Genomic DNA, 56167 nt, shown 5'->3' with positions numbered 1-56167 from the left:
GGTGGTGCCGGGCACGGCGGTGAAGCCGGAGGCGCCGAGGCGCCGCGGCCACCAGACGCCGTCGCGGTCCATCTGGCCGGCGTGGCCGCGGCGGGCAAGGGCGAAGACGTCCGGCGCGAGCGCCGCCACCTCGTCGGCCGTGGCCGGGCGGACGGACGTCGGGTCACCGCCCGCCGGCGCCGCCCCGGGCCCGCGCGTGCGGTAGGTGTAACGGCCGAGCTGCACGGCCGGCGCGTAGCCGTAGCGGCCGTAGATCGGCCACTCCGCCGCGATCAGCACGCTGAGCGCGTCACCGCGGTCGCGGGCGTCGGCGAGCGACTGCGTGATCATGCGCCGCAGCAGGCCGCGGCGACGGTGCGTGGCCGACACCGAGACGCCCGTGACGGCGTCGACGGGCACGACGTTCGTCGACCCGTCCGCGCCCGGCACCGTGATCGTGCGCGCCTCGGTGGCGAGCGTGCCGACCACCGCGCCGTGGTCGACGACCGCCCACAGCCGGTCCGGGTTCCAGGTGCGCACCCGATTGCTGCGCCGGGCCGCCATCTCGGGGGAGTCGGGATCGAACAGCAGGTTCGACCAGACCGTGCGCAGCCACGGCTCGTGCAGCTCGAGCGGGACGGGGTGGACGATCTCGGGCTCGGAGGTCACGCCTCGATGCTGTCAGCCGCCGCCAGCGGATACCCAGCGGTACTCGATCTCCGGACGGCCGCTGCCCCGGTGCCGCTGCGCCCGGGCGACGACGTTGGCGTCCGCCAGGTGCTCGAGGTAGCGGCGCGCCGTGACCCGCGAGACCCCGCACGTCTCGGCGACCTCGGCCGCGGAGGCCGCCCCCGCCTCGCGGACCGCGTGCGCCACGGCGTCCAGCGTCTCGGCGGTGACGCCGCCGGGCAGGGCGGCGCGGTCGAAGCCGCGCAGGCTGGCGAACGCGCGGTCGATGTCGGTCTGCGCGCTCACGTCCTGCTCGCCGTGCAGCTGCCGGCGGAACTCCGCGTACCGCTCGAGCTTGTCGCGCAGCGCCGCGAACGCGAACGGCTTGAGCAGGTACGACACCACCCCGAGCGACGCCGCCGAGCGCACGGCGCCGAGATCGCGGGTCGAGGTCACCGCGATGACGTCGACCTCGATGCCTCCCGCCCGCAGCACCCGGCACACCTCGAGGCCGTGCACGTCGGGCAGGTTGAAGTCGAGCAGCACGAGGTCGGGTTGTGCGGCCGGGTCGCGCAGCCGCCGCAGCGCGCCCGCGGCGTCGTGCACGACGTCCGAGACGACGAAGCCCGGTACCCGGCCCACGAGCTGCGCGTGGGCCTCGGCGATCAGCGGTTCGTCGTCGACGACCAGCACCCGGATGTCAGCCACCGGACCGCTCCGTCCGGGGCAGTCGGACGACGAGCCGGGCTCCGCCGCGCTCGGACGAACCGACCCCGACGTCACCGCCGTGCTGCCGCACGACCTGGTGGACGAGCGCGAGGCCGAGGCCCCGTCCGGCCTCGGTGGTGGCGAGCTTGGTCGACCAGCCGCGCCGGAAGGCGTCGTCGACCGCCTCCGGTGGCAGCCCGGGCCCGTCGTCGCTGACGGCGATCTCCAGGCCGCCGTCCGCGGTACCGGCCAGCCGGACGTCGACCCGCCCGGGACCGGGCGACTCGAGGCAGGCGTCGACGGCGTTGTCGACGAGGTTGCCGACGACCGTGGTCAGTTGGGTCGGCGAGAACGCAGCGAGGGGCGGGTCGTCGACCGCCTCCACCTCGACGCGGACGCCACGTTCGGCGGCGGCGGCGACCTTGCCGAGCAGCAGCGCCGCGAGCACCGGCTCGTCGACGGCGGCGACGGTGCGGTCGGTGAGCCGCTGCGACAGCTCGAGCTGCTCGGTGCCGAAGCGGATCGCGTCGTCGGTGCGGCCGGTCTCCATGAGCACGACCATCGTGTGGAGCCGGTTCGCGGACTCGTGGGTCTGCGAGTGCAACGACTGTGCCAGCGACCGCGTGGCGTCGAGCTCGCCGGTCAGCGACTCGAGCTCGGTGCGGTCGCGCAGCGTGGTCACGGTGCCGTGGCGGTGACCGGCCCGCACCGCCGCGAACCGGTCGACGACCAGCACCCGGTCCCCGGTGAGGTGCAGCTCGCCGCGCACCTCGTGCTCATCGGTCAGCAACGTGCGGACGGCCGGGGACAACGGCAGGTCGGCCACCGGCCGGTCGCGGACGTCCTCACCCATGGGCAGGCCGAGCAGCTCGGCGGCACGGTCGTTGCACACCGTGACGCGGCCGCGGCGGTCGACGACGACGATGCCCTCGCCGACCGACTGCAGCACGGCCTCGTGGGCGGCCAGGACGCCGCTCATCGTGGCCGCGTCGACTCCGCCGGTCTGCCGGCCCAGGCGCCGTCCGACCAGCGCGGAACCGAGCAGCGCGACGGCCAGCAGGGCGAGCAGGCCACCCGCGAGCCAGGGCAGCTGACGCAGCAGGCGGTCGCGGATGCGTTCGACGGTGATGCCCACCGACACGAGCGCGACGACCCTGCCGTCCGACCGCACCGGGGCGACCGCGCGTACCGACGGTCCGAGGCTGCCGGTGTAGGTCTCGGCGAAGGCGCGGCCGCCGAGGGCGGGCGCGACGGTGCCCACGTAGCGCTTGCCGACGAGGCCGCGATCGGGGTGGGTCCAGCGCACCCGCTGCGGCGACATGACCACCACGAAGGACGCCCCGGTACGGACGCGCACCTGCTCGGCGTACGGCTCGAGCCGCGCCGTCGGGTCCGGCGTGGCGACCTGTTGCACGACGTACGGGTTCGCGGCCACGGACGACGCGAGCGCGAGCATCCGGGCGCGCGCGTCATCGTCGTCACGCCGTTGCCCGACGACGACGGCACCCGCGGCGACGGCGGCGACGACCACCAGCGACAGCAGCGCCTGCAGGGCGAACAGCTGCCGCGCGAGACTCCAGCGTCCGACGCGCACGGCGGCCAGTGTGCCGCAGCCCGGCCGCGGCACGCCGTGAACACAACGAACGCAACCGTGACCGGGGGCCCCGGGAATCGGATCGTCTCTCCCACACCCCACAACGTGGCGCAGGCCACATCCCGCGACGGAGGCAGTCGATGACGATCCTGCAGCGCAAGACCGAGCGGAGCGGCCGACGCGACCGCACGCACTGGCTCTACCTCGCGGTGATCGCGGCCGTGGTCGCAGGCGTGGTGGTCGGCCTCGCCGCCCCGACGTTCGCCGTCGAGCTCAAGCCCGTCGGCGAGGCGTTCGTCGACCTGGTGAAGATGATGATCGCGCCGGTCATCTTCTGCACGATCGTGCTGGGCATCGGTTCGGTGCGCAAGGCCGCGCAGGTCGGACGGGTCGGCGGGCTGGCCCTCGGCTACTTCATCACCATGTCGACGGCGGCCCTGGCGATCGGCCTGGTCGTCGGGAACCTCGTGCACCCCGGCTCAGGGCTGCAGCTCACCCCCGAGGGAGCGGAGGCCGCCAAGGAGGCGGCCGAGAAGGGCAGCTCAGGCGGCATGGTCGACTTCTTCAAGGAGATGATCCCCGAGACGCTGCTGTCGTCCCTGACGGACGGCCAGGTGCTGCAGGCGCTCGTCGTCGCGCTGCTCGTCGGGTTCGCGCTGCAGGGTCTCGGCGACCGCGGCGCTCCCGTGCTGCGGGGCATCGAGTCGGTGCAGCGGGTCGTGTTCAAGGTGCTGGCCATGATCATGTGGGCGGCGCCGGTCGGGGCGTTCGGTGCCATGGCGGCGGTCGTCGGGCAGACCGGCGTCGACGCGCTGACCAGCCTGGCCGTCATCATGTTCGCCTTCTACGTGACCTGCTTCGTGTTCGTGTTCGGCGTGCTCGGCTCGCTGCTGCGGCTGGCGACCGGCGTCAGCATCCTCGGCCTGCTGCGTTACCTGGCGCGCGAGTTCCTGCTCATCGTGTCGACGTCGTCGTCCGAGACCGCGCTGCCGCGGCTCATCGCCAAGATGGAGCACCTCGGTGTCGAGAAGCCCGTGGTCGGCATCGTGGTGCCCACCGGGTACTCGTTCAACCTCGACGGCACCGCGATCTACCTGACGATGTCGTCGCTGTTCGTCGCCGAGGCCGTGGGCACCCCGCTCAGCTTCACCGAGCAGCTGTCGCTGCTGGTCTTCATGATCATCGCCTCGAAGGGTGCCGCCGGCGTCACCGGCGCCGGCCTGGCGACGCTTGCCGGCGGGCTGCAGGCGCACCGGCCCGACCTGGTCGACGGCGTCGGCCTGATCGTCGGCATCGATCGCTTCATGTCCGAGGCGCGGGCGATGACCAACTTCGCCGGCAACGCGGTCGCCACCGTCCTGGTGGGGTCGTGGACCAAGCAGCTCGACCGCACCCGGATGGTCGACGTGCTCGCCGGCCGGTTGCCGTTCGACGAGGCCACGATGGCGCCGGACGACGACCACGGGACGGCCGAGGTGCCGTCCGACCCGCCGGCGAAGACGCTCGTGAACGCCTGATCGACAGACGGCGGACGGGGTGGGGACGAATCGTCCCCACCCCGTCCGCGTGTCCGCGTCAGATCCAGTCGACGTGGTCCTTGAGGTAGATGTAGCCGATGAAGCTGACCGCGTCGATCACCGCGTGCGCGACGACCAGCGGCCAGACCCGCCGAGTGCGTTGGAACCACCAACCGAAGACGAGCCCCATGATCGCGTTGCCGACGAAGCCGCCGAACCCCTGGTAGAGGTGGTACGAGCCGCGCAGCAGCGAGCCGGCCGCGAGTGCCCGGCTGTTCGTCCAGCCCAGCTGGCGCAGCCTGGTCAGCACGTAGGCGCAGACGACGATCTCCTCGCTCAGGCCCTGCTGCAGCGCCTCGAGCAGCAGGGCGGGGATGCGGTACCAGACGGCCGGGAAATCGGTGACCACGATCCGCGCGTTGGCACCGAGTTCGCGGGCCAGGTAGACGAATCCGAGACCGGGAAGGCCGATGAGCGCGGCGAAACCGAGGCCCTGCCCCAACTCCTTGAACCGCAACCGGTCGAGGCCGATGCCGAAGCCCGGGCCACCGGGGGAGCGCAGCAGCAGCACGAGCACCAGCAGCGCGGGCGCGATGCCGCCGAGCAGGGACACGATCCGGTCGAGGATGTCGAGCCACTGGTAGTCGGGGGTCTTCTCGCCCCGCTGGATGGGCGCGGTGGCGACGTTGCGGAACCCCACGCCCTTGTTGATGACGATCTGGGCGCGCAGGAAACTCAGGAACGACGACAGACCGCTCGTGCCGAACGACACGGCGAGGACGGCCAGCAGCTCGAGCCCGTACCGCGGCAGATTCGGGTCACGAGTGGGTCGGACGTCCGGACGGTCGGCGCTGGCTGCCACCCGGTCAGTGTGCCGGGCGGGACCGGATGTTCGCGCAGGCCTCACAGGTCTCCGGCGGCACGACACCTGCCCGCATCAGCCAACCGAACACGACGCAGCCGAGGCACAGCGCGAAGACCGATTCGAGGGTCGCGGCGACCACGACAGCGGCGAGCAGGACCACCGTCACGGTCGGGGCGCCGAGTGCCAGCGCGACCGTGCCGGCCAGCGTCATCGTCGCGCCCATCGCCTGCGCGAACCGCTTCGGCGGCCCCGCCACGAGCACCGGTTCGCCGAGGCGCGGTGCGACGACCCTGGTCGCGAGCTGACCGAGGGGACTGAGCCGCGGACCGCTCAACACCCGCAGCACGAAGCCTGCCGCGAGCACGGCGACCAGCCACAGCCAGCCGGTCCCGGCCGCGGCCGCGAGCGCGAGCGTCAGCGCCGCTATCAGCGCGACCCCCGCCGCCACGGTGCGCGCGGCCTTCTCGTTCACGGGGTTCGGGAAGCCGATCACGGACACGCCCCAAGCCTACCCAAACGGTAGGGATTACCGCGCCGGGGTGAGGACGAGGGTCTGCAGGCCGCGGCCGTACTCACCGTGCGCGTCCGCGAACGTCGAGCGGGCCAGCGCGGACCCGTGGGCACCGAGCTGCGTGACCGACGACATCCGCAGCCAGTCGCCGACCGCCGGGCGGGCGAGATGCACGTCGAGGTCGACGTTGACGAACGACCACTGCGACCAGTCGAGCTCGGCCGAGACGCCGCTGCCGGAGTCCCCGACCAGGACGGTGCGTGCCAGCGGTGACAGCGCCTCGCCGGTGCCCAGCTCCGTACGCGGACGCACCCACGCCGTTCCCGGCCCCGGCTCGGCCAGGGCACCCTCGACGAACACCCACTGCAGGCTGGTGCCGTAACCGAACCCGTCTTGGTGGCCGCTCGATCGCGCGTCGTCGGCAGGCACTGCGACCGCCGGCGGCAGCGGCGGTGCGACCGCCGCGGTGTCGGTGTCGCGGACGAACCAGGTGCGCGTGACGAGGCAGTCGCGCCCTGCGGCGGCAACGGTCACCTCGACCAGCGCGGCCGACCGGGCGGCGCGGACGACCCGGCCGTGCACGTCCAGTTCTCCCACCGGCACCGCGCCGACGAAGTCGGCGGCGAGGCGGCGCGCGGCGAGGTCGTCGCGGCCCGTCACGGCGTGCAGCAGCGTCTCGGCGGTGGCCACGGCCAGGGCGTTGGGTGGCCCGCCGTGCTCGAGATGCGATGCCCACGGACCCTCGGTGAGCGGCCCCGCCGCGACCCGCCGCGACAGCGTCCCCGCGGCCGCGTCGACCCCGTGTGCGATCAGCGAGAAGTAAGAATCCGACACACGGTGACGCTACTGCGGCGCTCGAACGACGGATGCCCTACAGTGAATGTGGAAGGGGCGACGGCACATCCCTCCCGTGCCGTCGCCCCTTCCTTCATGTCCGCGTCCGGGTGTTTCGTCCCCGCACGCGCACCCCGTACCGAGGCGTGCGCCACGCCGTGAAACCGCGAGGGCCCTCCTGCGCGAATCCCACCCGGTACGCCCGTTAGATTCCGGACGGGCATCGCGTGCGGGAGGCACCGGGTGACGCAGGGCAGCAGAACGCACGGCGATCGGCGCAACCGGCGCCGCAGCATCGCCGTCATCGGCAGTGGTGTCGCAGGGCTGACGGCGGCGTACGTGCTGCAACGCTCGGCGGACGTCACGCTGTACGAGGCGGACGACCGGCTCGGCGGCCACGCCGACACCCACGACGTCGTCGGCGTCGACGGGGTGCTGCGCAACGTCGACACCGGCTTCATCGTGCACAACCACCGCACCTACCCCAACCTGCTGCGCCTGTTCGGAGAGCTCGGCGTCGGCACGCAGGAGTCGGACATGAGCATGTCCATCTCGTGCGGCGGGTGCGGGCTCGAGTACGCCGGCGGCAAGGGCCTGGCCGGCCTGCTGCCGAGTGTCGACGCCGTGCGCCGCCCGCGGTACCTGCGCATGCTCACCGAGGTCAAGCGGTTCCACCGCCGCGCGCAGCGGCTGCTCGCCGGTGACGACCCGGCGGGGGAGCGCATGACGGTGCGCGAGTTCCTCGCCGCCGGGCGCTTCAGCACCTACTTCGACGCCCACTTCATGACGCCGCTCATCGCGGCGGTCTGGTCAACCGCGCCGAACCAGGCCGGCGACTACCCGGCCAAGTACCTGTTCTCGTTCCTCGACAACCACGGCATGCTCTCCGTCAGCGGCAGCCCCACCTGGTACACGGTGGCCGGCGGTTCGGCGCGCTACGTCGAGAAGGCCGCGAAGAGCCTCACGGCCGTCGAGACCGCCACCCCGATCCGGGCGGTCACGCGCACGGGCAGCGGCGTCGAGGTACGCGACGACTCCGACACCGCGGCACACTTCGACGCCGTCGTCGTCGCGACGCACCCGCACCAGGCGCTGGGCATGCTCGCCGCGCCGACCGCCGACGAGCGCGACGTGCTCGGGGCGATCACGTACACCACGAACCCGACCCTTCTGCACACCGACACCGCGGTGCTGCCGACCGCGCCCCGGGCGGGGGCGTCGTGGAACTACGCACTGCCGTCGTGCCACACCGTGCCCACCGAGGTGCAGGTCAGCTACGACATGAACCGGCTGCAACGGCTCGAGGCGCCCGAGACGTACGTCGTGTCGCTCAACGCCGGTCACCGCGTCGACCCGGCCAAGGTCGTCGAGCGCATGGACTACGAGCACCCGGTGTACACGTCGTCGTCCGTGGCGGCGCGCGAGCGACTTCCCGAGCTCAACGACGGCGTCGTGGCCTATGCCGGCGCCTACCACGGCTGGGGTTTCCACGAGGACGGCTGCCGCTCCGGCGTCGACGCCGCCGCGTCCCTGGGCGTCACCTGGTGACCTCGCTCTACGAGGTCGATATTGCGCATGTCCGCGCAGATCCGGTGCGGCACGATGTCCGGCACTCGAGCTACCTCTGGTTCGTCGACGTCGACGACCTTCCGCGGCACGGTCCGCTCGCGCGCTTCGAGTCCCGTGACCACGTCGGTGACGCGTCCCGCAGCATCCGCGAGAACGTCGAGGACTTCCTCCGCGAACGCGGTGTCGACCTCGGCGGCGGACGCATCACCATGCTCACCAACGCGCGCAGCCTGGGCTACGTCTTCAACCCGCTGACGCTCTACTGGTGCCACCGCACGGACGGCACACTCGAATGCGTCGTCGCCGAGGTCCACAACACCTACTCGCAGCGGCACCGCTACCTGCTGCGGCCCGACGACGCCGGGCGCGTCGACACCGCCAAGGAGTTCTACGTCTCGCCGTTCTATCCCGTCGACGGCTACTACCGCATGAGCGTGCCGGAGCCGGGGGAGACGCTGGCGATCACGATCACCCTGCACCGCCCGGACGGCCGTCCGTTCACCGCGTCCGTGCGCGGCGTCCGGCGCCCCGCCACCCGGCGCGCGGTGCTCGCCGCCGCGTTGCGGCACCCGTTCGAGACCTGGCTCGTGCGCGCCCTCATCACCGCCCACGGCATCCGGCTGTGGCGCAAGGGCCTGCCCGTGCAACCCCGACCCGACCACCCGTCCGACACCCGTGAGGTACCCATGTCCGGCAAGCCCACCGTCGCCGACCGTCTGGCGTCCCTGCTGCAGGAGACCGCCGGCATCGACCTGCCCGTCCGGCTGCGCGCGTGGGACGGCAGCGAGGCCGGACCGGCCGACGGCCCCGTCCTCGTGATCCGGACCCGCCGCGCGCTGCGCCGGCTGTTGTGGGCGCCGGGCGAGCTCGGCCTGGCCCGCGCCTACGTCACCGGCGACATCGACGTCGAGGGCGATCTCGCGGACGGCTTCCGCCGCGCCTGGGCGCTCGCCCGCTCCCGTCCGACGACCGGGGTCGAGCTCACCGCCGGCGCCAAGGCCAAGGCGGCCGGCGCCGCCGTCCGGCTCGGCGCGCTCGGCACCCGTCCGGCGCCGCCCCTGTCGGAGGCCCGGCTCAGCGGACGGTTGCACAGCCGCCGTCGCGACCGGGCCGCGATCTCGCACCACTACGACCTGTCGAACGAGTTCTACGAGCTGCTGCTCGACGAGCACATGGCCTACTCCTCGGCTTACTACACGCACGAGGGCCAGAGCCTGCACGACGCGCAGACCGCGAAGCTCGACCTCGTCTGCCGCAAGCTCGACCTCAAGCCCGGCATGCGGCTGCTCGACGTCGGCTGCGGCTGGGGTTCGATGATCCTGCACGCCGCCGAGCACTACGGTGTCGAGGCCGTCGGCATCACGCTGTCGGCGCAGCAGCGCGACTTCATCACCAAGCGCATCGCCGACCGCGGACTGAGCGGCAAGGTCGAGGTCCGCCTGCAGGACTACCGCGAGTTCGGCGAGGCCGCCGAGGACACCGGCACCTTCGACGCCGTCAGCTCCATCGAGATGGGCGAGCACGTCGGCGAGGGCAACTACCCCGAGTACGTGGCGATCATGAACCGGGCGCTCAAGCCGACGGGACGGCTGCTGCTGCAGCAGATGTCCCGGCACGAGGGCACCGCGCCCGGCGGCGGCGCGTTCATCGAGAGCTACATCGCCCCCGACATGCACATGCGCGAGGTGTGGCAGACGACCCGCCACCTCGTGAAGGGCGGCTTCGAGGTGCGCGACGTCGAGGCCATGCGCGAGCACTACGTGACGACCGTCCAGCACTGGATCGACACGTTCGAGAGCCGGTGGGACGAGTTCGTCGCGCTGCAGAACGAGGAGGTCGCGCGCGTCTGGCGGCTGTACCTCGTCGGCGGCATGTTGACCTTCGAGGAGGGACGCATGGGCGTCGACCAGTTCCTCGCCGTGAAGCCCACCGCCGAAGGTCACAGCGGGATGCCGTCGACCCGGCCCTGGGCGGTGGGTACCACCACCGGGTGACCTTCGACGGATCCGCCTTCGCCGCAACCCTCGGCTGGGCAGCACTGGCGGTGCTGGCCGTCCTGCTCATCACCTTCGCGGTGTCGAAGGTGGTGGGCAAGCACAGCATCATCGACACCGTCTGGGGTCTGCTGTTCGTCACCGTCGCGGTGGTCGTGTTCGCCCTGTCGGGCGACGCGGCCGATCCGGTGCGGCGCTGGCTGCTGCTGATCCTGCCGGTCGTGTGGGGTCTCCGGCTCGCGGTCCACATCGGCCGCCGCTCGGTCGGCAAGCCCGAGGATCCGCGATACAAGGAGCTGCTCGACAAGCAGCCCGGCTCGGGCGACCTCTACGCCCTGCGCATGATCTACGGGCTGCAGGGCGTGCTCGCCCTGATCGTCTCGTCACCGATCCTGGTCGGCGGGTTCGAGGGCGGGTCCGTCGGCTGGATCGCGTGGGTCGGGGTCGTCGTCTGGGCGATCGGGCTGTTCTTCGAGGCCGTCGGCGACGCCCAGATGGAACGCTTCAAGGCCGACCCCGACAACAAGGGCAAGCTCATCGACGTCGGCCTCTGGCGCTACACCCGGCACCCGAACTATTTCGGCGACGCCTGCGTCTGGTGGGGCATCTTCCTCGTCGCCGCCGACACCCTGCCGGGCGTGGCCACGATCTTCGCGCCGATCGTCATGACGCTGCTGCTCACCGTCGGTTCGGGCGCCCGCATCCTCGAGAAGTCGATGAGCAAGCGCGACGGGTGGGACGAGTACGCCGCCCGCACGAGCATGTTCTTCCCCCTGCCGCCGAAGGTGAAGAAGGCCGTCACGTCCTCGTGATCACGAGGTCCTGACGCCGGCGGTGATCAGCAGCGCGCCGGCCACCAGCGCACCGACGGACACGACCAGGAAGACCCCGACCCAGAGCGTGCCGGGTGTGCGGGTCAGCCGGCCGAGCATGTCGGCATCGGTGTCGCGCGCGCCCCGCCGCCGGGACGCCTGCAGCTCGAGCACCGGCCGCGGCGCCGCCAGCAACAGGAACCAGGTGCCCGCATAGGCGACTCCGCTCTGCAGCCCGGGGGAGCCCCACCACGACACCGCGAAGACACCGGCGCCCGCGACCAGCACCGACCACAGCCCGAACCAGTTGCGGATCTGCACCAGCAGCAGGGCGAGCAGCACCAGCACGAGCCACAGCAACGCCACCGCGTGCCCGACGTGCAACAGCGCGGCCGCGCCGACGCCGACCAGCGCGGGTCCCGGATAGCCCGCCAGCGCGGTGGCCACCATGCCGGGCCCGCGGGCACGCCCGCGCGACACCGTGAGCCCGGAGGTGTCGGAGTGCAGCCGGATGCCGCCCAGGCGCCGTCCGCTCAGCAGGGCGGCGACGCCGTGCGCGCCCTCGTGGGTGATGGTGACCAGGTGCCGGGTGCGCACCCACAGCGGGCGCCAGACCACGCACACCAGCGCGACGAGCGCGCAGGCCGCGATGGTGCTCGCGCCGGGGACGGGCTGCACCGCCGTCACCGAGTCCCACACCCGGGACACGTCGCTGGAGGCCATCCGTCCGAGCGTGGCAGCAGCGGATGTGCCGCCGGGCGGTGGGTCAGCCGATGCTCAGCGAGGCGGGATCAGCTGTACTCGCCGCGCAGAACGATGCGTCCGCTGAACTGCGTCTGCCCCTCGTCCTGGACGCTGACGGCGATCGTGTCGTAGCGCGACATGAGCGACCGCGGGACGGAGATGTCGGCGATGCGGTCACGCCGCAGGAAGCCGATCGACTGCAGCTTCGACCCGTCGGCGAGCCACACCTCGTACTGCCGGCCCGCCGAGAGGCTGGGCAGACCGGCGGCGTCGAGCCGCATCCGCTCGCCGGTGACCACGGCGCGGGCGTCGGGGCCGGTCGCGGTGTTGTCCAGGGCGACCGTGGTGCCGGCAGGCAGCTGGTCGCTGTCGTCACCGGACACCAGGGCCCACGTGGTGCCCCCGCCGACCAGCACCGCGGCCGCCGCGGCGACCGCGAGGTAACGGCGGCGGTGCGTCGCCTGGGCCGGCGGAGGTGCGGCCTCGGCGCGCGCAGTCGCGAACAGGTCACTGAGATCCGGCAGCGGACGGTCGTCCGCGGGCACGTCCGCCGCCGTGTCGGCCTCGACCACGATCTCGGGCGCGAAGCGGCTGGCGGACGTCAGCGACGCGTGGGCGACGACCGTCCACACCAGCTCCTGCTGGCAGTCGACGCAGGTGCGCAGGTGTTCGGCCGCCTCGAGCACGACCTCGCGGGAGGCGTCCCCGGTGAGCAGGCTCGGCAACTCGTCGGTCACATGCTTGGTGCCCATGTCAGCGTCCCCCCGTGGCGGTCTCGAGCAGGCCCGCGAGCCGGTGCAGGCCGCGGGCGGTGCGGGTTTTCACGGTGCCGAGCGGGATGTCGAGCGCCGCGGCGATCTCGCTCTGCGTGTACCCGTCGAAGTAGGCGAGTTCGATGACGTTGCGCTGCACGTCGGGCAGCAGGTCGAGCGCCGAACGCACCTCGTCGGCCCAGGCGAACCGCTCGGCGGTCTCGCGGCCGTCGTCGCCGGAGATCTCGCGCATCGTCGACATGTCGACGACGACGTCGCGGCGCTTGCGCAGGTGGTCGATGGCGCGCTTGCGCGCGATGCCCAGCACCCAGGCTCGCAGCGGCTGCTTCGGGTCGTAGCGGTCGTGAACACGCCACAGCTCGTAGAAGACCCGTTGCATGACGTCGTCGACGTCGGCGACGGGCACGTAGCGCCCGAGGTAGGAACGCACGAGCGGACCGAGCGTCCGGTACGCGTCTTCGAGCGCCTCGGGCTGGCCCTGGTTCAGGCGAGCGCCGATCTCGGCGAGGGCGGCTTCCACGTCCACAGTTCGTCCCTGGAGTCGCGGGCGGTTTCAGACCACCCGGATCAGGTGTCGCCGGTCACTGACGACGACGACCACCGCCACTTGCCGGGTGTACCCGGTGCGCGCGATCAGCGCTTCTCGACGGCCACGTAGTCACGCTCGGTGGCGCCGGTGTAGACCTGCCGCGGGCGTCCGATGCGGGTCGTCTTGTCGTTGATCATCTCGTTCCACTGGGCGATCCAGCCGGGCAGCCGGCCGATCGCGAACAGCACCGTGAACATGCGCGTCGGGAAGCCCATCGCGCGGTAGATGAGGCCGGTGTAGAAGTCGACGTTCGGGTAGAGCTTGCGCTCGACGAAGTAATCGTCCTCGAGGGCGTGCGACTCGAGCTCCATGGCGATGTCGAGCAGGTCGTCGCGCTTGCCCATGGCCGACAGCACCTCGTCGGCGGACTTCTTCACGATGGCCGCGCGCGGGTCGTAGTTCTTGTAGACCCGGTGGCCGAAGCCCATGAGCTTGACGCCGTCCTCCTTGTTCTTCACCTTGCGGACGAACTCGCCGACGTCACCGCCCGAGGCCTTGATGTCCTGCAGCATCTCGAGCACCGACTGGTTCGCGCCGCCGTGCAACGGCCCGAACAGCGCGTTGATGCCGGCGGAGATCGAGGCGAAGAGGTTCGCGTGCGACGAGCCGACGAGGCGGACGGTCGAGGTGGAGCAGTTCTGCTCGTGATCGGCGTGCAGGATGAACAGCCGGTCGAGCGCGCGGGCGACGACCGGGTCGACCTCGTAGGGCTCGGCCGGGAAGCCGAACGTCATGCGCAGGAAGTTCTCGACGAGGCCGAGCGAGTTGTCGGGGTAGAGGAACGGCTGCCCCACGCTCTTCTTGTAGGCGTAGGCGGCGATGGTGGGCAGCTTGGCCAGCAGGCGGTGCGTCGACAGCTCGACGTCCTCGGCGTCGAACGGGTCGAGCGAGTCCTGGTAGAAGGTCGACAGCGCCGACACCGCGGACGACAGCACCGGCATCGGGTGCGCGTCGGACGGGAAGCCGTCGAAGAAGTTCTTGAGGTCCTCGTGCAGCAGCGTGTGCCGCCGGATGTTGTTCTCGAACCTGGCGAGCTCGTCGGCCGACGGCAGCTCGCCGTGGATGAGCAGGTAGCTGGTCTCGAGGAACGTCGAGTGCTCGGCCAGCTGGTCGATCGGGTACCCGCGGTAGCGCAGGATGCCCGCGTCGCCGTCGATGTAGGTGATCTCGGACGAGCACGACGCCGTGTTCGCGAACCCGGGGTCGTAGGTCACCAGACCCGTGGTCGAGAGCAGCTTGCCGATGTCGGCGCCGGAGGCGCCCTCGACGGCGTCGTGCACGGGCAGCTCGAGGGTCTGTCCCGAGGCGTCGGTGAATACCGCCGGCTTGCTGTCGGTCATGGTTCCCCTTCCAACACGGTCCTGTCGCGAACCTACCCACTGCCGATGGGCCTGTCCCCGGTGGACGTTCGGCAGTGGCGCGATGCTCACCCAGGTGGTTCAGCCCGCCGCGGAATCGGCGGGGCGGTTCTCGAGGTTCTGCAGCCGCACCTGGCCGCGCGCGACGAGGCGCCCGGCGTCGTCGTGGATCTCGACGAGCCACAGCTGCTGGCTGCGGCCGCGGTGCAGCGGCGTGCCGGTCGCGGTCAGCCGTCCCTCGGTGACGGCACGCAGGAAATCGGTCTGGTTGGACACGCCGACGACCCTGCCGCGTTCGCCGAACCACAGCGCGGCGCCGACGCTGGCCGCCGTCTCGATCGCGGTGCAGTAGGTGCCGCCGTGGACGATGCCGTAGGGCTGCCGGTGCCGGTCGTCGACCGTCCAGGTGAGCACCACGCGGTCGGGGGAGCCCTCGAGGAACTCCATCCCGAGCGTGCCGACCATCCCCGAGGTGACGGCGGACGTCATGGCGGGAGACATGCCGGGAGACATGCCGGGAGACATGGCGGGAGTGACCTGCTCGCCGGTGCTGTCGGTGCTGGCCATGGGTTCGAACCTAGCCGCGCCGGTCCGACGCGCGGGCGCCGGGACGGACCCCGGGGACGGGCCCGACAGGGCTACGATCGACGACCGCACGACCGAACCGCGGGTCGACACCCCGTCCGGGTCGAAAGATCCGGACGACCGACCGGAAAGGCCTGCCAGCCCCCGACATGACCGCTTCGTCGATTCCCGGCGTCCCCCCGTCCGCGGTCACGGAGGACGAGACGCTCAACCGGTACGCCCGGATGTTGCACCACGCCCTCGGCACCGACATGGCCCTCGTGAGCCTCGTCGAGGACGGTGAGGCGACGTTCGCCGGCACCTACGGCCTGCCCCGGCCGTGGGCGCCGGGCAGCGTCGCTCCCGTGGCGGGCTCGTTGTCGTGGCACGTGATCCAGGACGGACGCCCGATCCTGCTGGCGGACGCCGCGCTCGACCCGCGTGCCAGGGACGCGCCGTCGGTCCGCGAGCACGGCATGCACCGCTACGCGGGGGTCCCGCTGCTCGATTCCGGCGGCGCCGTCATCGGGGTCGCCCTGGCCTTCGACCGCGAGGTCCGTGAGTGGGGGCCCGACGCCGAGCAGACCATGCTCGACATCGCCGCGTCGTGCGCCGCCGAGGTCGAGCAGCGCCGCGCCCGGGTCGCGGCCCAGCGCAGCGAGCAGCAGGCGGTGGCCGACGGCCGCATCGCCCGGGCGTTGCTGTCGCTGAGCGAACAGCTCGCCGCGACCACCACGCTGCCCGAGGTCGCGCAGGTGCTGCACACGATCGCCCTGACCGAGTTGGGCGCGCTGCACGCCGGGCTGTGGATCGTCGACGGCGCCCGCGCGACCTACGTCGAGAACCCGTCCCGGCCGTGGGTGCAGGCGCTGAACAACGCGGTGCTGCCCGTCGACGGCGACAATCCCGTCGGCCGCGCCATCTCGACCGGCCGGACCCTGTTCCACACCACGATCGCCGACCACGACGCGGAGTTCCCCGGCCTGGCGGTACGCCGCTACACCGACGACGGCGAGGCGCGGGCGATGGTGCCGTTGATCACCGCCGGACGGGTGCTCGGCTGCCTGGTGGCCGTCTGGCCGCAGCAGGGGTCCCCGGACGACGCCGACCGGACGATCCTGCGCGCGCTCGGCGCCTACACCGCGCAGGCGGTGCAACGGGCGCAGCTGCTCGCCGAACGCGTCGACGTCGCGACCACGTTGCAGAACGCCATGCTGACCCGGCTGCCGTCCGCGCCCGGCCTGCAGCTCGCCGCCCGGCACCGTGCCGCCGCCGCGCAGGACCAGGTGGGGGGCGACTGGCACGACGCCGTCGTCCGGCCCGACGGCAGCGTGACGCTCACCGTCGGCGACGTGGTGGGCCACGACACCGCGGCGGCCGCCACGATGGGACAGCTGCGCAGCATGCTGCGCGGGTTCGTCTGGGAGGGCGACGCGCCGCCGTCGCAGCTGCTGACCCGCCTCGACCAGGCGGCCGACGACCTCGGTCTCGACGCCCTTGCCACCGCCTTCCTCGCCACCGTCTCCGGCGGCCCGGGCCTGCGGACGGTGCGATGGTCGAACGCCGGCCATCCCGCCCCGGTCGTGCTCGCGCCCGACGGCACCAGCCGGATGCTGGGCTGCACCGCCGATGTCGACCCCATGCTCGGCGCGCGGCCCGGGTGCAGCCGGCGCGATCACGTCGACACCATCGCCCCGGACGAGACGTTGCTGCTGTTCACCGACGGCCTCGTCGAGCTGCGCCCCGGCGGGGTCGACGCCGGTGTCGCGCTGCTCACCGACCTGCTCGCGCAGCAGGTGCACCTGCCGTTGCAGGAACTCGTCGACGTCGTGATCGGCACGATGCTGCACGTGGGTCCGGCCGAGGACGACGCCGCCGTGCTCGCCGCGCGCGTGCTGCCCGACGGCGCGGGCGGCACGGGAGGCACGGGAGGCACGGGAGGCACAGAAGGCACGGTCGACCGGTGACGCCGGCTCGGCCCCGCGGCGTCACGGCACGGACGGCACGGGCGGCACGGGCGCCGTGGGCCGAGCGGCAGCGCCGACCGGAGCAGCCCCGTCGGGCCACACCCGGCGGGGGCCGAGCAGCCGGGCGGTGACGGCGGCGTCCGCCCGGGCCAGCGGCACCGCGAGCACCCACCACAGCGCGAGGGCCACGGCCGCGAGCGGCACGACGACGAACGACTGTGCCACCGAGTGGATCGTCACGAAGCCGAGGAAGCGGCCGAACGCCGCCTGCGGCGTCACGGCGTACAGGAACGGGAACACCGCCCAGAACAGGGTCGCGAGCGCCAGCGTGACGGTGAGCGTCGCGGTGAAGAACCCGACGACCGCGTGCACCGACATCCAGAGCGCGTCCCGCCACGACGCGGGGTCGCGCACGGCGGCCAGGTGCCGTCCGAACAATCCCGGGCCGGCCGGACGGTAGGGCCGGGACACGACCTCACCGCGCATCCGTCCGGCCGCGTGGCGGTTCGCGTCGGCGTACGCACGCACCAGCGCGGTCGCGCCCACCGCAAGCGGCACCACGAGGGTGAGCGGCGAGACGGCCAGGAGGGTCAGCCACAGCGGCAGGAGCGCGACCCCGATCATCGAGGTGACGACGAAGGCGGCCGCGCGGGCGGTCACCCACAGCCGCAGGACGAGCGGGCCGGCCGGACGGGTGGGGACTTGCGGTGTCCCGGGACGGTGCTGCGAGGGTGCGTAGCTGGTCATGCACCGAGCGTGCTGCGGGAACGGCGTCCGCGCAGTGGGGCTGGGTCCACCATCGCGGGTGGACCCCGCCCCTCCCGTGGGTCAGGCGGACGCGCGGCTGCGGCGCGCGGGACGCTCGTCGACCGACGTGGTGGCGAACTCCAGCGTGCCGTCGTCGACGGCACCCCGCCGCAGCGCGAGCGCGTCGCGCACGAAGTCGTTGGTGACCCGCCAGGGCCCGCTGCGGCCCTGCCGGGGCAGCACCCCGTTCCCCCGCTTCACGTAGCCGGCGTTGAGCGCGCTCATCATCGAGGAGTCGGTGCGCTGGTCGTCGTCGGCGTGCACGACCACCTGGTCGTACCCGTGCCGCTCCATGTGCTCGAGCAGCCGGCACACCCAGTGGGACGACAGGTCGGCCTTGAGCGTCCAGGACGCGTTGATGTACCCGAAGATCATCGCCGCGTTCGGCACACCCTCGATCATCACGCCCTTGTAGGTGAGCCGCTCGTTGAGGGCGACGGCCTCGCCGTCGACGGAGAGGTCGGCACCGCCGAGCAGTTGCACCTGCAGGCCGGTCGCGGTGACCACGATGTCGGCCTCGAGCTCGCGTCCGGACTCGAGCCGGATGCCGGTCTCGGTGAACGTCTCGATGCGGTCGGTGACCACCTCCGCCGTGCCCGAGCGGATGGCGGCGAACAGGTCGCCGTCCGGGACGAAGCACATGCGCTGGTCCCACGGCTCGTACGACGGCGTGAAGTCGGCAAGATCGCCGGTGTCGCGCAGCTGCCCTTTCACCCCGCGCCGGACGATGTCCTTCACGACGCCCGGGGCGTGCCGGGCCAGCCCGTAGATGGCGCGCTGCATCGCGATGTTGCGCAGTCGGGTGGTGCGGTAGACGAACGCGTCGGGCAGCACCTTGCTCAGGCCCGCCGTGACCTGGTCGACGACCGGCAGCGACAGGATGTAGGTGGGCGAGCGCTGCAGCATCGTCACGTGCTCGGCGGCGTCCGCCATCGCGGGCACGAGCGTGACGGCGGTCGCGCCGCTGCCGATGATGACGACCCGCTTGCCGGTGTGGTCGAGGTCCTCGGGCCAGTGCTGCGGGTGGACGAGGGTGCCCTGGAAACGCTCCTCGCCGGGGAAGTCGGGGCGGTAGCCACGGTCGTAGTCGTAGTAGCCGGTGCCGGCGACGACGAACCGCGCGGTGATCTCGCTGGTCGTACCCGCCGCCTCGTCCTCGACGGTGACCGTCCAGAACCCGGCGTGCGTGTCGAAGTCGGCGGACGTCACCTTGAGGCCGAACCGGATGCGTTCCCGGACGCCGTACTCCTCGGCGGTCTCGGCGAGGTAGTCGCGGATGGAGGTGCCGTCGGCGAGGATGCGGGGGCTGCGCCACGGGCGGAAGCCGAACGCGAACGTCGACATGTCCGAGTCGGACCTGATGCCGGGGTAGCGGAACAGGTCCCAGGTGCCGCCGATGTTCTGCCGTCGCTCGATGACGGCGTACGACGTGCCGGGCCGTTCCCGCTCGAGATGGCAGGCCATCGAGATGCCGGAGATGCCGGCGCCGACGACGAGGACGTCGAATTCGGGGGAGCCGGCGGGGCCGGGCGACGGGCGGGACGAGGTCGGGCGGGCGGACGTCACGGTGCCTCCAGTCGTGTACCTGTGACGGACGGTACCGGACATCTCGCGACCGGGCGTCGCGACGGCCGCTGCGCCGTGGTCGACGGTCGGCGCCGTCGCTCAGCGGGTGGCGACGTGGGACGGGCCGAGCTGGCGGGCGCCCAGGTGGCGCAGCAGGTTGGCGGAGAAGCGGTCGCCGGTGCGGCCGATCGTCGACGCCATGACCTTGCGGACGGCCGGGCCGGCCGAGCGTGGCAGCGGCAGCTCGACGGTGAGGCTCAGGCTGACGTCGAGCAGCGTGCCGGGACCGTCGTCGGTGTCGACCTCGTCGAGCGCGTACCAGCCCTCGGCGCCGGTGCGCTCGTGCGCGCCGGGCCGCGGTGCGTGGTGGTAGTCGATGCGCGACGGCTCGTCGAACACCATCCGCTCGGTGAAGGACGGGCTGATGCCGACGCCGAGCGCCTTGATCTGCTTCATCCGCCAGGTCCACAGCTCGCCGTCGGCGTCGATGCGTTCGAGCAGCGGGGTGAGCCGGGGCAGCATCTCGGGGTCGGTCAGCACCGCCCAGATGTCCTCACGCGGGGCGAGGACGGTGGCCTGCGACCGTGTCGTGGCCGAGAAACGGTTCATGGCTGCAGCGTTCCCCGGTGGGCCTCGGCCTAGACGCCCCGGAGGCCGGGTAGACATCACCCATGGACTACCGCCAGCTCGGCCGCAGCGGCCTGCGCGTCTCGACCCTGACCCTCGGCACCATGGGGTTCGGCGGTGGCGGCACCTTCGCGGCCGTGGGCAACGGCGACGTCAAGCAGGCCCGCCGCCAGCTCGACCTCTGCCGTGATCACGGGGTCAATCTCATCGACACCGCCGACATCTACTCCGACGGCCGGTCCGAGGAGATCGTGGGCGAGGCGCTGGGCTCGTCCCGGGACGACTGGCTGGTCGCCACCAAGGTTCGCTTCCCGATGGGCGGGGGCCCGAACGACGCGGGCCTGTCGCGCCACCATGTGATCCGCGGCTGCGAGGCCTCGCTGCGACGGCTCGGCACCGACCACATCGACCTGTACCAGGTGCACGAGTGGGACGGCCAGACGCCGGTCGAGGAGACCCTCGGCGCGCTGCAGACCCTCGTCGAGCAGGGCAAGGTCCGCTACGTCGGGGTCAGCAACTACAGCGGGTGGCACCTGCTCAAGGCCCTCGGCACCGCCGAGCGGCTCGCGCTGCCGCGCTTCGCCAGCGAGCAGATCTACTACTCGCTGCAGGCGCGCGACGCCGAGAACGAGCTGCTGCCGGCCGCCGTCGACCAGGGCCTCGGCGTGCTGGTGTGGAGCCCGCTGGCCGGCGGGCTGCTGTCGGGCAAGTACAGCCGCGGCAAGGACGGCACCCTCAAGTCGCCGAAGGGCTCGCGTCTGGCGTCCGAGTGGGACGAGCCCCCGATCGACCACCCCGACCGGTTGTTCGCCACCATCGACGTCCTCAAGGACGTCGGCAAGGCCCACCGGGTGTCGGCCGCCCAGGTGGCGCTGGCCTGGCTGCTGACCCGTCCGGCCGTCACGTCCCTGATCGTGGGCGCGCGCGACGAGAAGCAGCTGGCCGACAACCTCGCCTCGGTCGAGCTGCGGCTGACCGCCGACGAGATCGCGCGCCTCGAGCAGGTCAGCCGGCCGCCGCTGCTCTACCCGTACTGGCACCAGCGCAACACCGCCGCCGAGCGGCTCGGCACCGCCGACCGCGTCCTGCTCGAGCCGTACCTGTAGACCGGGAGGCCCCCGTGACCCTCGTCGTCTCCGTCCTGGAGGAACCCTGGGACGCGCCCGACAGCGACGTGCTGCGCGAGGCGCTGGCGGCCGAGCTCGCCGCCGCGGGTCCCGAGCACGAGCTCCCGGAGCGCTGCGACCCGCTCGTGCTGTTCCTCGTCGCACGCTCGGCGGACGGCACCGCCGTGGGCTGCGGGGGTCTGCAGCGGCTCGGCCCCGCCGAGGCGGAGCTGGGGGACGTCTACGTGCGTCCCGACTGCCGCCGGCTCGGCGTCGGGGCGGCGCTCGTGCACCAGCTGGAGGAGCGCGCCCGGGAGGCCGGGCTCACGGTGGTGTCGGGTGTCCTGCCCGTGGCGCAGACCGGCGCGACGCGATTCCTCGAGCACATCGGCTACCGCCGGGTGCCCACCCTCGACGGCGCCACCGTCCGCCTGGTGCGCACCGTCGCCGACGACTGATCTCCGCGGATCGCCGTCGACCGGCGCCGGACGCCGAACCGAGCGACGATCAGGACGCGAACGGCCCGACCGCGGTGACGGTGAGCACCGGTTCGCCCGCCTCGTCGCTCGCGACGAGGTCGACGTCGGCGCCGACGCCCCAGTCGCGGTCGCCCTCGGGGTCGTCGAAGACCTGCCGGACGTGCCACACACCCGGTTGCCGATCGACGTGCAGCAGCCGCGGACTGCGGGCGTCGGCGCCCGTGCCGATGCGGTCGTACTCGGCGAAGTACCCGTCCAGGGCGGCCTCCCAGTCGACGTCCGGGTCGAGGGACGTGAGCTGGTCCGTGCGCCGCAACGCGGCCAGTTCGACGCGGCGGAACATCGCGTTGCGCACCAGCACCGTGAACGCCCGCACGTTCTCGGTGAGGGAGGCGGGCCGGCGCACCTCGACCTCGCCCGCGGCGGTGACGTCGCCCGCGGCGAGCGCCTCCCATTCGTCGAGCAGGCTCGAGTCGGTCTGCCGCACGACCGCGCCGAGCCACTCGACCACGTCGGTGAAGCCCTCGGCGACCGCGGCGTCGGGCACCGACGAGCGCAGCGCGCGGTAGGCGTCGGTCAGGTAGCGCAACAGCAGTCCCTCGCTGCGCGAGAGCCCGTAGAACGACACGTACTCGGTGAACGTCATGGCGCGTTCCCACATGTCGCGCACCACGGACTTCGGGCGCAGGTCGTCGTCGCTGAGCCACGGGTGGGTCCGCCGGTAGATGCCGAACGCACCTTCGAGCAGCTCGCGCAGCGGCTTGGGGTGGGTGACGTCGGCGAGCAGCTCCATGCGCTCCTCGTACTCGACGCCGTCGGCCTTGAGCTGCGCGACGGCCTCGCCCCGGGCGAGGTTCTGCTGCGCCCGCACCACCTGGCGTGGGTCCTCGAGAGTGGCCTCGTAGACCGACACCACGTCGAGGGCGTAGGTGTCCGACTCGGGGTCGAGCAGGTCCAGGGCCGCGAGCGCGAAGGTCGACAGGGGCTGGTTCAGCGCGAAGTTCAGGGGCAGGTCGGACGTCAGCCGCACCACCCGGCCCTCGTCGTCCGGCTGCGGCAACCGCTCGATCACCCCGGCGGCGAGCAGGGCGCGGTATGCCCTGATGGCCGCCTTCACCTGCTGGCGCTGCTGCGCCGGCGTCGTGTGGTTGTGGCGGATGAGGTCCCGCATCGCCTCGAACGCATTGCCCGGACGGGCGATCACGTTGAGCACCATCGCGGGCGTGACCTCGAAGCGCGGCGTGAGCGCCTCCGGTTCGGCGGTCTGCAGCCGCTCGTGCGTGTTCTTGCCCCACGAGACGAAACCCTCGGGCGGCTTCTTGCGGACGATGCGCCGCAGCTTCTTCGGGTCGTCGCCGGCTTTCGCCACCAGCTTCGTGTTCTCGACCTCGTGCTCGGGTGCCTGCACGACGACGGTGCCCGCGGTGTCGAACCCGGCGCGTCCCGCCCGACCGGCGATCTGGTGGAACTCGCGCACCTGCAACTGGCGCTGCCGCTCGCCGTCGAATTTGCTCAATCCCGAGAAAACGACGGTGCGGATCGGCACGTTGATGCCGACGCCGAGGGTGTCGGTGCCGCAGATGACCTTGAGCAGACCGGCCTGGGCGAGCTGCTCGACCAGTCGGCGGTACTTCGGGAGCATGCCGGCGTGATGCACCCCGATGCCGTGGCGCACCAACCTGGACAGCACCTTGCCGAACCCGGCCGTGAACCGGAAACCGCCGATGGTCTCGGCGATGCGGTCGCGCTCGGCGCGGGTGGCGACGTTGATGCTGGTCAGTGCCTGCGCGTGTTCGAGCGCCGCCGCCTGGGTGAAGTGCACGACGTAGATCGGCGCGCGGTCGGACGCGAGCAGGTCGCTGATCGTCTCGTGCAGCGGCGTGGTCTCGTAGTAGTGGTGCAACGGCACCGGACGTTCGGCCCCGGCGACCGTCGTGGTCTCCCGTCCGGTGCGGCGGGTCAGGTCGGCGGCGAGATCGGTGGTGTCACCGAGCGTCGCCGACATCAGCAGGAACTGCGCGCGCGTGAGCTCGAGCAGCGGCACCTGCCACGCCCAACCGCGGTCGGGATCGGCGTAGAAGTGGAACTCGTCGAGCACGACCACCTCGAGATCGCTGCCCGAGCCCGTGCGCAGCGCGATGTTCGCGAGCACCTCGGCGGTGCCGCAGAGCACGGGGGCGTCGGCGTTGACGGCGGCGTCACCGGTCATCATGCCGACGTTGGCGGAGCCGAACACATCGCACAGCGCGAAGAACTTCTCGCTGACCAGCGCCTTGATCGGCGCGACGTAGACCGAGCGCTGCCCGCGCGCCATCGCGAAGAAGTGGGCGGCGACCGCGACCAGTGACTTGCCCGACCCGGTCGGAGTCGCGAGCACGACGTTCGCCCCGGTGACCAGCTCGAGCACCGCCTCGTCCTGCGCCGGGTAGAGCGCGATGCCCTGCCCGCCCACCCAGCCGGCGAACGCCGCGTACAGCTCGTCGGCGTCGGCGTCGCCCGGGGTGCGGTCGGACGGGTCGGGCAGCAGCGCGGTCAGGGTGGGCGCGGTCACGGCCGCTTGCCCGGGCCCTTGTCCTTCTTGCCGCCGCCCTTACCGCCGGGCTTGTCCTTCTTGCCGCCGGGACCGGCAGGTGGCTGCGGCTGCCGCGGCGCCGGCCGAGCGGTGGTCGAGCGTGCCGTGGCGCTCGACGACGCGCGGGTGCTGCTCGGCGCGCTCGACGTCGTGCGCGACGGCGGCGGGGTGGACGAGGTGCTCCCGGCGGACGACGTCGTCGGTGCCCGCGACGGCCCTGCGGGGGAGCCGTCCTCGCTGCTGCCGCCGAGGGTCAGGCCGAGGACGACGGCGAGGGCCGCCACGCCGAGCACGCCGAACAGCAACGCGGGGACCAGCCGGCGGCGGCGGCGGTCGGCGGGCGGCGCGAGCGGGACCGGCACGCCGGGAGGCAGCGGTCCGGCACCGACGGGCGGACGGACACCTGCCGCCGGGAGGACCGCCGTGCCCCCGGGCGGCGCGGCCGCGGGAAGCACGGTCGTGCGCTCGCCGGGACCGTCGGTGGTGATGATCTCGGTGCGTCCCGAGCCCGGGTCGCCGGCGGCGAGCTCCGCGCAGCGGGCGGCGACCGCACCGGCCATGGGACGCGCCGCCGGGTCGAGGGCGGTCATCGAGGCGAGCAGGTCGTGCCAGCCGGCGCCGAGACGCGCGTCGAGCCCGCCGGGCACGAGCGCCGGCCGGTGCAGCCGCGCCGACGCGGCGGCGACCCCCTGACCCGGGTACACCATCGTGCCCGTCAGGCACTCGATCAGGACGAGCCCCAGCGAGTAGACGTCGCTGGGCGGGCCGACGTGGCTGCCGGTCGCCTGTTCGGGGCTGAGGTAGTTCGCGGTGCCGACGGTGTGACCGGCCATGGTCAGGGCGGCGCCTTCGAGGAGCCGGGCGACGCCGAAGTCGACGAGCTTGGCGTGATCGCCCCGGCTCGTGGTCTCGAGCAGCACGTTGGCGGGTTTGAGGTCGCGGTGCACGATGCCGCGCTCGTGCACGTACTCGAGGCCGGCGGCGAGTTCGGCGCCCAGCCGGGCGGTGTCGGCGGGCGGCAACGGCCCCTCGTCGAGCCGATCGCGCAGCGACCGGCCGTGCACGAGCTCCATGACGAGGTGGTCGAAGCGGTCCGGTTCGTCGCCGAGGGCGTCGTAGACCGCGACCAGGTTGGGGTGGCTCAGACCGGCCAACAGGCGGACCTCGCCGGTCGCCCGGGCGGCGGCGTCGTGCTCGGCGGCGGCCGCGTGCTGGAACGTCTTGACCGCGACGTCGCGCTGCAGCACCGGATCGTGCGCACGCCAGACGGTGCCCATGCCGCCGCGTCCGACGATCTCGCGCAGCACGTAGCGACCGCCGACGACGCGGTCGGGGCCGGGTCGCTGCGGCATGGCCGCGGTGGGTTCGGGGGTGTCGGACATCGGTTCACAACGTACCCACACGGGTCGCCGTGCACGCCCGGCACGGTGGACCGGCCGTCTCGCGAGACGCGGCGCCGGCACGTGTGAACGCGCCGACGCCGCACTCCCTCATCCCCCGTGGTGAGGGAGGTCGCGCCAGGGCCGACCCCCGATCCGGGCGCGGATGCAGACCTGATCTCCGGCGGACCGGGTGCCGATCGCGCGCCGGTCTCGCGACGATCTCCCCGTGCGGATCACGCTATGGGCAGCGCCGTACAGCAGCCGTACGCGTGCAGTCACCCACGGCAACCACTCCGGCCGCCTCCGTCACGCGCGGTCGGCGGTCGCCCGTGCGGTCCCGCCGGTTCCCGACGAAACCAGCTCCCGGGCGGCCTCGGGCGACTCGGCCGCGGGTGGCGAGCCCCACATGCGGCGGCCGTTCGGTTCCTGCAGGAACGACACCGCGATCAGCCCGATCACCCCGGCGCCCATGAGGTAGTAGGCGGGCCAGTTCAGGTCACCGGTCGCCCCGACGAGCGCGCCGACGACGACCGAGGTGGTGCCGGCGAACAGCGAGATGGCCACGTTGAACGCCACCGACAGCCCGGCACCGCGCACCTTCGTCGGGAACAGCGCCGGCAGCGTCGAGGGCATCGTCGCGCTGAACGTGATGAGGGCCAGCCCCATGAGCAGGAAGCCGAGGAAGATCGACACCGCGCTCTCGGCCCGGATCAGCAGCACCATCGGCAGGGCCAGCACGATCAGCGCGACCGAGCCGCCGACGATCAGCGGCTTGCGGCCGATGCGGTCGGACAGCTTCCCGACCAGCGGGATGCACACGAGCGCGACGGCCATGACGCCGATCTGCAGCAGACTGGACGTCAGCGACGAGACCCCGCCGCCCTCCTTGTCCGGAACCGTCTCGGTGACGTAGGTCGGCATGTAGGAGGTGAGCATGTAGTTGGTGACGTTCCAGACGATGACCAGGCCCATGCACACGAGCACGAACGGCCAGAGGCCCGCGAGCGCCTTGGCCTCACGGCCGGCCGTCCGCTCCTTCTCCTTCTCCTCCGACTCCTTCTCCAGCGCCGCGAACGCCGGGGTGTCGGCGAGCCGGGAGCGCAGGTAGACGCCGGCGACGCCGAGCGGCAGCGCGAGGAAGAACGGCAGCCGCCAACCCCACGAGTAGAGCTGGTCCTCGGTCAGCACCTCCTGCACGACGGTGCCGGCGATGGCGCCGCCGAGGTAGCCGGTGAAGGTGCCGAACTCGAGGAAGCTGCCCAGGAAGCCGCGGCGACGGTCGGGCGCGTACTCGGCGATGAAGGTCATGGCGTTGCCGTACTCGCCGCCCGTCGAGAAGCCCTGGACGAGTCGGCACAGCAGCAGCAGCAGCGGGGCCCAGAAGCCGAGCTGGGCCTCGGTGGGCAGGCAGCCGATCGCGAACGTGCCGAGCGCCATCATGATCATGGTGATGGCGAGGACCTTGTTGCGTCCGATGCGGTCGGCCAGCGGCCCGAAGAACATCCCGCCGAACGGGCGGACGAGGAATGCCACCGCGAAGGTGCCGAACGTGGCGATGGTGCCCAGCCCGTCGCCGAGCGAGTCGAAGAACAGGTGCTCCATCGTCACGGTCAGGTACGCGTAGACGCCGAAGTCGTACCACTCGGTGATGTTGCCGATCGCCGCCGCACCGATCGCCTTGCGGATCACCGGCGGGTCGGTCACGACCACGTCGTCGACCGTCCAGTCCTTCGGACGTTCCCTTGGCTCGAGAACCGTCATGCGCGTCCCTCCTCGGAGAATTTCTCGCAGCCACCTACCCATTTCCGGCGATCGGGAACAGCAACGCCGACGTGACGGGGGCCGCTGGCCGCTCCCGCGGCCGGGGCGGAACACTGGCCGGGTGGACACCGCCGACGTCTACAAGACGATGAACCTCGCCCTGCGGGTGGGCGAGCTGCTGCTCTCCTCCGGCGCCGGGGCGTCGGACGTCGCCGCGCAGATGGACAACGTCGGACGGGCCTGCGGTCTGCGCCGCTTCACGTCCGACGTGACCTTCACCGAGCTGGCGATGAGCTTCCAGCCGACACCGGACGAGCCGGCGATCATGCAGGTGCGCCAGGTGCGGCAGCGCGAGGTCGACTACGAGGACCTCACGCTCGTCGACCACCTGGTGCGCGACCTCGTGTCCGGCCGCATCGATCGTGACGAGGCGACCGCCCGCATCAAGCGCATCGTCTCGACGGGGCACGCGCGTCCGCGCTGGGCCGTCACGCTGGGCTTCGGCGGTCTCGGCGCGGGGGTCGGCATGCTGCTCGGCGGCAACGCGATCATGGTCCTCATCGCCTTCGTCGCCGCCTGCCTCGTCGACCGCGTCCAGTTCGTGATGGCCAAGGCGCGCTGGCCGGTCTTCTACTCCCAGACGGCCGGCGGGCTGATCGCGACCCTGCTCGCGTCCGGTGTGGCCAAGACCGGTCTCGAGATCGCGCCGGGCCGGGTGATCACCGCCAGCATCATCCTGCTGCTGGCGGGGGTCAGCTTCCTCGGCGCGATCCAGGACGCGCTGACCGGGTTCCCGCTCACCAGCGCCGCGCGCATGCTCGAGGCGGTGATCGCCACCGCCGGGGCCATCGCGGGCGTCAGCGTCGGGCTCACGATCGCCCGGGTCGCCGGGGCGCCGCTGGGCCAGACGGTCGGCGGGGTGGCGGGATTCGCCGGGCTGCCGCTCATGGCGTCGGGGGCGGCGATCGCAGCGGCGTCGTACGCCTTCGCCTCGTACGCACCGCTGCGCTCGCTCGTGCCCATCGGACTCATCGCGGCGCTGGCCGCGGCGGGGTACTTCCTCGTCGACCGCGCCGGGTTCGGTGTCGCGATGGGGTCGGTCGTCGCGGCCCTGGTGATCGGCCTGGTGTCGTTCACCGCCGCCGGACGGGTCCGGGTGCCCGCCCTCATCATCGTCACCTCGGCGCTGGTGCCGCTGCTGCCGGGACTGTCGATCTACCGGGGGCTGGCCGTGATCGGCAAGGACGCGGCCGCGGGGCTGGTCGCGCTGTTCACCGCCGGCACCCTGGCGATCGCGCTCAGTTCGGGCGTCATCCTGGGCGAGTACATCGCCCAGCCGCTCAAGCGGGAGGCCCGCCGCCTCGAGCAGCGCCTGGCCGGACCGCGCCTCGTCGGGCCGATGACGGTGCGCTCCGTCCGCCGGCCCAAGCCGGCCGACCCGCCCGCCGACGCGTCGCAGCGGCCGACGACCTACCCGGGCTGGGAGAACACCCGGCTCTACCGGCGCGCGCTGCTGCGCCGCCGCGGCGACGACACGCGCCCGCCGTACGAGGTCTGATCCCGCGCCGGTCCCTGACGCGGGGAGCCGTCCGCCCCTGGGGGCGCGGGGCCCCGGCAGCCGACCGTGGGACGTCCACGACGGACGACGCGGAGGCCTGTCATGCCCTTGTTCTCACCCCTGCGAGCGATGGTCGCGATCCTGGTCGTGCTGCTCACGGTGCTGACCGTCGTCACCGTGACCTCGGACGGCGCCCGCGGCGCCACGCTGCCGGCGTACCGGTGCGGAACCCGTCACGGCGGCACCGGCGGTGGGTTCGCCGCGATCACGGACGTCAGGGTGGGTCGTCACGCCGGCTTCGACCGCTTCGTCGTCCAGTTCCGGGGCACCCACGTGCCGCGCTGGACGCTCACGCCGAAGTCGTCCGCGGTGTTCTGGCTCGACCCGAGCGACCTGCGGGTCGTACTCGGCGGTCGCGCCGGGCCGAAGCTCGTCATGCACGGCGCGTCCGGCATCGGCAGCTACCGCGGGCCGACCGACCTGCGACCGCGCTTCCCGCAACTGCGCGAGGCACGTCGCCTCGGCGACTTCGAGGCGGTCACGTCGTGGGGGCTCGGGCTGTCCCGGGCGTCGTGCACGCGGGTGTTCGCGCTGCGGGCCCCCACCAGACTCGTGGTCGACGTGCCGCACTGAAACCCCGCTGAACGGTGCCGGGGCAGGGTAGGCATGCCTTTCCCGCGAGGTCTAGCCTCGGGTCCGTGACGCCGATGGCACGCCGCGCGCGGCCCGCCGTCCCGGCGCCCTCCGGGCCGCCGGGGGCGGTCACCCTCGACGCGCTCGCGCCCGGCTCCCGCGCCCGCGTCCGCTCCGTCGCCGACCACGTCCCCACGCGCCGGCTCGCCGAACTCGGCATCCGGCGCGGCAGCGAGATCAGGGTGCTCGGCCGCTCGGCCGGCGGCGGCGTCACCGTCGCGATCGGCACCTCGCGCCTCGCCCTCGACCGGACGGTGCTGCGCGGCATCGAGGTCGTCGTCCCCGCATGACCCGTTCGCTCACCGCCCGTCTCGGACGGTCCTCGGCGCGGACGGGCGACCCGTCCGCCCGTCGCGGACTTCTGCTCGAGAAGCCCTGCTGCACCGACGAGCACGACGGCCACGTGCATGCCGGGGCGCCGCGCGTCGCGCTCGTGGGCGCGCCGAACTCCGGCAAGTCGACCCTGTTCAACGGCCTCACCGGCGGGCACCGCACGGTCGGCAACTGGCCGGGCAGCACCGTCGAGGTGGGCCGGACGTCGTGGACCTGCGCCGGCGTCGAGTGCGAGCTGCTCGACCTGCCCGGCGCCTACTCGCTCGACCCCACCTCTCCCGACGAGGCGCTGACCCGCGACCTGCTGGTGGACGGTGACCCCGACGTCACCGTCGTGGTGGCCGACGCCGCACACCTCGCGCGCTCGCTGTACCTCGTGGCCCAGCTGCGCGAGGCGTCCCGCCGTCTCGTGGTCGCCCTGACGCTGCGCGACGTCGCCGCGTCACACGGCCTCGGCGTCGACGCCGACCGGCTGGCGGCCGTGCTGGGCGTGCCCGTGGTGCCGGTCGACCCGCGCCGTCGCACCGGCACCGACGATCTCGCCGCCGCGGTCGGACGCTCGCTCACCGGGCCCGCGCCCGACGCCCGCGCGGTGGGGGACGTCGACGCGGACGACGACCTCGCTGCCGCGGACGAGCGGTTCTCGTGGATCGACGCGGCCGTCCGCGCCGCCGTCACCGGCGACGGCGGCGTGCGCCGCACCCGCACCGACCGGGTCGACCGCTGGGTCACCGCGCCCGTCCTCGGACCGCTGCTGTTCCTCGGGTCGATGTGGCTGGTGTTCCAGGCGACCACCACGCTGGCGACACCGCTGCAGGACGGGCTCGGCGCCCTGATCAGCGGCCCGGTCACCGACGGCGCGCGGCACGCCCTCGACGCGATCGGCCTCGGCGGCACCTGGGTGAGCGGCATGGTCGTCGACGGCCTCGTCGCCGGCGTCGGCATGCTCCTGACGTTCGTGCCGCTGATGGCGATCATGTTCCTGCTGCTGGCGCTGCTCGAGGACTCCGGCTACATGGCGCGGGCCGCCGTCGTCACCGACCGGGCGATGCGGGCGATCGGCCTGCCCGGCCGCGCGTTCCTGCCGCTGGTCGTGGGCTTCGGGTGCAACGTGCCGGCGATCGGCGCGACCCGCGTGCTGCCCGACGCGCGGCACCGCATCATGACCGCGCTGCTGGTGCCGTTCACGTCGTGCAGCGCCCGGCTCACGGTGTACCTGCTGGTCGCAGCCACGTTCTTCCCCGACCACGCCGGCACCGTCGTCTTCGGCATGTACGTCGTGTCGATCCTGCTCGTCGTGCTCGTCGGTCTGGCCTTGAAGTCGACGCTGTGGCGCACGGTCGGCAACGACCCGCTGGTGCTCGACCTGCCCGCCTACCAGCGGCCGTCGCCGCGGCTGCTCGCCTCGCAGACGTGGCTGCGCGTGCGCGGCTTCCTCGCCACCGCCGGCGGCATCATCGTCGTGACCGTGTCGGTCGTCTGGCTGATGCAGGCGGTCCCGGTGCGCGGTGAGGCCGCCTTCGGTCACGTGCCGCCCGGCGACTCGCTGTTCGCGCTGCTGGCCGGGGGAGTGGCGCACGTGTTCGGCCCGCTCGGCTTCGGCGACTGGCACACCGCGGGTGCCCTCGTCGTCGGGTTCGTCGCCAAGGAGGCGGTGGTCTCGTCGTGGGCGCAGACGTACGCCGCCGACGACCCGAGCTCCGGCCTCGCCCCCGACCAGTTGCAGCAGCACATCACCCACGCGTTCACGGCGTCGTCCGGCGGGGTGACGACGGCGGCGGTGTTCGCCTTCCTCGTCTTCCTGCTCGCGTACACGCCGTGCGTCGCGACGGTCGCGGCGCAGCGGCGCGAGATCGGCGGACGGTGGACGCTGTTCGGCATCGGGCTGCAGGTGTGCGTCGCCTGGACGCTGGGCCTCGTCGTCTTCCAGCTCGGACGGCTGTTCTCGTGAGCAGCCCGTTGCGCGCGGTGCTCGACGCGTTCGCCGGGGGTGCCGCGTCGCGCCACGACGTCTGCGCCCGGACGGGGTTGTCCCGCGACGTCGTCGACGCCGCGATCGAACACCTCGTACGCATGGGACGGCTCGAAGCGCGCGAGCTCACCGTCGGTTGTCCGGACGGCGGCTGCGGGTCGTGCGCCCCGGGTCACGGCTCGTCGCCGGGATGCGGCGCGTCGGCGCCGTCGTCCGGGCGGACGGGTCCGGTGCTCGTCACCCTGTCGCCGACCCGCCGCTGACGCCCGACCGGCCCCGGACAGCGAACCGCCCCGCTCGCGGAGCGCGAGCGGGGCGGTGAAGCATGAGGCAGGCTGCGGCGGGTATCTCCGTTGTTCCCCCGATCAACGGGTTCGCGCAGACGCGGACGTCGGAACGCCCGTGGCCGATGCTGTCGAAGAGTCCCGATACCAGCACCGAACTGCCTAACACGAAAATTACATCCGTCTTGCGATGCGCGCAAGCACTGGACGGCCGGCGAAGAAAAGTCGTGGGACGAACCGGGGCGAAGCCGCTCGAGTCGGACCGTCGCCGGGCTTCGCTCGGCCGGACACGACAAAGGCCCCGGTCGCCCGGGGCCTTGTCACTGTCTCAACACAGCGTGTCCGAGGGGGGACTTGAACCCCCACGCCCGATAAAGGGCACTAGCACCTCAAGCTAGCGCGTCTGCCATTCCGCCACCCGGACGAGTGCGACGACAACCCTAGCCGATGCCCGCGACCGGTTCCGACACCGGCTCGGGCACCCGTCCGCCGCGCCGGCCGGCGCCGACGATTCGACAGCACAGCTAACGAGGATCTAACCTGCTCACGATCTACGGGGACCTGTCCGACCCTGCGACGCGACCAGCGGAGGCCGTTGTGCGAGCTCCCCGACTTCCCCGAGTTCCTGCGCTGTCGCGGGTACGCCCCGGCGCCGTGCTCCTCACGCTCGCCCTCGCCGCCGGCGTCGTCCTGTCGGCCCAGCCGGTCGGCGCATCGCCGTCGAAGCCCGCGCCCACGCCCACCACCGGCCCGCTGCTGCGCCTCGACCTGCCGGGGGTGGTCACGGTGGAGGTCCCGCAGGTGCCGCAGCTGTTGCCCGGCGTCCTGGGCGCGCGGCCCCCGGCACCGTCCACCGCCGCCGCCGGGCCGACCGGACCGCGGACGTCCGCCGCCGCCCGCCCGACGCGGGCGCAGCCGGCCCCGACCGCCGCCCCGCGACAGCAGTCGGCCCCGCGCCGCCAGACCCGTCCGCAGACCCGTCCCGCAGCGGCGCCGAAGCCCGTGCGCCGGACCGCCGTGAACCGCGCCGTGCCCGTCCGCGCGGCGGCCCCCGCACCGTCCGCCGTGTCGACCGTCGTGTCGGCGCCGTCCCGCCCGGCGCCCGTGAGGACGCCCGGGAGGACGAGGGCCGCGCAACGGGACGAGACGGCGGTGCAGACGCTGTTCCGCCGCAGCGTCATCCCGGGCGTGCCGACGTGGGTGCTGATGCTCGTGCTGGCGGGCTTCCTGGCCGGCACGACGGTCGTGGTGCGCGCGGCCGGCCGCCGTCCGGGATTGCAGCCGGTTCGCGCCCGACACCATCGCCGCTGACCCGTCGTTTGGTAGGACTGGGGGATGAGCACCCCCACCGGCACGGCCACCCCCTCCGCCCAGGACGAGGTCGCCGACCTGCTCGTCGACCTCATCCGGTTCGACACGTCGAACCCGACGAATCCCGAACGGCCCGCGGCCGAATGGGTCGCGGCGAAGCTCGACGAGGTGGGCATCGCGTCGCAGATCATCGAGGCCGAACCCGGCCGTGCCTCCACGATCGCGCGGTGGGAGGGCACCGATTCCTCCCGTCCGCCGCTGCTCATCCACGGCCACCTCGACGTCGTGCCGGCCGACGCGTCCGAGTGGTCGGTCGACCCGTTCGCCGGTGAGGTCAAGGACGGCTACGTCTGGGGCCGCGGCGCCGTCGACATGAAGGACATGGACGCGATGACGCTCGCGATCGTCCGCGACTGGGCCCGCTCCGGGCGCAAGCCGCCGCGCGACGTCGTCCTCGCGTTCGTCTCCGACGAGGAGGCGGGCGGACGCAAGGGAGCCCACCACCTCGTCGACCACCACGCCGACCTGTTCGCCGACTGCACCGAGGCGATCAGCGAGGTCGGCGGGTATTCCATCTCGCTGAACGAGCACGCCCGCGCCTACGCGATCCAGACGGCGGAGAAGGGCATCCGCTGGCTGCGCCTGAAGGCGAAGAGCCGCCCCGGCCACGGTTCGATGGTGCACGACGAGAACGCCGTCACCCGGCTGGCCGAGGCGGTCTCGCGCATCGGCAACCACGAATGGCCGGTCGTCATCACCGACACCGTCCGTGCGCTGGTCAAGGGGCTGGCCGAGACGCTCGGCATGGACATCGATCCCGACAAGCCCGACGAGTGGCTGCCGATCCTCGGCGGGGCCTCACGCATGATCGGTGCGACGGTGCGCAACACCGCCAACCCGACGATGCTGCAGGCCGGCTACAAGGCCAACGTCATCCCCGGCACCGCCGAGGCCACCGTCGACTGCCGGTTCCTGCCCGGGCAGGAGGAGGCGCTGCTCGCCACCGTCGAAGAGCTGCTCGGCGAGCACGTCACCTACGAGACCGAGGTCGGCGACATCGCCGTCGAGACCGGCTTCGACGGCCACCTCGTCGACGTCATGTCCGCGGCGCTCAAGGCCGAGGACCCGATCGCGGTCCCGCTGCCGTACCTGATGAGCGGGGGGACGGACGCCAAGTCGTTCTCGACGCTCGGCATGCGCTGTTTCGGGTTCTCGCCGCTGCTGCTGCCCGCCGACCTCGACTTCACCGCGCTGTTCCACGGCATCGACGAGCGCGTCCCGGTGGACGGGTTGAAGTTCGGCGTGCGCGTGCTCGAGCGCCTGCTCGAGAACTGCTGACGGTCTCCCGCTGATGGCGTCGGCGATCTCTTCCCTCGTGATCGACGCGGTCGACCCCGACACGGTCGCCCGCTTCTGGTCGGACGTCCTCGGGTGGCCCGAGCGCGAACGCGACGACTCCGACGGTCTCGTGATCGTCATCGGCCCCGACGGCGGGGGCCCCGGCATCGACGTCGTCCGGGTTCCCGAGGACAAGACCGTCAAGAACCGGCTGCACCTGGACCTGCGCGCCGACGGCACGACCACCGCCGACGAGCTGTACCGGCTGCTCGCCCTGGGCGCCCGCCGGGTCGACGTCGGGCAGTCCCGGGACGCGAGCTGGGTGGTGCTCGCCGATCCCGAGGGCAACGAGTTCTGCCTGCTCTCGCGCACGATGCAGGAGATCCCGGACTGATCGTGTCGGTGGCCCGTGCGAAGGTCGGGTCATGCTGATCGCCGAGGTCGCCGCCGCGTCCGCCGACGTCGGCGCCACCTCGTCCCGGCTGGCCAAGCGGGCGCGCATCGCCACCATGCTGTCGGCGGCCGAGGGCGACGAGGTCGCCGTCGTCGTGTCGTGGTTGTCGGGCGAGTTGCCGCAGCGGCAGATCGGCGTGGGCTGGGCCTCGCTGCGCGACACGCCCGCGCCGGCGGACGAGGCGACGCTGACGGTGACCGGGGTGCACGCCACCTTCGACGAGATCAAGCAGACGTCGGGCGCCGGGTCGAAGGCGCGCCGGGCGCACCTGTTGGGCGCGCTGTTCGCGGCCGCGACCGCACCGGAGCAGACGTTCCTGCGGCGGCTGCTCGGTGGCGAACTGCGGCAGGGCGCGCTGCTGGGCACGATGGCCGACGCCGTCGCGCAGGCCGCGCAGGTGCCCGCCGCCGCCGTTCGCCGGGCCGCGATGCTCGGCGGCGAGCTTCCCGCGGTGGCCGCGGCCGCGCTCACCCGCGGCGAGGACGCGCTGGCGCAGTTCGCGCTGCAGGTCGGGCGTCCGGTGGGCCCGATGCTCGCGCAGACCGCGTCCGACGTCGGCGACGCGCTCGAGCGGCTCGGCGAGGCGGTGTTCGAGGCCAAACTCGACGGTGCACGGGTGCAGGTGCACCGCGACGGCGACGACGTCCGCATCTGGACGCGGTCGCTCGACGAGGTGACGTCCCGCCTGCCCGAGGTCGTCGAGGCGTTCCTGTCGCTGCCCGTCTCGTCGATCATCGCCGACGCCGAGGCGATCGCGCTGCGTCCGGACGGGCGTCCGGAGAAGTTCCAGGTGACGGCCTCGCGGTTCGGGCGCAAGAGCGCCGACGCCGACCCGCGGCGGCTGTCGGTGTTCGTGTTCGACGTGCTGCACGTCGACGGCGACGACGTGCTCGACCGGCCGCTGTCCGAGCGGGCCGAGCTGCTCGCACGGGTCGTCCCCGCCGAGCAACGTGTCGACCGGCTCGTCACCTCCGACCCGGCCGAGGCGCAGGCGTTCCTCGAGCGAACCCTCGCCGCCGGTCACGAAGGCGTCATGGCCAAGTCGCTCGCTGCCGCGTACGAGGCCGGTCGCCGCGGCGCGGGCTGGCTGAAGGTCAAACCGGTGCACACGCTCGACCTCGTCGTGCTCGCGGTCGAGTGGGGCTCGGGCCGGCGCACCGGCAAGCTGTCGAACATCCACCTCGCGGCCCGCGACCCCGACACCGGCGGGTTCGTCATGCTCGGCAAGACCTTCAAGGGCATGACCGACGAGATGCTCGCCTGGCAGACCGAGCACTTCCTGTCGATCGCGGACGGCCCGACGGACGGGTACGTCGTGCGGGTGCGGCCCGAGCAGGTCGTCGAGATCGCGTTCGACGGGTTGCAGACCTCGACCCGGTACCCGGGCGGCATGGCGCTGCGGTTCGCGCGGGTGCTGCGCTACCGCGACGACAAGCGTCCCGACGAGGCCGACACCATCGGCACCGTCCGCACGTTCTTCGAGTCGCACTGACCCCCGACGGCGGCTACTGCACGCGCACGGTGCGGCTGTCGTCCGGGTCGTTGGCGGCGCCGACGACGTCGAAGACCGCCTTCACCTCGTAGGTGCCGCTGGCGCCGCTGAGCAGGCCGAGCTCGCCGATGCGCCCGAGCATGCCGCCCTTCTCGCGCAGCTTGTCGTCGAGGATGCCGACGTTCTTCGGTGTGAACCCGACGTCGACCGTGACGGTGGTGCTGTCGCCCTCGGCGATCTGGAAGCCCGGCAGCTTGGTGCGGCCAAGGGTGCGGGTGCGCTGTGTCTCGACGTCCCGGCCGTCGCGCTCGTCGTGGTCGGTGTACTCGTGGACGAAGGTGACCTCGACGTCCTTCACGTCGCAGTCGCTCTTCGCCGTCACCTGGATGGTGGCGGTCAGGGTTCCGGTGGACAGATCGACGGTGTCCGGGCCGAGCACGACGACGTCCAGGGTGCCGATACCGGCCAGGCGCTTGAGCTTGTTGAAAACCATGCCTCGACCCTGCCCGGCGCACGGCGGAGTCACCAAGGGGGACCGGTTCCCGCGGGTCGTGGTCCCCGCATGGTCAGACCGAGGTCGGGTCGTGCGCGCGGTTGCGTCTCGGCACCCGGTCGCGGTCGACCCAGGACGGCGGCACCCAGTGGGGGATGCGGTCGATCATGATCACGTCCCACCCGTTGCGCCGCTTCTCGCGATGGTGGTGCGGGCAGGCGAGGTGGCCGTCGTCGACGCCGGTGCGGCCGGTGTCGGCCCAATCGGTGACGTGGTCGGCCTCGCACCACAGCGCCGGGACCGTGCACCCCGGAAACGTGCAGCCGATGTCACGGGCGATCATCGCGAGCCGGTCGCGCTCGGTGAACAGGCGGTGGGCGGTGCCGTAGGCCTCGATCGGACGCACGCTGCGGAAGATCCGCGCGATGCTCGCGCAGGCCGTGGCGAATCCGTCGATGTTCGCGCCGGCGTCCGCGCCGAGCACGACGGGGAACAGGCGCGACTCGCCGAGCCCCATGGCTTTCGCGGTGGGGACGGTGACCAGGGCGCCGTGCCCGGTGCGGACGAGGCCCTCACCGGACGCCCACTGCTCGGCGGTGGCGGTGATGACGACGGTGCTCACGACGCCGTTGGCGGTGGGCAACTGTTGCGAGCGCAGCGTCATGCGCAAGGCGTCCATGAGGCCGTCGTGACGGCGCTGGCCCGGCGTGCGCAGGTCGCGAGAGCCGTCCGCCGAGGGCTTCGGCGCCGCGGTCACGTCGAGTGCGGTCTGCAGCAACTCGCCGAGCGCGGCGGTGCCCTCGAAGCGTCCGGTCACCGACCCGTCGGCCCGCTGGCGGAAGGTCAGGTCACGCTGCCGCTCGCGACGCTCGTCGTCATCGGGGCTGCCGTCCGGGTCGAGCACGTCGAGCAGGTGACGGGTGATCTTGGCGAGCTGCTCGGGCGCGAACAACCGAGCCTGCTCGACCAGGAACGTCTCGATGCCCTCGACCTCGCCGCGCTCGTCGATCGCCGACGGCAGCTTCTCGATCGTGCGGGCGATCTCGGCAGCGTGCTGGTCGGAGATCTCGCCGTCGGCCTGCGCCCGGGCGACGACGGGGTGCTGCGGCGCAAGCGGCTCACCGGTGAGGGTGCGACGCGGCGCGAGACGCTCGGCGGCACGGACACGCGCCCGCGCCTCACCGGTGGAGATGCGTAGCAACTGCACCAGGAACGCCGCGGACGACGCGCACCCGTGCTCGTGCGCGAGACCGCGGCGGTCGAGTTCGGCCGTGAGCCGGTGCGGGACCGGAGCGAACTGCCGGGACACCGTCTCGACGTCGCGGACGAGGTCGGTCAGCTCCGCGTCGGCCAGCTCGTCCAACGGCACTTTTCGCAGCCCGGCGACCGCGTCCCGGTACCGCGCGAGCGCGTCCGTCGCGCTGTCAGAGCCCAGTGCCGTCGTCATGTGTTCTATTATGGTTCGTATTCGAACATCTGGCTATTCGAGCGGCGTTGGATCGCGGACAAGCCCACAGCGGGCGCCGACGTTCAGACCGATCCGGCGTCGGGGCACAGCGTCCGCCTGAAGATCCACGTTCGGCCCCGACCTTCAGACCGATCCGGCGTCGGGGCACAGCGTCCGCCTGAAGATCCGCGTCCGGCACCGACTTTGAGACCGATCCGGCGTCGGGGCACAGCGTCCGCCTGAAGATCCGGCGCCCGCGATCCACCACCCGGGAACCACCACCCGTCCGAACTCGTTGAGGGTGCCATGCCCGCCACGCTCACGCTCCCGCCCGTGTCCGCCCAGGCCGCACGACTGCTCGACCTCGGGGTGGTGGTCGACCGCATCCCCGACGGGGACGGCCTCCTGGTCCCCGCCACCCGCCCGTCCGACCTCGCCCCGTTGCTGCGGCGCGACGACAAGCCGGGTTTCGTCGTCGTCGACCTGACCGACGTCGACGACTTCGCGCCGGTCGACGAGATCCCCGAGGTCCCCTACCTGCTGGTCGGGCCCGAGCGCGGCGACGAGTACCGCAACTGGAGTCCCGACGAGGCGCTGCCGGCGATCCGCGAACGCGGCCGGGTGCCGCTGACCCTCACCGAGGGCATCGCGTGGCTGCTGCAGTGCCCGGACGTGCTCGAGCGCGACCGCTGCTTCATGACGATCGGCTCGCGGCTGCGCAGGCCGAACGGCCGCGTCGACGCGCGCACGCCGGCCGTCTGGATCAGCAACGGCACCGGCCGCGACGGGCGTGAACGCCGCGACGCACCGAAGGTGGGCTGGTGCTGGGCCGGCAACCGGCACACCTGGCTGGGAATGGCGTCCGCGTCAGGACGACAGGCCGGGTAGCGGCACCGAGGTCTTGGTCCGCTTGCGCCGCAGCACGACGCGGCGGGTGCCGTCCATGTACTTCACGACGCGGGCGAGTTCCCAACCGCCGAACTCGGCGTGCAGGGACAGTTGCGCGGCGGCGTTGGCGCGCGACACCTCGGACGGGATGCGCAGCGGCGCGTACTCCCAGTCGGGGTCAGTGCGGTCGGTCATCGCCGTCCATTGTGCCAACCCGGTCGGCGGTGCCGAAGATCATCGCGAAGTCGCGCAGCGAGAGCGTCAACCACGGACGCCGTCCGGCGAGGAAGCCGAGCGGCCCGGACGGGTCGGCCTCGAACGTCGCGGACCCGAGCGCGGCCCCGGCCTTCGAGCGGACGGGGGAGACCAGCGCCCGTCCGTCCCGCCGCTGGACGATCGAGAAGCGCACCGGCAGCCGACCCGGCAGCCGCACCCGTGACCGGACGGTGCCGCGGGCGATGTCGCCCTTCTCGTCCCAGGACGCCTGCTCGTCACCGCGGAAGCTGAACGACGCGAGGTCCTTCGGGATCGCCCACAGGCCGCGCCCGCCGTCGCGGGAGGACTCGCTGTCGACCCAGATGCGGACGATGTGCACGGCCGTCCGCAGGCCCTTGCGCACCAGGACGGTGGCCATGAGCTCGCCGTACGTCATGATCCCCGGCGGTTCGTAGGTGACCCAGGCGGTACCGACGACGGCGCGCGAGCCGAGGCGGACAGGCGTCCAGCCCGGCGGCAGCTCGAGCGGCAGGTCGGCCAGGGGGACGAGGAACACGGACGTGTGCAGCTGCCCGGCGAGGGTCCACGGTTCCGGCGGGTAGTCGGCCATTGCCCGAGACTACGACGGCAGCGGCTCGCAGTACTCGCGCAGCAGCGGGACGAGCCGGGTGCGCCGCGGGACGGCCCCGACGAGCCGGACGGCGCGCGCCACGGCCGGCCCGGCGGCGTGGACGACCGACAGGTGCGACTGCGCGCGGGTCAGCGCCGTGTAGACCAGCGGACGGGACATCAGCCGGCCCGCCTCGGGCGGCAGCACCACGACGACGGCGGGGAACTCCGAACCCTGCGCGCGGTGGACGGTGATGGCCCAGCCGTGCAGCAGGTTGCCGAGCGCCTTGCCCTTGACCTGCGCCTCGCCGGACGCGAACGCGACCGTGACGACGCCCTCGCCGTCGACGTCGCGGACGGTGCCCACCTCGCCGTTGGCGTAGCCCGTCGGCTCGGCCTCGAGGTGGTTGGCGGTGGCGACGACGCGGTCGCCCGGGTCGAAGCGGCGGTGCCCGGAGCCCGGGTTCAAGCGCGCTTTGAGAGCGGCGTTGAGGGCTTGCGTGCCCGCGGGTCCGCGGTGCACCGGCGTCACCACCTGCACCTGGTCGGCCGGGATCGACAGCGCGCGCGGGATCGAGTCGGTGACCAGCTGCGTCACCCGGTGCGCCGCCTCGGCCGAGCCGCGGCACGGCACCACGACCACCTCGCGGGACGGGTCGTCGACCGGCGGCAGCTCGCCCTCGCGCACCGACGTCGCGAGCCTGGCGATGGAGCCGCCCTCGGCCTGCCGGTACAGCGTGGTCAGCTCCGTGACCGGGACGACGCCGGAGTCGATCACGTCGCCCAGCACGCGTCCCGGCCCGATGGACGGCAGCTGGGCGGCGTCACCCACGAACACCAGGTGGGTGCCATCGGAGCACGCCGACAGCAGCGCGTCGGCGAGCTCGACGTCGAGCATCGAGGCCTCGTCGACGACGACGACGTCCTCGTCGAGGGGCCACTCCTCGCCGCGCTGGAAGCCGCCGTCGAAGCTGACGTCCTCACCGGATTGCCGGGCCTGCGCGCCGAGCAGCCGGTGCAGCGTCGAGGCGGGGGAGCCGCACAGCTCCTCGAGCCGCTTGGCGGCCCGTCCGGTGGGGGCGGCGAGCGCCACCGAGCGTCCGGCCTCCTCGGCCAGGTGGACGAGCGTCGCCACCGTGCGGCTCTTGCCCGTACCGGGTCCGCCCGTCAGCACCGTCACCCCGCCCGCGAGCGCGGCGGTGACCGCCGACAGCTGCACGGCGTCGAGATCCTTCGTCCGCTTGACCTTGGCCTCGATGGGCTCGGCGGTGGCGAGCAGCCGGGCGATGCCCTGCGCCACGCCGTCCTCGGCCTCGGCGTAGCGGGCCAGCCCGACGGTGCCGTCGTCCGCCTCGACGACCAGCGCCGACTCGACCGCGGCGTCGACGGCCGCCTCGGCGTCCGACCCGCCGAAGGCGCCGAGCGCCCGGACGACGTCCTCGCGGGTGTCGACGGTGTGGCCGTCACGCGCCTGCCCGGCGAGCACCCAGCCGACCAGCGCGCGGGCCCGGCGCGGGTCGTCGCGCGTGACGCCGGGGATCGCGAGCCGCGCGACGCGGTCCGCGTCGTCGGGCGTCACGCCGGTGACGGCCAGCAGCCGCCACGGGTCGTCTCGCAGCAGGCGCGGCGCGGGCGGCCCGAGTGCCTCGACGGCCCGGCCCGCGACGCGGGCGTCCAGGCCCGCGGGCACGAGCAGGCCCGCCACCCCGAAGGCGGGCTGGGCGGCCACGAACGACGACAGCAGCCGTCCGGCGCGTTGCGGGCCGACCTTCGGCAGGGCGGTGAGCCGCGCCGTCGTGACGGTCTCGGGACCGGTGATGCCGACCCCGGCCAGCTCTGCGGCGAGCCGCTTGCCGAGACCCGGCCACAGCCCGGCCTCGCAGCCCGCCTGGAACACCGCGGACGGGTCGGTCATGCGCTCAGCCCTGCAGCTCCGGGTAGCCGAGCGCGGGCGCCGAGACGTCGTCGAGCGCGGAGCGGATCGCGTCGGGCAGCTCGACCGTCTCGGACGCCAGCGCCGCCGTGAGCTGGCCGAGCGTGCGCGGCCCCAGGATCGGCGCGGCCACGCCCGGACGGTCGCGCACCCACGCCAGCGCGATCGCCAGCGGCGACACGGCCAGGCCCTCGGCGGCGGTGGCGACGGCCTCGATCACGCCGTGCGTGACCGGGTCGTCGAGGTCGGCGAGGTGACGTGTGCCCGCGGCGGCTCGGGAGTCGGCCGGGATGCCGGTGCGGTACTTGCCCGTCAGGGCACCACCGCCCAGCGGCGAGTAGGGCAGCACACCCACGCCGAGCGCCTGGCACGCCGGGACGACCTCGCGCTCGACCCCGCGGTCGAGCAGCGAGTACTTCACCTGGTTCGACACGATCGGCGCGTACGTGCCGCTGTTCGCCTGCAGCGTCGCGGCCTGCGCCGTCCGCCAGCCGGAGAAGTTCGACACACCGACGTAGCGGGCCTTGCCCGAGCTCACGGCGGTGTCCAGCGCCGACAGCGTCTCCTCGATCGCCACGTGCGGGTCGGGGACGTGCACCTGCCACAGGTCGAGGTGGTCGATGCCGAGCCGCCGCAACGACCGGTCCAGGTCGTCGAGCAGCTGCTTGCGCGAGTTGTTCACGACCGGCGATCCGTCGTCGAACCGGAACCCGCCCTTGGAGGCGACGACCAGCTCCTCGCGGGGGACGACGTCGGCGAGCAACCCGCCGAGGATCTCCTCGGCCGCGCCGTGGGGCGACCCCTCGGGGCCGGTGTAGGACGCCGCGGTGTCGACGAGAGTCCCGCCGGCGTCCCGGAAGGCCACCAGGATCGCCGCCGCCTCGTCCGGGTCGGTCTCGAGACCCCAGCGCCAGGTGCCGATGCCCAGCTGCGACACGGCCAGGCCGCTCGCGCCGACCGTGCGCTGCTTCACGAGCGCTGAAACTACCCGTCCGCCGTCCGGACGGGTCGCAGGGTGCTCGCTATGGTGGCGCGGTGCGCCTCGGACTCAACGTCGGTTATTGGGGACTCGGAGGCGACGGGTCGGACGATCTCGCCCTGGTCCAGGAAGCGGAACGGCTCGGATTCGACGTCGTGTGGGTCGCGGAGGCCTACGGCTCGGACGCCGTCACCGTCCTGACCTGGCTGGCCGCCCACACGTCGACGATCGACGTGGGCAGCTCGATCCTGCAGATCCCCGCCCGGACCCCCACGATGACGGCCATGACGGCGGCGACGCTCGACATGCTGTCGCAGGGCCGGTTCCGGCTCGGGCTGGGCGTGTCCGGACCGCAGGTGTCCGAGGGATGGCACGGCGTCCGCTTCGCCAGGCCGCTGGCCCGCACCCGCGAGTACGTCGACATCGTGCGCATGGCGCTGGCCCGCGAGCGGGTCGACTACCACGGCAGGACGTACGAGCTGCCGCTGCCGGACGGCCCGGGCAAGGCCCTGAAGCTGATGCTGCACCCCGAGCGGGAGCAGATCCCGCTGTACCTCGCCGCCATCGGGCCCAAGAACCTCGAGCTGTGCGGCGAGATCGCCGACGGCTGGCTGCCGGTGTTCTTCGTCCCCGAGCACGCGGACGTGACCGTGTCGAAGGTCCGCGCCGGACGGGAGAAGGCGGGCAAGGACATGTCCGGCTTCGACATCGCGACGACGGTGCCGATCGTCCTGGGCGACGACGTGAACGAGTGCGCGAACCCCGTCCGCCCCTACACGGCGCTGTACATCGGCGGCATGGGCAGCCGGGACCAGAACTTCTACAACGACCTCGCGCACCGCATGGGCTACGGCGAGGCCGCCGACCACGTGCAGGACCTGTACCTGCAGAAGCAGTACGAGCAGGCGCAGGCCGCCGTGCCGCTGGAGTTCATCGACCGCACCGCCCTGCTCGGGTCCGTCGACCGCATCGCCGAGCGCATGGTCGCCTACGCCGAGGCGGGCGTCACGACGCTGTCGGTCGCCCCCTACGGCAGCACCCCGGACGAGCGGGTCGCCGGGCTGCGGGCCGCGGCCGATGCCCTGGAGAAGTCCGGGGTCGGGGGTACTCCCGCCTGATGGACATCCTCCAGGCGTCGGTCCTCGGCATCGTCCAGGGACTGACCGAGTTCCTCCCCATCTCCTCCACCGCTCACCTCCGCATCGTCCCGGCGCTCTTCGGCTGGGACGACCCGGGAACCGCGTTCACCGCGGTCATCCAGCTCGGCACGATGCTCGCGATCGTCGTCTACTTCTGGCGCGAGCTGCTGCACATCACGGTGGCGTGGGCGCGCGGGCTCGTCGACAAGTCGGTGCGCTCGTCGCTCGAGTACAAGATGGGCTGGTACCTGATCCTCGCGACGATCCCCATCGGGCTCGCGGGGCTGATCTTCCAGGACCAGATCCGCACCGGGGCCCGCAATCTCTGGGTCATCGCGACCACCCTCATCGTGCTGGCGGGCGTGCTCGCCCTCGCCGAGCGGGTGAGCACCCGCAACCGCGGCGAGGAGCAGATCACCACCAAGGACGCCGTCGTCGTCGGCTCGGCCCAGGTGCTGTCGCTGATCCCGGGGGCGTCCCGCTCGGGCACGACCATCACGGCGGGCCTGTTCCGCGGGCTCACCCGAGAGGCCGCGGCACGGTTCTCGTTCCTGCTGTCGGTGCCGGCGGTCGTGCTGTCGGGCCTGTACGAGTTGAAGGACGTCGGCGGCAAGGACAGCCCCGGCCTCGGGCTCACGGGCCTGGCGCTGATCTTCGCGTTCCTCGTCGGCCTGGCCTCGATCCACTGGCTGATGCGGTGGCTGGCGAACCACAGCACCTACGTCTTCATCTGGTACCGCGTCGCGCTCGGCGCGCTGCTCATCGTGCTGCTGTCCACCGGCGTGCTGTCGGCGACCGGATGAGCACCGTCCTGCTCCTTCGGCACGGGCTGACGAAGATGACCGGCCCGGTGCTCGCCGGGCGCACCCCGGACCTGCACCTCGACGAGCGCGGCGAGAAGCAGGCCGCGGCCGTCGCCGAGCGCATCGCCGCCCTGCCTCTGACGGCGATCGTCACCAGCCCGCTCGAGCGCTGCGTCGAGACCGCCGAGACGGTGCGCGGCGCACAGGCCGGGGAGCCGACCTGGGACGTCGACGACCGCCTCATCGAGTGCGGATACGGCGACTGGACCGGCAAGGCGATCAAGGACCTCACCAAGGACCCGCTGTGGAAGGTCGTGCAGACGCAGCCGTCCGCCGTCCGCTTCCCGAACGGCGAAGCGCTGGCCGACATGTCGGCGCGGGCGGTGGCCGCCGTCCGCGATTGGGACCAGCGGTTGGGCGACGACGCCGTCTGGGTCGCCTGCACCCACGGCGACATCATCAAGGCGATCGTCGCCGACGCGCTCGGCCTGCACCTCGACCAGTACCAGCGCATCGTGCCCGACCCGTGCTCGGTGTCGGTGATCCGCTACACGTCCACCCGTCCGTACGTGATCCGCGTCAACGACACCGGCGGCGACCTCGCCGCCTTCGTGCCCCCGAAGCGTCGGGGACGGCGCAAGAAGGCCGACGACGCGACGGTCGGCGGCGGCGCGGGCGGCGGCGCCGTCTGACCACCGGGTCCGATTAGGCTGGAGGGCATCATGCGTCAGCTCTACGTGTTCGAGCGCCCGAGCCGGTTCGTCGCGGGCACCGTCGGCGAGCCCGGCGACCGTACCTTCTACCTGCAGGCCGTCGACGGCGCCCGGGTCGTGTCCGTCGCGCTCGAGAAGCAGCAGGTCGTGGTGCTCGCCGACCGGCTCGAGCAGTTGCTCGACGACGTCGCCGAGCGCACCGGCGCCGCGGCCGGCCCCTCCGGCGAGTCCGACACCGACGCGCTAGACCAGCCGATCGACGAGGAGTTCCGCGTCGCGGCCATGGGGCTGGCGTGGGACGGCGACACCGGCCTGGTCGTCATCGAGGCACAGGCGCCCGTCGACGAGCCCGAGGTGGCCGAGCAGACCCTGCTCGAGGACGTGGAGGAGGGCCCGGACGCGCTCCGGGTGCTGATCGAGCCCCCGACGGCGCGGGCGTTCATCGAGCGGGCCCGGGCGCTGGTGTCCGCCGGCCGGCCGCCGTGCCCGCTGTGCGGGCAGCCGCTGACGCCGCAGGGGCACGTGTGCGCCCGGCTCAACGGCTACCGGCGCGGCGTCTCCCTCAACCCCTGACGTGACCGAGCCGGAGCTCACCCCGGCCGTCGCCCTGAGCGCCGACGGCGCGACGGGCCTCACGGTCGAGGACGCGATCGACCTCTTGACCACAGGCGACCTGCACGTCGAGGGACGCGTCCTCGACGCCTCGAACGCCACGCTGTACTGCGGTGTCGAGGCGGACGGGCGGCGGGCGGCGTGCGTCTACAAACCCATCGTCGGCGAGCGTCCGCTGTGGGACTTCCCGGACGGCACGCTCGCCGAGCGCGAGGTCGCCGCTTACGAGGTCTCGGCCGTCACCGGCTGGACGATCGTGCCGCCGACCGTGCTGCGCGAGGGGCCGGCGGGGCCCGGGATGGTGCAGTTGTGGGTCGACGTCGACGAGTCGATCGACATCGCCCGGTTCATGCGGCGGCGCGACCTCGAGCGGCTGCGGCACATCGCCGTGTTCGACGCCGTGATCAACAACGCCGACCGCAAGGGCGGGCACCTGTTGCCCACCGAGTCCGGCGAGGTCTACGGCATCGACCACGGCGTCACGTTCAGCACCGAGGACAAGCTGCGCACCGTCCTGTGGCAGTGGGCGGGGGCCAAGCTGCCCGGCGATGCGCTGGACGTGCTCGGCAGGGTCGCGTCCGCACTCGACGGCGCGCTCGGCGAACGGTTGGGGGAGTTGCTCACGCAGCGCGAGGTGCGCCAGACCAAGCACCGGGTACGGCGGCTGCTGTCGACCGGACGGCACCCCGAACCCGGCGGCGACTGGCCCCCGATGCCGTGGCCGCCGATCTGATCGCTAGCGTCCGGTAGGTGAGCGGACGGGCACTGGTCCTCGGCGGCGGCGGCATCACCGGTATCGCGTGGGAGCTGGGCCTGCTGGCCGGCCTCGCCGAGCGCGGGGTCCGCCTCGAGAACGCCGACCGGGTCGTGGGCACGTCCGCCGGGTCGGTCGTCGGCGCGCAACTGCTCAGCGGGGCGTCGCTCGAGGACCTCTACGCGGGCCAGCTCGAGGAGCCGACGCGGGAGATCAAGGGCGCCTCGCTCGGCCGCGCGGTGTTCGCCCGGTACGCGTGGGCGCTGGTCCGGGCACGCGGCGACCGCACCCGCTTCGCCCGACTTCTCGGCGCGATGTCGATCAGAGCTGCCGCCGCCGGCCGGCTGCCCTCCATCGGGTCGCGGCTTCGGGCCATCGAGTCCCGGCTGCCGTCACGCGAGTGGCCCGAAGCCGACCTGCGCATCACGGTCGTCGACGCCCGCAGCGGCGAGTTCCGGGTCATCACCCGCGCCGACGGCGTGCCGCTGGCGCGCGCCGTCGCAGCCAGCTGTGCGGTGCCCGGCGTGTACCCGCCCGTCCCGCTGGACGGCCGGCTCTACATCGACGGCGGGGTGCGCTCGTTCGCCAACGCCGACCTCGCGCGCGGCTGCTCGCGGGTCGTCGCCGTCGCCCCCGCCGACCGCGCCGTGCCGGGGGTGCCGTCGACGGCCGCGACCCTGGGCCGGCTCGGCGTCCCGCACGCGCTGGTGATGCCGGACGCCGCCGCCGTCGCCGCCATCGGCAAGGACGTGCTCGACCTCTCGGCCCGAGCGGCATCGGCCCGCGCCGGACGTGACCAGGCGGCGTCCGTCACCGACGAGATCGCCGCCGTCTGGGGTTAGGGGTCGCCGGAGCTCCGGGGTGATCGGCGGGACGCACCCTCTGCGGAGTTCCTCCTGACCTGCCTCCACCCCGGAAGCACGCGGCGCTCACCCCGCGCCGTCCGGAACGTCCTGACCTGCCTCCACCCCGGAAGCACGCGGCGCGCACCCCACCCCGTCCGCAACCTCCTGACCTGCCTCCACCCCGGAAGCACACGCTGCACACCTCACCCCGTCCGGAACGTCCTGACCTGCCTCCACCCCGGAAGCACACGCTGCACACCTCACCCCGTCCGGAACGTCCTGACCTGCCTCCACCGCGGAAGCAGGTCAGGAGGCACGCGCGAGGGGTGGGCCGGGCGGGCCACGCCGGGGCCCTGTGGACGGCTGCCGGCGTCGGGACGCTCATCCACAGGCCGGCGCAACGAGCCGCGCCATGTGACGCGATGGACCCATGCTGACCCGATGGACGAGACGACCACGGCTTTCGACATCGGCCGGATGTTGCGCGCGGTCAGGCGGGCGCGGGCGCTGAGCCAGCGCGACCTCGCCAGGCTGCTCGGGGTGGCCGCCGGAACCGTGGGTCGCTACGAGAGCGGGACGCGTCTGCCGACCGTCCGCTTCCTCGATCGCGTCGCCCAGGTCTGCGGTTTCCGTCTCGAGCTGGTCGACGTGCGGGTGAGCGACGCCGACGGTGCGGGCGCCCGGCTGCGTCCGGACGACGAGCACGACGCGATCCGGGACGGCCGGGGCCGGCGTTTCCCGGCCCATCTTCACTGGGGCGGTAAGCCGAACCTGCTGTGGTGCCATCCGCGGTGGTGGGGATGGCGCCACATCGCCTGGTACGACGGCGATCCGGCCACGCCCGAACACATCTACTGGACCCGCCGCAACGCGGACGGCACCCCGTGGGACCAGCCCTGGGCGCCGATGCCTCCGTGGTGACGAGCGTTCGACGTCGGAAGGCGCCCGTCGGGGGAGAAGGCGTCAGTCGCGGCCGAGGGACGGGCCGCCGTGCCCGCCCGCGTGCCCGCCACCGCGGTCGCGGCGGCGCAGGTAGCGCTCGAACTCCCTCGCGATGAGATCGCCGGACGCTTCCTTGAGCTCGCTGCGGTCGATCTCGTCGTCGCGCTGCTCGAGGTTGCGGATGTACTCGATGACCTCGTCGTCCTCGGCGGCCATCTCGTCGACCAGCTTCTGCCATTCCTCGGACTGCTCGGGCAGCTGCGAGAGCGGGATCGGGATGTCGAGGACCTCCTCGACGCCCTGCAGCAGCGCGAGCGTCGCTTTCGGGTTCGGCGGCTGCGACACGTAGTGCGGCACTCCGGCCCAGAACGAGATGGCCGGGATGCCCGCACCGACACATGCGTCCTGCAGCACACCGACGATGCCGGTCGGACCCTCGTAGCGGGAACGTTCCAACCCGTAGCGCTCGGCCGACTCGGGGTCGTACGCGGTGCCGGTGACCGATGTCGGACGGGTGTGCGGCGTGTCGGACAGCAGCGCCCCGAGGGTGACGACCATCTGCACCTCGAGTGCGTTGATGGCGTCGAGCAACTCGTCGCAGAACGCCCGCCACCGCATGTTCGGCTCGATGCCGTGCATGAGCACGAGGTCGAAGTCGGCCCCCGGAGGGCGGCACCAGGACAGGCGCGTCGTGGGCCACGTCACGTTGCGGCTGAGGCCGTCGACGAGCGACACGCTGGGGCGGTTGACCTGGAAGTCGTAGTACTCGTCGGGGTCGAGCTCGGCCAGCTCCTGCGCGTCCCACACAAGCTGCAGGTGTTCGACGGCCCCGCTGGCGGCGTCGCCGGCGTCGTTCCAGCCTTCGAAGGCGGCGACGAGGACCGGCTTGTGGAGCACGGGCCAGCCGCCGGTCGGTGGGGTGACCATCTGTCCACCCTACGGTCCGCGCGCGCCGCACCCCGGTTCCGCGGGTCGGTGTGGCGGACGGGTGGAAGAATCGACGAGCCCGCCCGAAACCGACGCAAGGGACCAACCAGTGCCGGACGCCGCTCAGCACCGCCCCGACGCCACCGACGCGCTGCGCGCTGCGCTCACCCAGCGCATCCTGGTGCTCGACGGCGCGATGGGGACGGCGATCCAGCGGGACCGTCCGGACGAGGCCGGTTACCGCGGCGAGCGGTTCGCCGACTGGCCGAGCGACGTGCAGGGCAACAACGACCTGCTCTCGATCACGCAGCCCGACATCATCCGCGGCATTCACCTCGAGTACCTCGAGGCCGGAGCCGACATCATCGAGACGAACACGTTCAACGCGCAGGTCGTATCGCTGGCCGACTACGGCATGCAGGAGCTCGCCTACGAGCTCAACGTCGCGTCCGCTCGACTCGCCCGGCACGCCGCGGACGAGATGACCGCACGCACGCCCGACAGGCCGCGGTACGTCGCCGGCGCCATCGGGCCGCTGAACCGCACCGGCTCGATCTCGCCCGACGTCAACGACCCGGGCGCGCGCAACATCGACTTCGACACGATGGTGGCCGCCTACCAGGAGCAGGCCCAGGGCCTGGTCGACGGCGGCGCCGACATCATCATGATCGAGACGATCTTCGACACGCTGAACTGCAAGGCGGCGATCTTCGCCGTCGAGACGCTGTTCGAGCAGGAGGGCCGGCGCTGGCCCGTCATCATCTCCGGCACCATCACCGACGCGTCCGGGCGCACGCTCACCGGCCAGGTCACCGAGGCGTTCTGGCACTCGGTGCGCCACGTCCGTCCGCTGATCGTCGGACTCAACTGCTCGCTCGGCGCGAAGGAGCTACGTCCCTACGTCGCCGAGCTGTCCCGCATCGCCGACTGCTTCGTGCACGCCTACCCGAACGCCGGCCTGCCGAACGCGTTCGGCGAGTACGACGAGCAACCGGACGAGACCGCGGGCTTCGTCGCCGAGTTCGCCGAGGCCGGCCTGCTGAACATGGCCGGCGGCTGCTGCGGCACGACGCCGGCCCACATCGCGTCGATCGCACGCCACGTCGACGGCAAGACGCCGCGCGTGCCCCCGCAGATCGCGCCCGCGCTGCGGTTGTCCGGACTCGAGCCGCTGATCGTCGACGGCGACTCGCTGTTCGTGAACGTCGGCGAGCGCACGAACATCACCGGCTCGGCGAAGTTCCGCAACCTGATCAAGGACGGCGACTACGACACCGCGCTGTCGGTGGCCCGTCAGCAGGTCGAGAACGGCGCGCAGGTCATCGACATCAACATGGACGAAGGCATGATCGACGGCCTCGCCGCGATGCAGCGCTTCCTGCGGCTCATCGGCAGCGAGCCCGACATCAGCAAGGTCCCGATCATGATCGACTCCTCGAAGTGGGAGGTCATCGAGGAGGGCCTGAAGAACGTCCAGGGCAAGTCGATCGTCAACTCGATCTCGCTCAAGGAGGGCGAGGAGGCGTTCGTCGAGCACGCCCGGCTGTGCCGCAAGTACGGCGCCGCGGTGGTCGTGATGGCCTTCGACGAGGACGGCCAGGCCGACAACCTCGAACGTCGCAAGCAGATCTGCAAGCGGGCCTACGACATCCTCGTCGAGCAGGTCGGTTTCCCGGCCGAGGACATCATCTTCGACCCGAACGTGTTCGCCGTGGCGACCGGCATCGAGGAGCACGCCAACTACGGCCTCGACTTCATCGAGGGCGTCCGCTGGATCACCGAGAACCTGCCGTACGCCAAGACGTCCGGTGGCATCTCGAACGTCTCGTTCTCCTTCCGCGGCAACAACGCGGTGCGCGAGGCGATCCACGCCGTGTTCCTCTTCCACGCCATCAAGGCCGGCCTGACGATGGGCATCGTCAACGCCGGAGCGCTCGTCGTCTACGACCAGGTCGACGAGAAGCTGCGCGAGCGCATCGAGGACGTGATCCTGAACCGGCGCGACGACGCGGGGGAGCGGCTGCTCGAGATCGCGGCCGAGTTCGCCGGCAGCGGGCAGGCCCGGGAGGTCGCGAGCGAGGAATGGCGCGAGCTGCCGCTCGGCGAGCGCATCACGCACGCGCTCGTCAAGGGCATCGACCAGCACGTCGAGGAGGACACCGAAGCGCTGCGGCAGGAGATCGCCGAGCGCGGCGGACGTCCGCTGGAGGTCATCGAGGGCCCGCTGATGGACGGCATGAACGTCGTCGGCGACCTGTTCGGTTCCGGCAAGATGTTCCTGCCCCAGGTCGTGAAGTCGGCGCGCGTCATGAAGAAGGCCGTCGCGTACCTGATCCCGTACATCGAGCAGGAGAAGAACCCCGCCGACAAGGGCCGCAGCAACGGCACCGTGATCATGGCGACGGTCAAGGGCGACGTGCACGACATCGGCAAGAACATCGTCGGCGTCGTGCTGCAGTGCAACAACTTCGACGTCGTCGACCTCGGGGTGATGGTGCCGGCGCAGAAGATCCTCGACGCGGCCAAGGAGCACGACGCCGACGTGATCGGGCTGTCCGGGCTCATCACGCCCAGCCTCGACGAGATGGTGAACTTCGCCTCCGAGATGGAGCGCCAGGGCTTCGACATCCCGCTGCTCATCGGCGGCGCGACCACGTCACGCGCCCACACCGCGGTCAAGGTCGACAAGAAGTACCACGGCCCCGTGGTGTGGGTGAAGGACGCGTCCCGGTCGGTGCCGGTCGTCGCGCAGCTGATGTCGCCGCAGCGCCGCGACGCGCTGCTGGACGAGCTGCAGGCCGACTACGACTCGTTGCGCGAGCGGCACGCCGCGCGCCAAGACCAGAAGAAGCTGCTGCCACTGGATGCGATCCGCGAGGACCGCACGCCGATCGACTGGGACGGGCACCGGCCGTTCCGTCCGCACCTGATCGCCCAGCAGGCCCGCGACTTCCACACCGACGACTACCACCCGTCGGGCACGCCGACGCAGTTCGTCAAGGTCTTCAAGAACTACGATCTCGCGGAACTGCGCAAATACATCGACTGGCAGCCGTTCTTCAACGCGTGGGAGATGAAGGGGCGTTACCCCGACATCCTCAACAACCCCACGACCGCCGAGGCGGCGCGCAAGCTCTGGGACGACGCACAGCAGATGCTCGATCGCGTCATCGAGGAGAAGTGGGTGACGGCGGCCGGCGTCATCGGCCTGTTCCCGGCCAACGCGGTCGAGCACGACGACCTCGAGATCTACAAGGACGAGCAGCGCAGCGAGGTGTTGACCACGCTGCACATGCTGCGGCAGCAGACCGAGCACCGCGAGGGCGTGCCGCACCGTTCGCTCGCCGACTTCGTCGCGCCTGCCGACACCGGCATCAAGGACTACGTCGGAGCGTTCGCGGTCACGGCCGGACTCGGCATCGAGGAGCGCATCCAGCAGTTCAAGGCGGCGCTCGACGACTACAGCGCGATCATGCTCGAGGCGCTCGCCGACCGGCTCGCCGAGGCGTTCGCCGAGCGGATGCACCAGCGCGTCCGTCACGAGTTCTGGGGTTACGCCGCCGACGAGAAGCTCGACAGCGAGGAGCTGATCAAGGAGAAGTACGTCGGCATCCGTCCCGCCCCCGGGTACCCGGCCTGCCCGGAGCACACCGAGAAGCGCACGCTGTGGGACCTGCTCGACGTCGAGCACAACGTCGGCATCGGGCTGACCGAGTCGATGGCCATGTGGCCGGGCGCGTCGGTCAGCGGCTGGTACTTCTCCCACCCGCAGTCGCAGTACTTCGTGCTCGGGCGCCTGGGTCGCGACCAGGTCGAGGACTACGCCAAGCGCAAGGGGTGGACGGTGGCGGAGGCCGAGAAGTGGCTGTCGCCCAACCTCGGGTACCGCACCGACGACGAGTAGCCCCAGGAGCCGCAGACGAGGAAGGCCCGGCCGCCACAGCGGCCGGGCCTGATGCGTCTGGTCGGTCCCCCGGAACCGAACGACGCCGCCGGACCGCGCTACCCCCGTATGCGGGGCCCGGCACGGGTCGTATGTCCCCCCGTGACCATGTGTATAGCCGTCGTGACGTACGAGAGCCGTACTGTCACATTCACGCAGAGTGACGGGTCTCGCACACGGTTCGCGCGACCGATGCGAGCACGTGCGCGCGACACACAGCTCGGATGGGAACGATGGCCCGCATGGGAGTGGGAGCGAGATCGCTGCGCCGGGTCGGCCTCGAGACGCTGGGTTGGCTGTTGATCGTGGGCGGAATCGCCGCGCTCATCCTGCCCGGACCCGGGTTGTTGATGCTGCTGGCCGGTCTCGCCCTGCTCTCGCAGCAGTACGAGTGGGCGCGCAAGCGCCTCGACCCGGTGCGGCGTCGGGCACTGCAGACCGCGGCGGACGGTGTCGAGACCTGGCCTCGCATCCTCATGTCGTCCGTGGGCGCCGCGGCCCTCATCGCCCTCGGCGTCTACTGGGGCATCAAGCCTCCCGTGCCCGGCTGGTGGCCGCTCGACGACACGTGGTGGCTGCCGGGCGGGTGGGGCACCGGGCTGTCGCTGATCCTGTCGGGGCTCATCGCCGCTGCGCTCATCGTGTACAGCTACCGCAACTTCCGGCAGATCAAGGCCACCGATCCCACCCCCTGATCGCGCCGTGCGCAGCCGTGCGCAGCCGTGCGCAGCCGGTCCGGTGCCCGTCTGAGCCCGAACCTGCCCGGTTTACGCCGTAACCCGGTTTCTGGTCACGCGCGCCGTACCGGTAGCGTCGGCTCCGTGAATCTGACCGTGCAGGCCCAGCCGACCGACGACTCCGGGACGGCGGTGATCGAGGTCGTGGGGTCGATCGACGTCGCGAGCCGTGACCGCCTGGCCGACGCGACCCGCACGGCGCTCGACAGCGGCGCGAGCACGATCGTGCTCGACCTCGCCGGGGTCAGTTTCATCGACTCCACCGGCATCGGCACGCTCGTCGACGCGGCGGGCGCCGCCTCCGAAGCCGGCGGCTCGCTGCTCGTGCGCGACCCGTCCCGTCCGGTCGAGCGCATCCTCGAGGTTGCAGGCCTCGCCGGGCAGTGGGACGAACGCGGCCACGTCGCCGGCTGACCAGACCGACCCGCGCTCCGTGCCCGTTCCCCGCGCCGTCCTGCTCGACATGGACGGCACCCTGCTCGACTCCGAGAAGATCTGGGACGTCTCGCTGGCCGATCTCGCCGCCTTCCGGGGCGGTGCTCTGTCCCCTGACGCCCGCGCGGCGATGGTCGGGTCGAGCCTGATGCGCTCGGTGGCCCTGCTGCACGAGGACGTGGGCACGCCCGACGCCGACCCCCGCGAGAGCGCCGACTTCCTGGCCGCGCGGACGGCCGAGCTGTTCCGTACCGACCTCACCTGGCGCCCGGGTGCCCCGGAGCTGCTCGCGGCCCTGCGCGAGGCGGACGTACCGACCGCCCTCGTGACCTCGACGTTCCGCTCGCTCACCGAAATCGCCCTCGACACCCTCGGACGGGACAACTTCACCGCCTCCGTGTGCGGCGACGAGGTCGAGCACCCCAAGCCGGCCCCCGACCCCTACCTGCGCGCCGCCCGGCTGCTGGGCGTGGCGGCGGACGAGTGCGTCGCCGTCGAGGACTCCCCGCTCGGGGTGGCGTCGGCGGAGGCGGCCGGGTGCGTGGTGCTCGCGGTGCCCGCCGAGGTGCCGATCGGGGCGTCCGGGCGCCGCACGGTGCGCGACACCCTGGTCGGGGTCGACCTCGAGATGCTCGGCTCGCTGGTCGCGGCACGCTGAGCCGCCGATGACGCCACCCGGGCTGCGCGACGTGCTGCCCTCGGCCGCCGCTCTGCTGGGTGTGCCGGGCGCGCCCGACCGGCTGGGATTGCGCGAGGAGCTGGGGCCGGTGCCGCGCGTGGCGGTGGTGCTGGTCGACGGGCTCGGACTGCACCTGCTCGACGCGCTCGCCGAGCGCGCGCCGTTGCTCGCCGCGGCGCGCGCGGGAGCCCGGCAGCTGACGTGCGGCTTCCCGTCGACGACGCCGGTCAGCCTGGTCACGCTGGGGACCGGCGAACCACCCGGCGCGCACGGCGTGCTCGGGTTCACCGT

The 56167-nt window shown here is 72.5% G+C and carries 53 protein-coding genes, 1 tRNA gene and 1 pseudogene (2 of these 55 only partly in view); 30 read left to right on the top strand and 25 right to left on the bottom strand.

Annotated elements, in window-relative coordinates; translation table 11 throughout:
* The 3 genes in view from ACYVP9_RS07120 to ACYVP9_RS07110 are tightly spaced (at most 12 nt apart) and all read right to left on the bottom strand, a layout consistent with a single transcriptional unit that may run on beyond the window.
* Positions 1-648, bottom strand: the 5' portion of a protein-coding gene (locus ACYVP9_RS07120; protein WP_460604001.1) for a putative GNAT family N-acetyltransferase. 615 nt of this gene lie to the left of the window's left edge; 648 of the gene's 1263 nt are visible here — the first part of the coding sequence; it begins with the start codon at positions 646-648; its stop codon lies beyond the left edge, outside the window.
* Between the two features lie 12 nt (positions 649-660).
* The gene (locus ACYVP9_RS07115; protein ID WP_460604000.1) at positions 661-1356 is read right to left on the bottom strand and encodes a response regulator; all 696 of its coding nucleotides are present in this window, start codon (positions 1354-1356) and stop codon (positions 661-663) included.
* Positions 1349-2950 (bottom strand): sensor histidine kinase, encoded by a 1602-nt coding sequence (locus ACYVP9_RS07110; RefSeq protein WP_460603999.1) that lies wholly within the window; start codon positions 2948-2950, stop codon positions 1349-1351. Before ACYVP9_RS07110 ends, ACYVP9_RS07115 begins: the two co-directional genes overlap by 8 nt.
* A gap of 140 nt (positions 2951-3090) precedes the next feature.
* Between ACYVP9_RS07110 and ACYVP9_RS07105 the strand changes: the two genes are divergently transcribed.
* A complete protein-coding gene (locus tag ACYVP9_RS07105) occupies positions 3091-4467 on the top strand; it encodes a cation:dicarboxylase symporter family transporter (protein ID WP_460603998.1) in 1377 nt (458 codons plus the stop codon).
* Positions 4468-4525: 58 nt separating this feature from the next.
* On the opposite strand, the gene ACYVP9_RS07100 is transcribed toward ACYVP9_RS07105, so the two are convergent.
* The 3 genes from ACYVP9_RS07100 to ACYVP9_RS07090 are packed head-to-tail and all read right to left on the bottom strand — an operon-like array spanning position 4526 to position 6677.
* Positions 4526-5329: a CPBP family intramembrane glutamic endopeptidase gene (locus tag ACYVP9_RS07100; RefSeq protein ID WP_460603997.1), complete on the bottom strand. Its 804-nt coding sequence runs from the start codon at positions 5327-5329 to the stop codon at positions 4526-4528.
* 4 nt (positions 5330-5333) lie between these two features.
* Complete coding sequence (locus tag ACYVP9_RS07095) at positions 5334-5831, bottom strand: DUF4395 domain-containing protein (protein WP_460603996.1); 498 nt, start codon at positions 5829-5831, stop codon at positions 5334-5336.
* Positions 5832-5858: 27 nt separating this feature from the next.
* A complete protein-coding gene (locus ACYVP9_RS07090; protein WP_460603995.1) occupies positions 5859-6677 on the bottom strand; it encodes a thioesterase family protein in 819 nt (272 codons plus the stop codon).
* 243 nt (positions 6678-6920) lie between these two features.
* Between ACYVP9_RS07090 and ACYVP9_RS07085 the strand changes: the two genes are divergently transcribed.
* The 4 genes and pseudogenes from ACYVP9_RS07085 (at position 6921) to ACYVP9_RS07070 (ending at position 11052) form a co-directional block, all read left to right on the top strand.
* Positions 6921-8225, top strand: a complete 1305-nt coding sequence (locus tag ACYVP9_RS07085) for an NAD(P)/FAD-dependent oxidoreductase (protein ID WP_460603994.1) — start codon at positions 6921-6923, stop codon at positions 8223-8225.
* A pseudogene (locus tag ACYVP9_RS07080) lies at positions 8222-8893 on the top strand (DUF1365 domain-containing protein); the annotation flags it as partial. The gene ACYVP9_RS07085 and the pseudogene ACYVP9_RS07080, both read left to right, overlap by 4 nt.
* Positions 8894-8932: 39 nt before the next feature.
* Entirely contained in the window at positions 8933-10240 is a 1308-nt protein-coding gene (locus ACYVP9_RS07075; protein ID WP_460604316.1) for a class I SAM-dependent methyltransferase, read from the top strand.
* On the top strand, positions 10237-11052 hold the full coding sequence (locus ACYVP9_RS07070) for a DUF1295 domain-containing protein (RefSeq protein WP_460603993.1): 816 nt from the start codon (positions 10237-10239) through the stop codon (positions 11050-11052). Before ACYVP9_RS07075 ends, ACYVP9_RS07070 begins: the two co-directional genes overlap by 4 nt.
* Here ACYVP9_RS07070 and ACYVP9_RS07065 read toward each other — a convergent pair whose 3' ends face one another.
* The 5 genes from ACYVP9_RS07065 to ACYVP9_RS07045 all read right to left on the bottom strand — a co-directional run bounded on the left by ACYVP9_RS07065 (position 11053) and on the right by ACYVP9_RS07045 (position 15017).
* Positions 11053-11775 carry a M50 family metallopeptidase gene (locus ACYVP9_RS07065; protein WP_460603992.1) on the bottom strand — a complete coding sequence of 241 codons (723 nt, stop codon included), beginning with the start codon at positions 11773-11775 and terminating at the stop codon, positions 11053-11055.
* Positions 11776-11843: 68 nt separating this feature from the next.
* Positions 11844-12548 carry an anti-sigma factor domain-containing protein gene (locus ACYVP9_RS07060; protein ID WP_460603991.1) on the bottom strand — a complete coding sequence of 235 codons (705 nt, stop codon included), beginning with the start codon at positions 12546-12548 and terminating at the stop codon, positions 11844-11846.
* 1 nt (position 12549) lies between these two features.
* Complete coding sequence (locus ACYVP9_RS07055) at positions 12550-13095, bottom strand: RNA polymerase sigma factor (protein WP_460603990.1); 546 nt, start codon at positions 13093-13095, stop codon at positions 12550-12552.
* A gap of 107 nt (positions 13096-13202) precedes the next feature.
* Positions 13203-14498: a type II citrate synthase gene (locus ACYVP9_RS07050; protein ID WP_460603989.1), complete on the bottom strand. Its 1296-nt coding sequence runs from the start codon at positions 14496-14498 to the stop codon at positions 13203-13205.
* Positions 14499-14597: 99 nt separating this feature from the next.
* Positions 14598-15017, bottom strand: coding sequence for a PaaI family thioesterase (locus tag ACYVP9_RS07045; protein WP_460604315.1), 420 nt, complete (start codon positions 15015-15017; stop codon positions 14598-14600).
* Between the two features lie 233 nt (positions 15018-15250).
* Between ACYVP9_RS07045 and ACYVP9_RS07040 the strand changes: the two genes are divergently transcribed.
* A complete protein-coding gene (locus ACYVP9_RS07040; protein ID WP_460603988.1) occupies positions 15251-17047 on the top strand; it encodes a SpoIIE family protein phosphatase in 1797 nt (598 codons plus the stop codon).
* 21 nt (positions 17048-17068) lie between these two features.
* Here ACYVP9_RS07040 and ACYVP9_RS07035 read toward each other — a convergent pair whose 3' ends face one another.
* From ACYVP9_RS07035 to ACYVP9_RS07025, 3 genes are all read right to left on the bottom strand, one after another.
* A complete protein-coding gene (locus ACYVP9_RS07035; protein WP_460603987.1) occupies positions 17069-17794 on the bottom strand; it encodes a sensor domain-containing protein in 726 nt (241 codons plus the stop codon).
* Positions 17795-17875: 81 nt separating this feature from the next.
* Entirely contained in the window at positions 17876-19420 is a 1545-nt protein-coding gene (locus ACYVP9_RS07030; RefSeq protein WP_460603986.1) for a flavin-containing monooxygenase, read from the bottom strand.
* A gap of 99 nt (positions 19421-19519) precedes the next feature.
* Positions 19520-20029, bottom strand: coding sequence for a hypothetical protein (locus ACYVP9_RS07025; RefSeq protein ID WP_460603985.1), 510 nt, complete (start codon positions 20027-20029; stop codon positions 19520-19522).
* Between the two features lie 62 nt (positions 20030-20091).
* On the opposite strand from ACYVP9_RS07025, the gene ACYVP9_RS07020 reads away from it, so the two are divergent.
* Both ACYVP9_RS07020 and ACYVP9_RS07015 read left to right on the top strand, forming a co-directional pair.
* Positions 20092-21153 carry an aldo/keto reductase gene (locus ACYVP9_RS07020; RefSeq protein ID WP_460603984.1) on the top strand — a complete coding sequence of 354 codons (1062 nt, stop codon included), beginning with the start codon at positions 20092-20094 and terminating at the stop codon, positions 21151-21153.
* Between the two features lie 14 nt (positions 21154-21167).
* Entirely contained in the window at positions 21168-21611 is a 444-nt protein-coding gene (locus tag ACYVP9_RS07015) for a GNAT family N-acetyltransferase (protein WP_460603983.1), read from the top strand.
* Positions 21612-21660: 49 nt separating this feature from the next.
* Here ACYVP9_RS07015 and ACYVP9_RS07010 read toward each other — a convergent pair whose 3' ends face one another.
* The 3 genes from ACYVP9_RS07010 to ACYVP9_RS07000 all read right to left on the bottom strand — a co-directional run bounded on the left by ACYVP9_RS07010 (position 21661) and on the right by ACYVP9_RS07000 (position 27347).
* Positions 21661-24183: a DEAD/DEAH box helicase gene (locus ACYVP9_RS07010; protein WP_460603982.1), complete on the bottom strand. Its 2523-nt coding sequence runs from the start codon at positions 24181-24183 to the stop codon at positions 21661-21663.
* A complete protein-coding gene (locus ACYVP9_RS07005; protein ID WP_460603981.1) occupies positions 24180-25586 on the bottom strand; it encodes a serine/threonine-protein kinase in 1407 nt (468 codons plus the stop codon). The genes ACYVP9_RS07010 and ACYVP9_RS07005 overlap by 4 nt, the downstream gene beginning before the upstream one ends.
* 306 nt (positions 25587-25892) lie before the next feature.
* Complete coding sequence (locus tag ACYVP9_RS07000) at positions 25893-27347, bottom strand: MFS transporter (RefSeq protein ID WP_460603980.1); 1455 nt, start codon at positions 27345-27347, stop codon at positions 25893-25895.
* Between the two features lie 121 nt (positions 27348-27468).
* On the opposite strand from ACYVP9_RS07000, the gene ACYVP9_RS06995 reads away from it, so the two are divergent.
* The 5 genes from ACYVP9_RS06995 (at position 27469) to ACYVP9_RS06975 (ending at position 32166) form a co-directional block, all read left to right on the top strand.
* The gene (locus tag ACYVP9_RS06995) at positions 27469-28905 is read left to right on the top strand and encodes a threonine/serine exporter family protein (RefSeq protein WP_460603979.1); all 1437 of its coding nucleotides are present in this window, start codon (positions 27469-27471) and stop codon (positions 28903-28905) included.
* Positions 28906-29007: 102 nt separating this feature from the next.
* Positions 29008-29538, top strand: a complete 531-nt coding sequence (locus tag ACYVP9_RS06990) for an AMIN-like domain-containing (lipo)protein (protein WP_460603978.1) — start codon at positions 29008-29010, stop codon at positions 29536-29538.
* Between the two features lie 74 nt (positions 29539-29612).
* Positions 29613-29888 carry a FeoA family protein gene (locus tag ACYVP9_RS06985; protein ID WP_460604314.1) on the top strand — a complete coding sequence of 92 codons (276 nt, stop codon included), beginning with the start codon at positions 29613-29615 and terminating at the stop codon, positions 29886-29888.
* Entirely contained in the window at positions 29885-31882 is a 1998-nt protein-coding gene (feoB, locus tag ACYVP9_RS06980) for a ferrous iron transporter B (RefSeq protein WP_460603977.1), read from the top strand. Before ACYVP9_RS06985 ends, feoB begins: the two co-directional genes overlap by 4 nt.
* Positions 31879-32166 (top strand): FeoC-like transcriptional regulator, encoded by a 288-nt coding sequence (locus tag ACYVP9_RS06975; RefSeq protein ID WP_460603976.1) that lies wholly within the window; start codon positions 31879-31881, stop codon positions 32164-32166. Before feoB ends, ACYVP9_RS06975 begins: the two co-directional genes overlap by 4 nt.
* Positions 32167-32526: 360 nt before the next feature.
* On the opposite strand, the gene ACYVP9_RS06970 is transcribed toward ACYVP9_RS06975, so the two are convergent.
* Positions 32527-32611, bottom strand: a tRNA-Leu gene (locus tag ACYVP9_RS06970).
* Positions 32612-32841: 230 nt separating this feature from the next.
* Here ACYVP9_RS06970 and ACYVP9_RS06965 point away from each other — a divergent pair.
* Genes ACYVP9_RS06965 through ACYVP9_RS06950 form a run of 4 tightly spaced genes read left to right on the top strand, consistent with a single transcriptional unit; the run spans position 32842 to position 36782 of the window.
* Positions 32842-33498, top strand: coding sequence for a hypothetical protein (locus ACYVP9_RS06965; protein ID WP_460603975.1), 657 nt, complete (start codon positions 32842-32844; stop codon positions 33496-33498).
* A 24-nt stretch (positions 33499-33522) separates the two neighbouring features.
* Complete coding sequence (locus tag ACYVP9_RS06960; RefSeq protein WP_460603974.1) at positions 33523-34836, top strand: M20/M25/M40 family metallo-hydrolase; 1314 nt, start codon at positions 33523-33525, stop codon at positions 34834-34836.
* Positions 34837-34849: 13 nt separating this feature from the next.
* Positions 34850-35230 (top strand): VOC family protein, encoded by a 381-nt coding sequence (locus ACYVP9_RS06955; protein WP_460603973.1) that lies wholly within the window; start codon positions 34850-34852, stop codon positions 35228-35230.
* Positions 35231-35261: 31 nt separating this feature from the next.
* Positions 35262-36782: an ATP-dependent DNA ligase gene (locus ACYVP9_RS06950; protein WP_460603972.1), complete on the top strand. Its 1521-nt coding sequence runs from the start codon at positions 35262-35264 to the stop codon at positions 36780-36782.
* A gap of 13 nt (positions 36783-36795) precedes the next feature.
* Here ACYVP9_RS06950 and ACYVP9_RS06945 read toward each other — a convergent pair whose 3' ends face one another.
* Both ACYVP9_RS06945 and ACYVP9_RS06940 read right to left on the bottom strand, forming a co-directional pair.
* The gene (locus ACYVP9_RS06945; protein ID WP_460603971.1) at positions 36796-37275 is read right to left on the bottom strand and encodes a hypothetical protein; all 480 of its coding nucleotides are present in this window, start codon (positions 37273-37275) and stop codon (positions 36796-36798) included.
* Between the two features lie 73 nt (positions 37276-37348).
* Entirely contained in the window at positions 37349-38722 is a 1374-nt protein-coding gene (locus ACYVP9_RS06940; protein ID WP_460603970.1) for an HNH endonuclease signature motif containing protein, read from the bottom strand.
* A 306-nt stretch (positions 38723-39028) separates the two neighbouring features.
* On the opposite strand from ACYVP9_RS06940, the gene ACYVP9_RS06935 reads away from it, so the two are divergent.
* On the top strand, positions 39029-39610 hold the full coding sequence (locus ACYVP9_RS06935) for a DUF5701 family protein (RefSeq protein ID WP_460603969.1): 582 nt from the start codon (positions 39029-39031) through the stop codon (positions 39608-39610).
* On the opposite strand, the gene ACYVP9_RS06930 is transcribed toward ACYVP9_RS06935, so the two are convergent.
* The 4 genes from ACYVP9_RS06930 to ACYVP9_RS06915 are packed head-to-tail and all read right to left on the bottom strand — an operon-like array spanning position 39590 to position 43341.
* Positions 39590-39805: a DUF5703 family protein gene (locus tag ACYVP9_RS06930; protein WP_460603968.1), complete on the bottom strand. Its 216-nt coding sequence runs from the start codon at positions 39803-39805 to the stop codon at positions 39590-39592. The two genes, ACYVP9_RS06935 and ACYVP9_RS06930, sit on opposite strands and share 21 nt — an antisense overlap.
* Entirely contained in the window at positions 39789-40436 is a 648-nt protein-coding gene (locus tag ACYVP9_RS06925; protein ID WP_460603967.1) for an acetoacetate decarboxylase family protein, read from the bottom strand. The genes ACYVP9_RS06930 and ACYVP9_RS06925 overlap by 17 nt, the downstream gene beginning before the upstream one ends.
* Before the next feature lie 9 nt (positions 40437-40445).
* The gene (locus ACYVP9_RS06920; protein ID WP_460603966.1) at positions 40446-42350 is read right to left on the bottom strand and encodes an AAA family ATPase; all 1905 of its coding nucleotides are present in this window, start codon (positions 42348-42350) and stop codon (positions 40446-40448) included.
* A gap of 4 nt (positions 42351-42354) precedes the next feature.
* A complete protein-coding gene (locus tag ACYVP9_RS06915) occupies positions 42355-43341 on the bottom strand; it encodes an aldo/keto reductase (RefSeq protein WP_460603965.1) in 987 nt (328 codons plus the stop codon).
* Positions 43342-43403: 62 nt separating this feature from the next.
* Here ACYVP9_RS06915 and ACYVP9_RS06910 point away from each other — a divergent pair, with 62 nt between their 5' ends.
* The 7 genes from ACYVP9_RS06910 to ACYVP9_RS06880 all read left to right on the top strand — a co-directional run bounded on the left by ACYVP9_RS06910 (position 43404) and on the right by ACYVP9_RS06880 (position 49134).
* Entirely contained in the window at positions 43404-44465 is a 1062-nt protein-coding gene (locus tag ACYVP9_RS06910) for an LLM class oxidoreductase (protein WP_460603964.1), read from the top strand.
* Complete coding sequence (locus tag ACYVP9_RS06905; RefSeq protein WP_460603963.1) at positions 44465-45289, top strand: undecaprenyl-diphosphate phosphatase; 825 nt, start codon at positions 44465-44467, stop codon at positions 45287-45289. The genes ACYVP9_RS06910 and ACYVP9_RS06905 overlap by 1 nt, the downstream gene beginning before the upstream one ends.
* Positions 45286-45981 carry a histidine phosphatase family protein gene (locus ACYVP9_RS06900; RefSeq protein ID WP_460603962.1) on the top strand — a complete coding sequence of 232 codons (696 nt, stop codon included), beginning with the start codon at positions 45286-45288 and terminating at the stop codon, positions 45979-45981. Before ACYVP9_RS06905 ends, ACYVP9_RS06900 begins: the two co-directional genes overlap by 4 nt.
* Positions 45982-46008: 27 nt before the next feature.
* Positions 46009-46575, top strand: a complete 567-nt coding sequence (locus tag ACYVP9_RS06895) for a DUF3090 domain-containing protein (RefSeq protein WP_460604313.1) — start codon at positions 46009-46011, stop codon at positions 46573-46575.
* 1 nt (position 46576) lies between these two features.
* Positions 46577-47347 (top strand): SCO1664 family protein, encoded by a 771-nt coding sequence (locus tag ACYVP9_RS06890; protein WP_460603961.1) that lies wholly within the window; start codon positions 46577-46579, stop codon positions 47345-47347.
* A 17-nt stretch (positions 47348-47364) separates the two neighbouring features.
* The gene (locus ACYVP9_RS06885) at positions 47365-48210 is read left to right on the top strand and encodes a patatin-like phospholipase family protein (protein ID WP_460603960.1); all 846 of its coding nucleotides are present in this window, start codon (positions 47365-47367) and stop codon (positions 48208-48210) included.
* Positions 48211-48654: 444 nt separating this feature from the next.
* On the top strand, positions 48655-49134 hold the full coding sequence (locus ACYVP9_RS06880) for a helix-turn-helix domain-containing protein (protein ID WP_460603959.1): 480 nt from the start codon (positions 48655-48657) through the stop codon (positions 49132-49134).
* A 42-nt stretch (positions 49135-49176) separates the two neighbouring features.
* On the opposite strand, the gene ACYVP9_RS06875 is transcribed toward ACYVP9_RS06880, so the two are convergent.
* Positions 49177-50082: a PAC2 family protein gene (locus ACYVP9_RS06875; protein WP_460603958.1), complete on the bottom strand. Its 906-nt coding sequence runs from the start codon at positions 50080-50082 to the stop codon at positions 49177-49179.
* Between the two features lie 109 nt (positions 50083-50191).
* On the opposite strand from ACYVP9_RS06875, the gene metH reads away from it, so the two are divergent.
* The 5 genes from metH to ACYVP9_RS06850 all read left to right on the top strand — a co-directional run.
* The gene (gene metH, locus ACYVP9_RS06870; RefSeq protein ID WP_460603957.1) at positions 50192-53986 is read left to right on the top strand and encodes a methionine synthase; all 3795 of its coding nucleotides are present in this window, start codon (positions 50192-50194) and stop codon (positions 53984-53986) included.
* A 281-nt stretch (positions 53987-54267) separates the two neighbouring features.
* On the top strand, positions 54268-54720 hold the full coding sequence (locus ACYVP9_RS06865; protein WP_460603956.1) for a PGPGW domain-containing protein: 453 nt from the start codon (positions 54268-54270) through the stop codon (positions 54718-54720).
* A 126-nt stretch (positions 54721-54846) separates the two neighbouring features.
* The gene (locus ACYVP9_RS06860; protein WP_460603955.1) at positions 54847-55176 is read left to right on the top strand and encodes an STAS domain-containing protein; all 330 of its coding nucleotides are present in this window, start codon (positions 54847-54849) and stop codon (positions 55174-55176) included.
* 49 nt (positions 55177-55225) lie between these two features.
* Positions 55226-55855 (top strand): HAD family hydrolase, encoded by a 630-nt coding sequence (locus ACYVP9_RS06855; protein ID WP_460604312.1) that lies wholly within the window; start codon positions 55226-55228, stop codon positions 55853-55855.
* A gap of 7 nt (positions 55856-55862) precedes the next feature.
* Positions 55863-56167, top strand: the start of a protein-coding gene (locus tag ACYVP9_RS06850; protein WP_460603954.1) for an alkaline phosphatase family protein. It continues 826 nt past the right edge of the window; only the first 305 of its 1131 coding nucleotides appear in the window; it begins with the start codon at positions 55863-55865; its stop codon lies beyond the right edge, outside the window.

The organism is Jatrophihabitans fulvus, assembly GCF_054781375.1.
This window is presented reverse-complemented; position numbering and strand designations above follow the sequence as displayed.

What these genes read in the sequence shown, in the direction of transcription:
- ACYVP9_RS06930 (WP_460603968.1), bottom strand. Translation starts at nt 39,805, where the DNA reads ATGACCGACCGCACTGACCCCGACTGGGAGTACGCGCCGCTGCGCATC.
- ACYVP9_RS07000 (WP_460603980.1), bottom strand. Translation starts at nt 27,347, where the DNA reads ATGACGGTTCTCGAGCCAAGGGAACGTCCGAAGGACTGGACGGTCGAC.
- ACYVP9_RS06940 (WP_460603970.1), bottom strand. Translation starts at nt 38,722, where the DNA reads ATGACGACGGCACTGGGCTCTGACAGCGCGACGGACGCGCTCGCGCGG.
- ACYVP9_RS07065 (WP_460603992.1), bottom strand. Translation starts at nt 11,775, where the DNA reads ATGGCCTCCAGCGACGTGTCCCGGGTGTGGGACTCGGTGACGGCGGTG.
- ACYVP9_RS07025 (WP_460603985.1), bottom strand. Translation starts at nt 20,029, where the DNA reads ATGAACCGTTTCTCGGCCACGACACGGTCGCAGGCCACCGTCCTCGCC.
- ACYVP9_RS06900 (WP_460603962.1), top strand. Translation starts at nt 45,286, where the DNA reads ATGAGCACCGTCCTGCTCCTTCGGCACGGGCTGACGAAGATGACCGGC.
- ACYVP9_RS07005 (WP_460603981.1), bottom strand. Translation starts at nt 25,586, where the DNA reads ATGTCCGACACCCCCGAACCCACCGCGGCCATGCCGCAGCGACCCGGC.
- ACYVP9_RS06920 (WP_460603966.1), bottom strand. Translation starts at nt 42,350, where the DNA reads ATGACCGACCCGTCCGCGGTGTTCCAGGCGGGCTGCGAGGCCGGGCTG.
- ACYVP9_RS06880 (WP_460603959.1), top strand. Translation starts at nt 48,655, where the DNA reads ATGGACGAGACGACCACGGCTTTCGACATCGGCCGGATGTTGCGCGCG.
- ACYVP9_RS06955 (WP_460603973.1), top strand. Translation starts at nt 34,850, where the DNA reads ATGGCGTCGGCGATCTCTTCCCTCGTGATCGACGCGGTCGACCCCGAC.
- ACYVP9_RS06950 (WP_460603972.1), top strand. Translation starts at nt 35,262, where the DNA reads ATGCTGATCGCCGAGGTCGCCGCCGCGTCCGCCGACGTCGGCGCCACC.
- ACYVP9_RS07035 (WP_460603987.1), bottom strand. Translation starts at nt 17,794, where the DNA reads ATGACCAGCTACGCACCCTCGCAGCACCGTCCCGGGACACCGCAAGTC.
- ACYVP9_RS06865 (WP_460603956.1), top strand. Translation starts at nt 54,268, where the DNA reads ATGGGAGTGGGAGCGAGATCGCTGCGCCGGGTCGGCCTCGAGACGCTG.
- ACYVP9_RS06985 (WP_460604314.1), top strand. Translation starts at nt 29,613, where the DNA reads ATGGCACGCCGCGCGCGGCCCGCCGTCCCGGCGCCCTCCGGGCCGCCG.
- ACYVP9_RS07075 (WP_460604316.1), top strand. Translation starts at nt 8,933, where the DNA reads ATGTCCGGCAAGCCCACCGTCGCCGACCGTCTGGCGTCCCTGCTGCAG.
- ACYVP9_RS06875 (WP_460603958.1), bottom strand. Translation starts at nt 50,082, where the DNA reads ATGGTCACCCCACCGACCGGCGGCTGGCCCGTGCTCCACAAGCCGGTC.
- ACYVP9_RS06960 (WP_460603974.1), top strand. Translation starts at nt 33,523, where the DNA reads ATGAGCACCCCCACCGGCACGGCCACCCCCTCCGCCCAGGACGAGGTC.
- ACYVP9_RS07060 (WP_460603991.1), bottom strand. Translation starts at nt 12,548, where the DNA reads ATGGGCACCAAGCATGTGACCGACGAGTTGCCGAGCCTGCTCACCGGG.
- ACYVP9_RS07050 (WP_460603989.1), bottom strand. Translation starts at nt 14,498, where the DNA reads ATGACCGACAGCAAGCCGGCGGTATTCACCGACGCCTCGGGACAGACC.
- ACYVP9_RS06855 (WP_460604312.1), top strand. Translation starts at nt 55,226, where the DNA reads ATGGACGGCACCCTGCTCGACTCCGAGAAGATCTGGGACGTCTCGCTG.
- ACYVP9_RS06935 (WP_460603969.1), top strand. Translation starts at nt 39,029, where the DNA reads ATGCCCGCCACGCTCACGCTCCCGCCCGTGTCCGCCCAGGCCGCACGA.
- ACYVP9_RS07045 (WP_460604315.1), bottom strand. Translation starts at nt 15,017, where the DNA reads ATGTCTCCCGCCATGACGTCCGCCGTCACCTCGGGGATGGTCGGCACG.
- ACYVP9_RS07105 (WP_460603998.1), top strand. Translation starts at nt 3,091, where the DNA reads ATGACGATCCTGCAGCGCAAGACCGAGCGGAGCGGCCGACGCGACCGC.
- ACYVP9_RS07040 (WP_460603988.1), top strand. Translation starts at nt 15,251, where the DNA reads ATGACCGCTTCGTCGATTCCCGGCGTCCCCCCGTCCGCGGTCACGGAG.
- ACYVP9_RS06925 (WP_460603967.1), bottom strand. Translation starts at nt 40,436, where the DNA reads ATGGCCGACTACCCGCCGGAACCGTGGACCCTCGCCGGGCAGCTGCAC.
- ACYVP9_RS07020 (WP_460603984.1), top strand. Translation starts at nt 20,092, where the DNA reads ATGGACTACCGCCAGCTCGGCCGCAGCGGCCTGCGCGTCTCGACCCTG.
- ACYVP9_RS06905 (WP_460603963.1), top strand. Translation starts at nt 44,465, where the DNA reads ATGGACATCCTCCAGGCGTCGGTCCTCGGCATCGTCCAGGGACTGACC.
- ACYVP9_RS06945 (WP_460603971.1), bottom strand. Translation starts at nt 37,275, where the DNA reads ATGGTTTTCAACAAGCTCAAGCGCCTGGCCGGTATCGGCACCCTGGAC.
- feoB (WP_460603977.1), top strand. Translation starts at nt 29,885, where the DNA reads ATGACCCGTTCGCTCACCGCCCGTCTCGGACGGTCCTCGGCGCGGACG.
- ACYVP9_RS06990 (WP_460603978.1), top strand. Translation starts at nt 29,008, where the DNA reads ATGCCCTTGTTCTCACCCCTGCGAGCGATGGTCGCGATCCTGGTCGTG.